The organism is Parapedobacter composti, assembly GCF_900112315.1.
GTDB lineage: Bacteria > Bacteroidota > Bacteroidia > Sphingobacteriales > Sphingobacteriaceae > Parapedobacter > Parapedobacter composti.
The window spans coordinates 115,344-169,510 of record NZ_FOLL01000009.1; the positions used below are offsets into that span (position 1 = coordinate 115,344).

Below are 54,167 nucleotides of genomic sequence, written 5' to 3' on the forward strand. Positions count from 1 at the left end.
CATTGGGGCAGGGAGAAAAACCTAACGAGAGCTTCATCTCATTACTGAATTATACCGATGTCCATTATAAAAATCAATAACAACGCAGCTACAAAAGTAATCAAAACCACGCCACGGGCACTCCGTTCAAGCGCATTACGGTAGAAGAAGCGGACCAACAGCAGGTTAATTAACGCAGAAATGACATAAAGGCTCAGCGGCTTATTCCCCAGCATCATATTCCACGAGGTAAATAGGGTAAGCAGGTGCGCTATGGCCGGAGCCACTGCCCCGATGGCGCAGCCGAATATAAATGTGTTTCTTTTCACCTAATTTCGAAACTCCAGGAGTTCAGCTCCGGTATTGCATGGTGGGCGGTCATGTCAAACTGTACGGGTACGATAGAAGCGTAGCCGTTCTGTAACGCCCATACATCGGTATCTTCCCCCCTGTCACGCAGTTTGAACACACCCGTAAGCCAATAATAGCTTCTGTTGTAGGGATCTGTCCGCTCGTCAAACTCCTCTTCCCATTTGGCATCAGCTTGCCGGCAGATCTTTACTCCCTTGATATGCGGCACATTCGGAAAATTCACATTGAGCAGCGTCCCTTTAGGCAATCCGTTCGCCAACACCTGTTTAGCCACCTCCCGCACAAACGGTCTGCATGCCGAAAAATCGGCATCGTAATCGAAGTCGTCATACGAAAAACCGACGGAGGGAATGCCTTCTATAGCACCTTCCACCGCGGCAGACATGGTGCCGGAGTAAAGAACATTAATGGAGTTGTTCAGGCCGTGATTAATGCCAGACACACAAATATCAGGCTTTCGCCCTTTGAACACCTTGTTTACAGCCAGTTTAACGCAATCCACAGGGGTACCAGAACACTTATACATTTCCACATCCGGATAGATATAGATACGGTCAATGCGCAGGGGCTTGCCAATCGTAATGGCATGGCCGGTGCCCGACTGCGGCCCCTCGGGCGCCACCACGGTTACCTGCCCCAGTTGTTGCATTTCCTCAATCAATACCTTAATCCCCGTTGCGGTTATACCGTCGTCATTGACGACAAGAATCGAAGGGCGTTTTTTAGCCATGGCGCTAAGTTAAAAAGAAAAGCGTTACAGACAATACCGTAACGCTTCTCTCCTCAATCTTAAGCAAGTTATAAGCTGTTCAGCCAATCGACCACCTCATCCCGGGCTTTGCCTGTCCGTTGTTGAAGTCTACCTATCAGTTCATCTTCCTGGCCTTCTTCATACATCAAATCGTCATCGGTCAAATCGGCATACTCTTGCTTAACTTTTCCCTTTACAACGTTCCAGTTACCTTTCCATTTTAAATCGCTCATAACTTTTTCCTTTTTTGATATCCTACCTATCTAACACCTCACAGTCGAAAAAGTTTGGCACCGTCACGGCCCCATAAACGAAAAACGGCCAGCTCTGGGAGCTGGCCGTCTTCTTTTCGTATAATCTTTCCCTCTGGGAGCCGATTAACGGTTTACTTTGATTTCAACACGACGGTTAAGGATACGGCCTTCTTCAGTCGCATTTGAAGCAATCGGAGCCGACTCACCAAATGCTTGGATATTAATCTTTGATGCGTCAACACCAGAGTTCACCAAGTATTGTTTAACAGAGTTAGCGCGATCCCTTGACAAGTTCAAGTTGTAAGCCTCAGTACCTTCTGAAGATGCATGTCCATCCAGTGTTACGCTGCCACCGCTTTGACGCAGGTCAGAAGACAATTTGTCAAGGGTAGAGTAAGACTCAGTCTTCAATACAGAGCTATCAAATTCAAACTGGATGTTTTGGTACGTAGACGCAGCAGCTTGTGTTTGCGGCTCAGGGAATTTGATAGGGCATCCAGAACCGTCAACTTGCGTGCCGGCAGGCGTACCTGGGCATTTGTCAAATTTGTCAGACACGCCGTCGCCATCTTCGTCGCGGCTCAACTCGTCAACAAGGCCTTCCAGTGTAGATACACGTTGCTTCAACGCTTCAAGCTCATTACGCAATGAAGGATCTTTCAACTCATCATACAAGGTAGACACAGGGTTGTGCCAAGTCAAATCCGGTTTTGAAGAAGAACCCAACGAGAATTCCAAACCTGCATAGGTGTAAGAAAACTTATCGGTCCTGTTATTATTCGCTACCAAACCGTAAAGGTTATTACCACCGGTATAGTTCATGGTATGGCCCAAATCCAATGCTACACGGTCAGACAGTTTGAATTTAACACCCACACCTACCGGGATATACCGCTCAAGGATGTAATCGCGGTCGCCATCAGGCCCAAAAGAACCTTCGCCTGTAGCAGCACCTGAATTACCGTCACGGTCAGTGTAGTTGGTCGGCGTATATGCCATCAACCCGAAACCAGCGCTGGCATAGAAGTTAACTGCATTTTCCCTTCTTAAGAAGTCAATGGTCAACAACTGGAACACACCTGAAATGCTACCAGCCAATTGAACTTGGGTTTCTGCAGATTCGAAGCTTCCCGGAGTAGCACCACGACCAGCAACAGGTCCAGCGCTTCCATGGTTAGCTGCGAAAATACGACCACGGTTCAAATTACCTTGCAAGCTAAACAAGTGAGAGAATTGCTTGCGCAGGGAAATTCCGTAGTATTCACGTACGTTATAATCGAACAGATTTTCCTGACCGCCAAACGGGCTTGAATAACCAGTTACTACCGCAGGGAGGGTAACACCTCCGTTCACACCTATAGACCACGTCCTGTATTGAGATCTCCCTCCAAATACAGTCGGCTCCTGTGCCTGTGCCGTCTCAGCCAACCCTAAGGCTGCTACCAGCGAACAAGCAACTGCCGTTTTGATTGTAGAATAATTCATACTCTTGTTTTTTTTAAGGTTAAAAATTTTTAATTGTCTAATTTTTCGCAAAAATAACCAATAGTTTGATTCACGCAACATTTGCAAATACTATTCCAGTTTTTCCCGTTTTAGTGATTTTTCAAAAAAAATAACACCAAAACAGTGCCTCTTACGGCCAACAAACGCTATATTTTATTGCCATACAATCAGTTACACACATCCCGTCAAAAAATCCGCTTAAGCTACTGGTAACTATTCCGGCCTTGCCAAAGACTGTTTGCAGCTCCCGCAATCCCGTTCCACATTTCCCGATGCTATTGTCCAGTTTATTGGTCAGTCCCGCAAGGACGCCGTAAAGCTACAGATAATCTGCAGCGTTTCCTAAAAAAAGGAAGATATTTTATCTTTCCCGTTAAAAAAGAAAATGAATAACACAAAACGTTATCCCCGCTAACAGCGCCGACACCGGAATCGTAAGAATCCATGCCCATAATAAGCTAATGGTAACCCCCCAACGCACGGCAGACACCCGCTTCACCACGCCAACACCAATAATAGACCCCGTAATGGTATGGGTAGTCGAAACGGGAATACCGAAGTGCTCGGTAATGCCCAGTGTAACTGCGCCCGCCGTTTCGGCTCCAACGCCTTCCAGTGCAGTCACCTTCGTGATTTTGGTCCCCATAGTCTTCACGATTTTCCATCCTCCGCTCATCGTACCCAACGCGATTGCCGAATAACAGGTGAGTGGTATCCATTCCGGCATGGCATCATCAATCTGCAGGTAGCCGCCCGCCACCATAGCCACAAAAATAATCCCCATTACCTTCTGCGCATCGTTGCCCCCATGCGCAAAACTCAGTGCAGCCGAAGAAACCAGTTGCAGCTTTTTGAACCACCATTCCGCCACGGAAGGCCTGGCGTGCTTGGCAATATTAATGATAACCAACGTAATGATGATGGCGATAATCATACCTACCAGCGGAGCCAGCACGATGAACGAAATGATTTTCAAGGTCGCATTGATATTGATAGCGCCCAGCACACTGTCGCCCAGGATAAAAGCGTGTGTCATCCCGGCACCTGCAAATCCGCCGATCAAGGTATGCGAAGAACTTGATGGCACTCCATAATACCAGGTAAATAGGTTCCAGCCAATAGCAGCTATCAACCCGGCGAATATAACTTCCAGCGTAATATACTCCTCCAGCACCGTTTTGGCCACGGTGTTGGCTACCTTGTGATCCGTAAAATAAAAATAGGCAGCAAAGTTGAAGGCCGCCGCCCAGAGCACAGCCTGGAAAGGCGACAGTACTTTTGTGGACACAATCGTCGCAATTGAATTGGCAGCATCGTGGAAGCCATTGATGTAGTCAAATGCAATGGCGAGAATAATAACAATAACCAATAGTGTGGTGACCATGCTATGCGTGCGGTTATTATCAGGCGTTTTTCACTAAGATGCTTTCCAACACATTGGCCACGTCCTCGCATTTATCCGTGGCGGTTTCCATCGCAGACAGTACTTCCTTGTATTTAATCAGTGCAATAGCATCCTTCTCAAACTCAAACAGCTCGCCCACGGCTTTATCGAAGATATAATCGGCCTTGTTTTCGATGCTATTGATGCGCACGCAGGAGTCCGTGATGTTCCGGATGTTTTTCAGGTTGCGCAGTTCATGCACAGCTTTCGCCACGTCCTCGGTAGCCTCCAAAATAAGGTCGGCCATCTCAATCATGGGGTCAGTAATCTGATCAAGCTTATACAGTTCTATCCGGTTGGATGAGCCGTGGATAAAGTCAGCCACGTCGTCCAACGAGCTGGCTAACGTATGGATATCTTCCCGATCAAACGGCGTAATGAAGTTTTTTCCCAACTCCAGGTGTATCTGGTGCGAAATATCGTCGCCCCGATGTTCCAGATCTTCAATCTTCCTGCAGAGGTCCTTCCGTTTGGTAACATCCGCAAGGTTTACCAGTTCCTTCAGCAGCTTAGCCATGTCTATCAGGTTATTGCTTGCCTGTTCAAAAAGCGGAAAAAACTTCTTGTCTTTAGGAACGAAATATTGGAATATGCTGTTGAGCGACATACATAGAAATTTAGGCAAAAATACAACGTTAATGTTAATTTAATGTTAACTAACAAACTGTTCTCCGTTAAGCCCTGTCGGCCCGGTTACTACAGCGACGGCTTAACCTTTTCCAGGGTAAATGCAAAAGTAGTCCCCAAACCTTCAGTACTGCGCACGTTGATGGTCTGTTCGTGCGCCTCTATAATATGTTTCACGATGGCGAGCCCCAGGCCTGAGCCACCTATCTTGCGCGACCGGCTCTTGTCCGTCCGGTAAAACCGCTCAAACACCCGCGGAAGATTCTTTTCTTCAATACCGATGCCATCGTCGGTCACCTCCACCAAAACGGTTTCAAACAACTCATATATCCGGATATCCGTACACCCGTTGGCTTTTCCATATTTCAATGAGTTGTCAATGAGGTTCACCAATACCTGCCTAATCTTTTCCCTGTCGGCCATCACCATCATCGGATGCTGGTACTTTTCTTTAAATACCAACGTAATGTTATGGCTCTTTGCCTTATCTTCCATGGATTCCATAACCTCCTTAACCAGTGTCACCAAATCAAATTTCTGGTAGGTGATGGGAATCTGCCCGCTTTCCAGTTTGGATATCTCATCCAGATCCTTAATCAAGAAAGTCAACCTATCGAGATTCTGGGAGGCTTTCATCAGAAATTGGGCTGCCATCTCCGGGTCCTCCTGCACCATGCCTTCCTGCAGCGCATCAATATAGCCCTGTATGGCAAACAGCGGAGTTTTGAATTCATGCGAAATATTGGCCAGAAACTCCCGGCGGAACCGTTCCTGTTCCTTCAGCGTATCAATCTCCTTCTTTTTTTCCTTGGCCCAGTCACGCACTTGCTGTTCCACATCATTGATGGGATCATCACTCATCCGGTCGCCCAGCGCCGCTTTGAGATCCTTTCCCAGTTTGAGGTTATGGATAAGCTTATAGATTAGCTTTATCTTATTATAAATATACCGCTGAAACAGGTAATAAAATGCAACAAAGCTGATGGTAAACGATATGGCCAGCGTAATCAGAAAGTATCCCCAGCTTTGCTGGAAATAAAAATTCATACAAGCGATGGATAAGCCCACCGCAAAGGCGTTGATAAATACGAGCAAAATAAACCGCATCGCAGTAACTGATTATTCGAAACGCCCAAGAACCGTTAGCCCGCCGGAAACCTTATCCCCAATCTTCACGTCCACTTTGGCATCCAATGGCAAAAACACGTCCACGCGAGAACCGAACTTGATAAACCCAAATTCCTCGCCCTGTTTAACCGCTGCTCCCTCCTTCACGTACCAAACGATGCGCCGGGCCAGGGCGCCGGCAATCTGGCGGAATAAGATTTCCCTGCCTTGCGCTGTACGAACCGCTATGCTGGTCCGCTCATTAAGTGCCGATGACTTCGGGTGCCATGCCACCAGGTATTTTCCAGGATGGTACCGGAAAAACGTAACCTCGCCGCTCACCGGATTACGGTTGATATGCACGTTCACGGGCGACATGAAAATGGATACCTGGATGCGCTTATCGTTAAAGTATTCGGTTTCCTCCGTTTCTTCGATGACCACCACTTGTCCATCAGCAGGACATAAGACGATATTGTCATCGGTGATGATGGTCCGTTTCGGGTTCCTGAAAAACTGCAGAACGGTAAAAAACAGCAAAAACGAAAGAATATACACACCCCAAACAACCAGTTCATTATCCGGAATCAGGTAATGAACCAGGGCATTGGCCACAAAAATAACCAACAAGGTGATAGCGATAGAGGTATAGCCTTCTTTATGGATGGTCATGCATCAAATTTATAAATGGCAAACTTACATAAAAATATACTCAAATCCCTTTTTCCCGTCGGATATGGATGTCAAAAAAACGCAACTTTCGCTCAGGGATGTTGGGGAAGGCTTCCATAGTTACCGTCAACGTATCATCGATGTAAGCCCCCTCAGCATATGAGGGAAACCAGAAATCCACCCACTTCAAGCCTTCCAACAGTGCGTTGGCGTAGCGTTTATCCGCAAAGGTGCTCTTCATTTTAACGTTCCCCGGCACGCCATGTTTACTTACGTTAACCGTAAATTCGATTTTCGACGGCAATGGCATTTCCTCCAGTTCGCCGAACCAGTCTTCCAAATGTTTGCCCAGGTAAGCGGTAAACCCCGAATACGCATCAATCGTGCATGGTTTACCGTTCATTTCCACGGCCCTGTTGAAAAAGTCCACTGGTACCAGCGCATACCGCGGCGCATCGTGGAACAGTTCGTTCGGGTACGCGTCATATCCGCTGACGAACTTGCCATGCTGGTAAAATTCATACCCCGCATCTTCCTTCCTCCCCCCATCAAACACATACTCGATCGCCCACGCCCCATGCGGTCGTCCCTCCACTACTCTTCCTTTACGATTGTACCGGATATAGCCGAATGGGTTATAACCATCCGCCGTCACCTCAAACTCGTACCGGCCTTTCCCGTTAACGACCCGATGACGCCCCCGCTGGTCCCAAAAATTATGGATAAACACTCCGCCGGCGCCAAACTCCACCTCGAGCAACGGTTTTCCGTCCGGATAATAATATTTCCACATCCCCTGGGGCAGGTCGTGCTGAAAGGTCACGTCCCATTTCAACTGACCGTTGGAGTGGTAAGCCCTAAACTGACCGTCCTTTTTGCCATCGCGGTAGCTACCGCGCAGTACGGCGCGTCCTTGGTTATTAAAGTCGGTAAATTCGTCGATGAACATCCGTTTACGGAAATCGTAATACCCCACCCGTTCAATGGCCTTAAACTGGCAATGCTTGTCGGCTAAGTAATACTGGTCGTCATAGAAAAACCGGGTCATACCATTAGGGGCGTCTTCATAATACACCGGCTCGCTGTGCAAAGCCGTATCCTGGCCGCCCGACACATCCGCCGGAGACCCTGTCCATACCAACCATGCCCACAACAAGACGTTCATCAGTGCGCTTCCAGCCAATTCCTTCCTTCACCCAATTCCACCACGATGGGTACGGCCATGGTCAAGGCATTTTTCATGTGCCGCTCCACCAGCTCCCTAAACTCCGCCACCTCCTCCAAGGGCACATCAAACACCAATTCATCGTGCACCTGCATGGTCATTTTCCCACGCAGCCGTTTTTGATTGATTTCCTCGTAAATACCGATCATCGCCACCTTAATCATATCCGCTGCCGATCCCTGAATCGGCGCATTGATGGCATTCCGCTCAGCAAACCCACGTACGGTCTGGTTGGCTGAATTGATATCCCTCAAATAGCGGCGGCGTTTCAGCAGCGTCTCCACATAACCATGTTCCTTCGCGAAGTTGATGGTATCATTCATGTATCGTTTAATTCCGGGGTACTGGGTAAAATACTGGTCAATGATTTGCGCGGCTTCTGTACGGGGTATACCCAGATTTTGCGATAAACCAAAGGCCGATTGCCCGTAAATAATGCCGAAGTTGACCGCCTTGGCATTCCGGCGCTGTTCGGCCGTCACCGCCTCCAAGGGTACCCCATAAACCTTTGCAGCCGTAGCCCGATGCACGTCCAGCCCCTTAGAAAAAGCCTCCAGCATACCTTCGTCGCCGCTCATGTGGGCTACCAGCCGCAATTCAATCTGCGAATAGTCGGCCGAAAGGATCACATGTTCATCATCCCTCGGTATGAAGGCTTTCCGTATTTCCCGTCCCCGTTCAGTCCGGATAGGAATATTTTGCAAGTTGGGATTGGTTGAACTGAGCCGTCCCGTAGCGGCTACCGCCTGGTTATACGAAGTATGCACCCGGCCGGTCACCGGATTAAGCAATGCCGGCAATGCGTCCACATAAGTCGATTTCAGCTTCTGCAACTGCCTAAACTCCAATATATCCTTTACGATATCACTCTTGGATGCCAGGGCCAGCAAAACATCCTCTCCGGTTTTATACTGTCCGGTTTTTGTTTTTTTGGCTTTGGGGTCAAGCTTCAGCTTTTCGAACAGCACCTCTCCCAGTTGTTTGGGCGAAGCGATATTAAACCGTACGCCCGCTTTTTCATAGATGGTTTTCTCAATGGCTGCACTGTCTCGTTGCAGCGTTTCCGAGAGCTGCCGCAGCACCGGCACATCGATATTCACTCCGGTCTGTTCCATGCCAGCCAGCACATAAACCAGCGGAAACTCCACTTTACGGGCCAGGTCGGCCGCCTCGGCCTTTTCCAGCAATGGCTCAAACACCTTCTTCAGCTGCAGGGTAATATCCGCATCTTCGGCCGCATATTCCTTGATGGCTTCCAGATCAACATCCTGCATATTTCCCTGGTTCTTACCTTTCGGCCCGATTAGGTCGGTAATCGGCACCGGGGTATAGCCCAGGTAATTCTCGGCCAGCAAATCCATGCCGTGCCGGGTATCGGGGTCAATGAGGTAATGGGCCAGCATCGTATCAAACAGCGCACCTTTCACCGTAATCCCGTACCGGGCCAGCAACAGGATATCAAACTTTGTGTTTTGGCCCACTTTCTCAATGGCTTCGTTTTCGAAAACCGGTTTGAATGAGCTAAGCACCCCCAAACAAGCCTCCCTATCCGGTGGCGTCGGCACGTACCACGCTTTTCCCGGTTCTATGGCAAAAGAAAGCCCCACCATATCGGCCGTGTTGGCATCCGTGCCGGTTGTCTCCGTATCAAAGCAAAAGCTCGGCTGTTCTGCCAGCAATGCAGCCAATTCGTGCTGTTTTTCGGTAGTGTCCGCCAAAAAGTATTCATGTGGTGTGTTATGAATGTGCTTGCCTACCGGGGGAGGTTCGTACGTTGCTGCAACCGGGGTTTCCGCGCCTTCCACTGCATTGCCGAACAAATCCATCTGCGCCCCTACGGAAGCTTTGGTTTCCAACACATTGAAGCCCTCGCCGAACACCCGCTTGCCCAAGGTGCGGAATTCCAATTCCGCAAACAAGGGCTCCAACACTTCCGGGTTCGGCTCACGCAACGCCAACCGTTCTTCGTCCAGTGTAATGGGTACATCCAATTGGATGGTCGCCAGCTTTTTGGAAATTAACCCCTGCTCACCGAAAATCTCCACCTTTTCGCGCTGCTTGCCTTTGAGCTGATCGGCATTAGCCAATAGGTTCTCAACAGAGCCGAAGCGCTGGATCAACTCCTTAGCGGTCTTTTCCCCGATGCCCGGAATACCCGGTATATTGTCTACGGAATCACCCCAAAGACCAAGGATATCGATAACCTGTCTGACGTCGGTCACCTCCCATTTCGCCAATATCTCCTTTACCCCCAGTATTTCGGCTCCATTGCCCATCCGGGCGGGCTTATAGATAAAAATACGGTCCGACACCAACTGCCCGAAATCTTTATCCGGAGTCATGCAATACACGGTAAAACCCTGTTGTTCGGCCTGCTTGGCCAACGTACCGATGATGTCATCGGCTTCATAGCCATCCAAGGTAATGAGCGGAATGTTAAACCCTTCCACAATTTGATACACATAGGGGATTGCCGCCGCCAAATCTTCCGGAATTGCCTGCCTGTTGGCTTTGTATTGTTCGAACTCCGCGTGGCGGTTGGTGGGGGCCATCGTATCGAATACCACTGCAATATGGGTAGGCTGCTGGTTCTTCAACACCTCCAGCAACGTATTGATAAACCCAAAGATTGCCGAGGTATTAAACCCTGCCGAAGTAAGCCTTGGGGTTTTACTCAGTGCAAAATATGCCCTGTATATCAAGGCCATCCCATCCAATAAAAATAATTTTTTCACGCCGCTGTCAATTGGTGCCGACACAAAGATAAGGGATATTGTGGTTTTTTTCCGACTTTTGTGGGCATGGCAATACACGCATCGGCGCATTACGGGATAGTATGAAAGGCTTGGTCACCAAATCAACAGGGAGCTGGTACGAGGTGCTCGGCGACGATGGCCTCCGGTATAACTGTCGCATCAAGGGAAAATTCCGCACCAAAGCCATCAAAACCACTAACCCCATTGCCGTGGGCGACTGGGTGGATATCAGTCCCGAACCCGAACAAGAGACAGCCATCATCACCCACCTGCACGAACGCCGCAATTACATCATCCGCAAATCGGTAAACCTTTCGCGGCAGGCCCAGATCATCGCAGCCAACCTTGATCAGGCATTCCTGGTCGTCACGTTAGCCTCGCCGTTCACCTCGCTGGGTTTTATTGACCGTTTTCTCGTCACCGCCGAAGCCTACGATATTCCCGCGGGACTGTTATTCAACAAGCTGGATCTGTTCAGCGACGAGGGTCTGCAGATTTTGCGTGAATATGAATCTATTTACACCAACATCGGGTACCCCTGCTATGAGGTGTCCGCACTTCGGGGTACCAATATCGAAACCGTTAAAGGGTTATTCAAAGACAAAACCACGTTAATTTCCGGTCATTCGGGCGTGGGAAAATCCACCCTTATCAATGCGCTTCACCCCGGCGCGGCATTGCGCACTGCCGATATTTCAGACTGGTCTGACAAGGGCAGGCATACCACCACGTTTGCCGAAATGATCCGGCTACCCTTCGGCGGCCAGCTTATTGACACCCCGGGCATCCGTGAACTGGGTGTCATCGATATCGAATCCCATGAGTTGAGCCACTTCTTCCCTGAAATGCGTGCATTGATGCACGAGTGCCGCTTCAACGATTGCCGCCACATTAATGAACCCGGCTGTGCGGTACTGGCCGCTTTGGAAGAAGGCGACATCGCCCCCAGCCGCTATGAGAGTTACCTCAGCATCTACCACGGTAACGATACGCGTGCATAGCTTATCCGCACCGCAGCACGAGAACCGTTGCAATTTTGAGCAAAAAAACGGATGTTTGACCCATAAGTCACCGCCATGTATCATCTAATCGAAGAAACCGTAGCGTTCATCAAACACCGTATTGGTGATTTCACTCCTGAATTTGGCATAATTTTAGGCACCGGACTGGGCGGGTTGGCCGAAGAAATCGCCATATCACGGCAACTGATGTATGCCAACATCCCTAACTTTCCCATTTCCACCGTCGAATTCCATACCGGAAAACTCGTCTTCGGTACCCTTAACGGGCGCCGCGTGGTTGCCATGCAGGGACGTCTCCATCATTACGAAGGATATAGCATGCAGCAGATTACCTTCCCCGTGCGGGTCATGAAAGCCCTGGGCATACAAAAACTGTTTGTATCGAACGCTTCGGGGTCACTCAACCCTGCGATCCGGAAGGGCGACCTGGCCATCATCGAGGATCACATCAACCTTTTACCAGACAATCCCCTGCGGGGTCCTAATGATATCCGGCTCGGTCCACGTTTCCCGGATATGAGCCAGCCTTATGATGCCGTGCTGATCCGCGAAGCGCTGGCCATTGCCCAGCGCGAAGGCATTACCGCCCATCGGGCCGTATATGTAGCTACCCCCGGACCGAACCTGGAGACGAAGGCAGAGTACCGGTACATGCGGATTATCGGCGGCGATATCGTGGGCATGAGCACCGTACCGGAGGTCATTGCGGCCAACCATATGGGACTGCCCGTCTTTGCCGTCTCGGTGGTTACTGACGAAGGGTTCCATGCCGATCTCCAGCCCGTGTCTCTTGCCGAAATTGTCGAAGTGGCCGCCACGGCGGAACCGAAGATGACATTAATATTGAAAGAATTGGTAGCTTTGCAGCAATGAATACCATGCTGCGCATCTTGCTGCTTTTCTTAGGCTGTCTCTCGTGCTTACCGGCGCTGCACGCGCAGGAAGAAGAATTCAGCAGCGCCTTGGATTCGGCAAGGGCGGCAGAAGACAACAAGAAAGACACGGTAATCTATTCGGCGAGGTATGTGCGGTATACCACCTTGGCCATGATGAAACAAGGCACATTCACTTACCAGATTGACACGCTGCATAAAAACTTCCAATATTACAACCCTCAGCAACAACCCCGTAACCCCAGCATCCACCTGGGCAGCTATGGACTGGCCACGCGCGACCTGCTTTTCACCCCCAATAAGACCATTGGGTTCCAAACCGGATTTCACAGTTTGGAACGGTATATTTACCAGCCCGATTCCATCAAGTATTATCGGGCCCGTGCGCCGTTTTCGGAGTTATATAACGTGGGGTTCTTTTTTGACGACCAGATCATCCGCGCTAAAGTCACCCAAAATGTCACTCCACAACTTAATATCGGCGGCGAATTCCATGCGGCCCGGGCCGACGGTTACTATATCAACCAGCGGTATAACGATCTGAAGTCAGCCGTCTTTGCTTGGTATGAATCGCCGAATCACCGCTATAATCTGCTGACCAATGCCGTATTTAACCGATTGATTTCCGGTGAAAACGGCGCCGTGCTCAACGACACGCTGTTCCGCTTCGACGAGCGGCAAGGCAGCGATTCAGAGCCTGTGCGCCTACGCGGCATGCGCGACGACCGGCCACGGAACACGTGGCGCGACAACAGCGTATTCCTCAGGCAAAGCCTTTTCATAGGCCGCATAGATACCATCAACGCCGACCAACCCGAGCAGCAGCTGCTGCCCACCAACCGGATGTCCCATAGCTTCAGCTACCGGAAACGCAATTTCCAGTTCTTCAAGAACGAAGAAGATATCTACAACGCCTTCCCTTTCGGCGAAAGCGTGCATACAACGGATACTACTGAGGTCACCACCATCACCAACGATTTCGGTTACAGCTTTTACCTTCGGGGCAATTCCGTCGGCTTTATCAAAAATGAGGTCAAGCTCGACCTCGGATACCAGCATGACATGCATTGGTACCGCGACCGGGGTTACGAAACCTTCCTTCAAAACAATACCCTTAAAGCCGGTGTCGGCTACCGCTTCAGTGACCGCGTGCGCATCACCGGCGATTTCAACCAGATTGTACAAGGCAACAATTTCGGCGACTACCTATACGAAGCGCAGGCGGCGATTTTGTTAAGCAATGCCGTGGGGCGTGTGGTATTAGGCGCCTACACCCAAAACAAATCGCCAGAACAGTTATTCCAGCGGGTAAACTATACGTACCACCAGTGGGAACGTAACTTTGACAAAACCAAAACAACGAACCTGTCATTTACCTATGAAAATCCGGTCCTCGGGTTTTCAGGCAAAGCCGAATACTTCCTGATCTCCAACCATCTTTATTTTAGGGAGGTAGACAACCCCAACGCTGACCCGCGCCTGCTCCGCGTTATTGAACCTGTACAGTGGAGTAACGACATCAACTTGCTGAAGCTTTCCGTAAGCCAGAATTTTGCACTCGGGGGATTCCATTTTGACAACTATGGCGTATACCAGCGGTCGGATTACAACCATATCCTTGCCATTCCGGAACTATACACCTGGCACAGCGTTTACTACAACGACCTGCTTTACAAGGTCGTCGATTTCAACATCGGTTTTGATGTACGCTTCAATACACCGTTCCGTACCCCCTCCTACGCCATTAATATAGGCCAGTTTTACAATGATAATGCGGGCATTGAGTTTTCTACGTATCCCATCGTCGATGTATGGACCACCGCCACCATCAAACGCGTTAATCTCTTTTTGAGCTATAATTTCATCAATCAGCACGTATGGCCACCCGGCTATTACACGGTACGCCGGTATCCGATGCAGAATGCCAATCTCCGCGTAGGTATCGCGTGGAAATTTTACGATTAACCGTGTTTCGAATTGCCCAAAGGACTGTTATGGATAAAAAGTTATCAAAAAGGCTTGCCGAGATTGTAGACGCACTCCCCTTATTTGACGGTATCCGAATCCTGGAGATCGGCTGCGGCCCGGGAGCAGCGGCCCGCGAGGTGTCCAAACGCATCGGTACAGGATATATTTTAGCCATCGACCGCTCCGCCAAGGCTATCCAGCAGGCCATCGCAGGTTCCCAAGCAGAAACGGCATCCGGACGGCTGGCCTTCCGGCATGTTGCCGTGGAGAATTTCGAACTCCAGGCCGATGAAGCCCCGTTTGACCTGGCATTTGCCATACGCGTCGGCGCGTTGGACGGCCGGCATCCCGAAATCGAAGCCCGGGCATTGGCAAAAATCGCAAAGGCGCTCACCAAAAAAGGTAAGTTGTTTATCGATGGCGGCAACCCGCTGAAAGAAATACCTTTACCATAGCGAGACCCATATCCTTCCGCAGGATCAAAAAAAGCAAATGAAAATATCCATCCCCGTCAAGCTTACCGAAAGCAACAATTTGGAAGCAGGTCAGTCAAGCAGCGGCGTACCGCGATATCGTGTGTAAACCGACATTACTTTCGTAAATTTGCCTTTATTGAGGTTTTTACTTGCTCCCCGATAAGACCGTTTTCCTCGACCTCTGGGCTACCTGGTGCAGCCCGTGCAAGGAAGAGTTTGCCTATAATGGGGAACTCCGCCGGTTCCTGGATGACCAGGGGATCATCCCCATGTATATTTCCATTGACCGCGACCTGGATGACCAGCGCTGGAAAGACATGATCAAGTACTATGGCCTTGAAGGGTATCACCTGCGTGCCGGTCCGGAGCTGATGAAGGATATACGGCGCCTGTTCGGGAACGAAGGAACGCTGACCATTCCCCGCTACGTATTGATCAAACACGGAAAAGTGGTTGGCACACGCATGCGGCCCCCGAGCGACGGAAAACTGCTTTATCAGCAAATTGCTGCGTGTTTGGAATAATGCGGGAGCACAAATGTCTTGAAAGGAGGACTGCTCGATCCGTATCGGTTCGGCCTGTTCCACAAGTTCCGACGGTAAAAGAAGGGAGAATTTGCTTGGCGCTATACCACTAAAAAAGCCACTTTCCTGTGACGAAAGCGGCTTTTTGACTGTGGGAGCTACTGGATTCGAACCAGTGACCCTCTGCTTGTAAGGCAGATGCTCTGAACCAGCTGAGCTAAGCTCCCTTGCTTTTGGGACTACAAATATAGCGCAGTTCCGTGATATTCAAAATTATTTTTGTATTTTTTTGAAGCAGGCGCTTAGAGTCGTAGTTTTACGTTTCACTTTGAATCAATGGCTATGAAGCATTCCCGCATACTTGTCGTAGATGACGACCCTGACGTACTGACGGCGGTACGCTTGTTGCTCAAGCACCGGGTAGGCGAAATCATCACCGAGCGCAATCCAGAACAACTGCCGGCCATCCTGGGCCGGGAACCATTGGACCTTGTGTTGCTCGATAAATTTGCAGGCACCTACCGCTCGCTCAATAAAATTGAACGCCCCAACCGCAGCACTGTATACGCGGCTGATCTGTTTGAGAACCTTTACCAACTCATGGAGCCCTCGCTTCTCCAGAAAAACATTGAGCTAGACATTATATTGAAAGACACGCAGTTACAGCTTGAACTCGACGTAAGCCTCATTGAACAGGTACTTATCAATCTGCTGCTCAATGCCATTGAAGCGGTCAAGGAAGTTCCCGCGCCCTATATCCGGCTGTCGGCGTCCATTGACGGTGGGCGACCAAAAATTCAGGTAAGCGACAACGGGAAAGGCATTCCCGCAGATTTACTGGAAAGCATTTTCATACCCTTTTTTACAACCCGTAAAACGGGAAGTGGCGTCGGATTAACGCTCAGTAAGCAAATTATGCTGTTGCATGGCGGCAACATCCTGGTCCATAGTGAAGAGGGGAAAGGCAGCACATTTACGTTACAATTTTAATCACCATATGAAGATACTCATGGTTTGCTTAGGAAACATCTGCCGCTCGCCATTGGCGCACGGTGTGATGCAGCATCTGGTAGAACAACAAGGCTTGGGTTGGCATATCGATTCAGCGGGTACGGGCGGCTGGCATGTCGGCGCCCCGCCCGACCACCGGGCCATTGCCGTGGCCAGGCGGCACGGAATCGATATCAGCGGCCAACGTGCTCAACAGCTACAACCACATCACCTGAACAGCTTTGATCACATCTTCGCCATGGATCGCTCCAACCTCCGCAATTTGCTGGCCATGGCCGATACTCCGGCCCAACGGGCACGGATACGGTTGTTCCTGGATGATCGCGAAGTGCCGGACCCCTACTATGAGGACGACTTGTTTGAATCCGTATTCCAGATGGTGGAAGCCCGGTGTCAGGAGTGGATTGAACTGCTGAAACGCACCAAATAAAAAAAGCGCCACCGAAGCGACGCCTTTTCCAGATACTAAAACAAACAGTTCATACTATATTAAGTAATTTACCGTCCTTATTTAAGGCCCCTTAGTAAGAGGCAGGTGACTATCCTAATAACAACATCGTGCCAATATACCGCTACAACGGCGGCGACGGACCTATCCCATCGCATCAATCCATTTATTGTGCTGAAAATCAAGATCATTACTGATTTCTATTCCATGATTGAACAGCAAGACTTACGTCAGGTTTTCAAACGCCGAATCGTATGCCGCTCCCCATAGTGTAGAAACACTTCCCCATTATGTATGCCCGCTGTCACAGCAACTCACGTTCTGAGTTCCTCGCACGGGTGAAACACGGCCTAAAAGACGGCAGCGAAGCGCCCCCGGTTCAACGACCCGCCGTTCCTCGCACGGGTGAAACACGGCCTAGGAGACGGCAGCGAAGCGCCCCCGATTCAACGACCCGCCGTTCCTCGCACGGGTGAAACACGGCCTAGGAGACGGTAGCGAAGCGCCCCCGGTTCAACGCCCCACCGTTCCTCGCACGGGTGAAACACGGCCTAGGAGACGGTAGCGAAGCGCCCCGGATCCAGCCGTGTTTCACCCGTGCGAGGACTCCCCATCCATCAAAAAATCCGTATCTTTGCAGTGATGAATGCATCCCTAATCAATAAGAAATGGGCAGCGCTGCAGGCAGACACCGCCGCACGGTTTGAGATGGAACGCCCAGACATTAAAGTGATGCTTTTTTTGATCGGCGTACAAGAACTGGGCAAAGGCCCCATGAAATTCAGCAAGCGGCAAAAAGAAGAGCTGATGCATATCGCCACCTGCCGGCTGTTCAGCGCCATGGGCTTTTATGAACTCGAAGGGCTCGACCAAGACGGCTGGCCGCATTGGCGCCGCGTTAAGCCCATACCCAATTACACGCTACTGGAGCAGGAACTCATTATTAAATCACTTATCATCGATTATTTCGAAGCGCATGCAAGCTAACTTTTTGAAGAAATCCATCGTATTGGCCATCCTCTCCCTGTGCTGTGCCGTACTGCACGCCGCACCGCCGCACAAATACGTCCGCCTCATCACCCCCAAGGGCGAGTGTCTGGTGAAGCTGTATGACGAGACACCCCTGCACCGCGACAACTTCGCCAAACTGGTCCGCGAAGGGTTTTACGATAATCTCCTATTCCACCGGGTCATCCGCAACTTCATGATTCAAGGAGGCGATCCCAATTCGCGGTATGCTGCTGAAAAACAGCGGCTGGGCGAAGGGGGGCCGGGCTATACCATTCCCGCCGAATTCCGGGACAGCCTTTTCCACAAGAAAGGGGTCATCGCCGCCGCACGCGATAACAATCCGGAGAAAGCCTCAAGCGGTTCGCAATTTTACTTGGTGCAGGGACGAACGTTTACCGACCGCGGATTGGACAGCTTGGAACAGCTGCGTCTCGGCGGACGCAAAATACCGCCGCATCAACGGGAAGTGTACAGGACACTTGGCGGCACGCCGCACCTGGATCAAAACTATACCGTTTTCGGGGAAGTGATTTCAGGTATCGATGTCATCGACAGCATCGCATCCGTAGCCACCGATCCATTTGATCGCCCCATCGAAGACCAGCGCATGACCATGGAACTGCTCACCCGCCGCGAAGCAATCAACCTGGAACGGCAACAGGCAGGCCTCGAACCCCGTACCGGAATCTTTACCAAGTTCATCGATTTGTTTAAACCCAAATACTGATATCGGCTCACAACCACCCATGAAGATCATCACGTATAACGTCAATGGCATTCGTGCAGCGATGCGGAAGGGGTGGCTTTCCTGGCTTGAAGCCACCGATGCTGATGTAGTCTGTCTGCAGGAAATCAAAGCAACCCCAGATCAGCTGGCAGAGCTGCTGCAAATCGAGCAATTGGGATACGAACATTATTGGTACCCTGCAGAAAAGAAAGGATACAGCGGCACAGCCATCCTTACCCGGATTAGCCCTAAGCGCGTCGAATACGGTTGCGGGCATGAAGACTACGATCGGGAAGGCCGCATCATCCGGGCCGATTTCGACAATTTGTCGGTTATCAGCACCTATTTCCCTTCCGGCACCACAGGCGAGGTGCGCCAAGCCTTCAAATACCGGTTCCTGGCCGATTTCCAGGAATATAGTGATAAACTCCGGGAAACACTGCCCAACCTCGTGGTGTGCGGCGACTATAACATCTGCCACCGCGCTATTGATATCCACAACCCCATTGCCAATGCCAATTCATCGGGATTTCTGCCTGCCGAACGGGAATGGATGGAAAACTTCATCACCACGGGTTACATTGATTCGTTCCGGCACCTCAATCCCAACCCCCACCACTATACGTGGTGGACATTCCGCGCCAATGCCCGCGCACGCAACCTCGGCTGGCGCATCGATTACAACATGGTTAGCCGTCCGTTGGCCCCCTATATTGCCCAGGCATCTGTCATGCCTGATGCCATCCATTCCGATCATTGCCCTGTGATGCTGAAACTGGCTCTTTAGGGGTTGTCTTCACGCTTACGGAAAATACGGTTGAAAAAGCGCTGTGTTTTCTCCGATGCTTTCTTTGCCTCTTCAGCCGCATGGAGCAGCCGCCGTTCCCGCTCCGGGCTCACCCCTGCCGTTTCTTTGATTCCCTGGAGCAGGCTCTGCCATACCATCTTGAAAAACGAAAACGTCGGGTCGCGGCGGTAGTTAATCCGCCCCGTGTGGTACTTGCCATTGGCATCGGGGTTGCTGTCGTTGATGATGAAGCTATTAGCCAGAAATGATGCCACCCGCATAGACGATTTTTTATCCACGTCTTCCGGCTGCAGCAGCCTAAGCCGCATGTTGCTGTAATCAAAGCGCAGCCGCCCCTGCGCCCGGCGGTCGTCGGCCTTGATGTCAAAGCTAAGGCCCTTGATATTGGCGCTGCCCACCTCGGCGTGCAGTAGCGGCGTGATGATGCGGTTCAGCGGCCGGCCATCCATGGGGCCAAGCGTCCCTTTATAGGTAAACGCTCCCTGCTTATCCAGCATGTCAAAAGCAAACACCACATGCAGTTTGCCGGTGTTCATCACATACGTTGTCAGATCGGCCACCAGTTCGCCGTTTTTCCGCAAGACCGCCGGTTCGTTGGTAACATTCCGGAATACACCGTGCGAGCGGTCAAAGGTTATCCGTCCTTCCCGTTTGTATTTCCGGCTCACCTCAGCGTAGCTGATTGCTACGTCGTTCAGCACCACCGAGTCTATCGTAACCGGTTGCTTCAGTTGCAGGAGCAATTGATGGGGTGATTTACCGATTTTGTTTGTTCTTCGTTTGGGATACCGCAGGTCGTTCGATATTGCTACCGTACCGCTATCGATATGGAGGCTGCCCGCGTGGAGCTTCTGGCTGTCTACCAGCCGATGCAGGTCGATATCTTCCAGACGTATGCTCGGAAAGGCGATGACTGCCATATCTGCAGCCACCTTTTTGCGCTTATAGAATTCCGCTTTGCTCATGCGGGGCGCATACCGGAATCCGGTAAGGGTCACCTGCTTGTATAACGTGGCCACCTGCAGGCGATCGAAGCTCACGTAATAAAAACTATCGGGCGTTTCATACCGGAGCCCCGGCATATCCACATCAATGGCGCGCGTATGGAAAAACCGGCTGGTATCGAACTGAGAAACCGAATCTATCAACAGGTCACGCACGTTGATGTTCAGATCCTTCAATTCCGTATTCCGTGTGGCCGAATCGGTCCGCTTGGTGAATTTAAACTGGATGCCCGCTACATTCATGTTCTTTACGCTGATTTCCCGCAGCAGATGGGCGATGCGTTGGTAGAGCGTACGATCATCGTGCTTCACCGTTGCGGTATCGTTATACGCGTGTGGGGTGTTCACGATGTGGATGGCCGGTGTGTCTACGATGATGTCATCAATGGTCAACCTGCGCTCACGGACGATGCGCCGGGGGTAAAACCCTTTAATTGCCAAGTTCGCGATATGGATGGCGTAGGTATTATCGGGAGCACGTTGTTGCTGTTCGCGCCGCGCATAAACCTGGGTGTCGGGAATAAGCCGTAGCTGCGCAATGGATGCATTGCCCGTTACCAAATTGAAATTCAGATCGTCATATTCGATGTGATAGAGGCTATCCGTAGCGTGGATGACGGCTTCTTTAAGTTGCGCCTCCACAATTGGCTTCCAGTGCTTGCTCAGGTACCAGGCCCCGGCGGCTAATATCATCAGGATACCGATGACAGCCGCTATAATCCATTTCCAGACAGGCTTCATAACCGGTGAAACTACTTTTTGTAAAGATACAAATTACACCCACTTAACAGGCAACAAACGATAAAGTTGAACGTATGTAAAAAAACAAAAACGGGTTAACAGGGTCGTTATAAAAAGCATTACCTTCGTTTTACGATTATGCGTGGCTATCATTTTTCACCATATATCCCCCAAGCGCTACCCAAAGGAGGCTTTGATGAGTTGCTGAAGCTGTTCATGCAATTGCTGCAATACACCGCGGGCGATGCCATGGAGGCGCTGGCCTGGCTCAATGAGCTGGACAAGCAGTATAATCTGACGTCAGACGATTATGGCATCGGCGACTTTATCCAGGATTTAAAAGACAAGGGTTATCTGACCGATGATGCCGGTCCGGGCTCGTTCAAGATTACCGCCAAAAGCGAGCAATCCATCCGGCAATCGGCCCTGGAGGAGATTTTCGGCAAACTGCGCAAAAGCGGCCGCGGAAACCATAACAGCAACATCTCCGGTTTGGGTGAGGAGAAAAATGCCGACCGTCGTGAATATCAGTATGGCGACAGCCTTGATCAGATAGATATGACCGCTTCCCTGCACAATGCGCAGGTGAACCATGGCATCGGCAACTTCGTGCTTACGGAGCGCGACTTGGAAGTGGAGGAGCGCGACTACAAGACGCTGACGTCAACCGTGCTCATGATAGATATTTCCCATAGCATGATTCTCTACGGAGAAGACCGCATCACGCCGGCCAAGAAAGTGGCCATGGCACTGGCCGAACTCATCCGCACGCGTTATCCGAAAGATACGCTTGACATCGTGGTATTTGGCAACGATGCATGGCCCATCACATTGAAAGACCTACCCTACCTTCAGGTGGGGCCTTACCACACCAATACGTTGGCCGGACTGGAGCTGGCTACCGACCTGCTCCGTCGGCGGAAAACGCATAATAAGCAGATTTTCATGATTACCGACGGCAAACCAACCTGCCTGAAGGAAAACGGGCGCTATTATAAAAACAGTGTGGGCCTGGACCGCAAGGTGGTCAACAAAACCTTGAACATGGCTGCCCAGTGCAAACGCCTTAACATTCCGATCACCACGTTCATGATTGCCCGTGATCCGTACCTGCAGCAATTTGTCCGCCAATTCACCGAAACCAATGGCGGCAAGGCATTCTACAGTTCGCTGCAAGGGCTGGGGGAATACATTTTTGAAGATTATATCCGTAACCGGCGGAAAACGGTGAGGTGAGTGGGTGGCCGGTGGTGGGTGGCCGGTGGTGGGTGGCCGGTGGTGGGTGGCCGGTGGTGGGTGGTTTTAAATAACGACTTGTAAATACAATTAACATCGCAAAGAGGAAAACAATGAATACTGATGCAGGATTACCGACCCCCGATCACCGATCACAGACCCCCGATCACCGACCCCCGATCACCCTTGGCGAACTCAAGCAATCCGGTTATCAATCGAGAAGTGTCAAAGACGAGCTACGGGCCAACCTCATCCGGCAACTACGGGAAAACAAGGCGGGGTTTGAAGGCATTGTGGGCTACGACGAAACCGTTATTCCTGAATTGCAGACAGCCATCCTGTCGCGCCATAACGTGCTTTTACTGGGGCTGCGGGGGCAGGCTAAAACGCGTATCGCCCGGCTGATGGTGCACCTGCTGGATGAATACGTGCCTTATGTTGCCGGCAGTGAGCTGTTCGATGATCCGCTGAACCCCATCTCGTGGTATGCCCGTCACGAAATCGAAACCAAGGGCGACGATACACCCATTGCGTGGCTGCATCGCTCCGCCCGGTATACCGAGAAACTGGCTACGCCAGACGTCACCGTGGCTGATCTGGTGGGCGACGTAGACCCCATTAAGGCCGCCACGTTGAAGCTCACGTACAACGACGAGCGCGTCATCCATTTCGGATTGATTCCGAGGGCCCACCGCGGCATCTTCGTTATCAATGAGCTGCCCGACCTTCAAGCGCGCATACAGGTTGCCCTTTTCAATATGCTGCAGGAAAAAGACATCCAGATCCGCGGCTTCAAGCTGCGCCTGCCGCTGGATATCCAGTTTGTCTTCACCGCCAATCCGGAAGATTATACCAACCGCGGGTCCATCGTCACCCCCCTCAAAGACCGCATCGAAAGTCAGATCCTCACCCACTATCCGAAGAGCATTGATATCTCCCGCAAAATTACCTTCCAGGAAGCGCGCCTTACGCCGGAGCAGCAAACGGCTATTGAGGTTGACGGACTACTGAAAGACCTTGTCGAACAAATCGCCTTTGAAGCGCGGCAAAGCGAATTTATCGATCAGAAGTCGGGCGTATCGGCACGGCTTACCATCTCAGCCTACGAAAACCTTGTTAGCGCTGCCGAACGGCGGATGCTGACATCGGGGCAGCGGCGCACCGTCGCCCGGTTGTCGGATTTCGCAGGCGTCATCCCGGCCATCACGGGAAAAATCGAGCTGGTCTACGAGGGCGAACTCGAAGGTCCGGTGCATGTGGCCCACCGCCTCATCGGCGCTGCCATCAAAACATTGTTCACGCTTTACTTCCCCCATCCGGAGAAAGCCAAAAAATCGAAGGCCGAAAATCCATACGGGCCTATTGTCGACTGGTTTACCGCCGGTAACAGCCTGGAGTTGACAGACAGCCTATCAGATAGCCAGTATAAAAAGATGCTCATGGACGTACCCGGCCTCCACGCATTGGTCAAGAAGCTGCACCCTAAGCTGGCCCAGAGCCAGCAGCTGCTGCTCATGGAATTTGTGCTCCATGGCTTGGCTGAGCATTCACAGCTCAACAAAAGCTATATCCATGGCGGCATCGAGTTTGCCGATATGCTGGGCAGCCTTTTTGATGGCGGGTTCGACGATGAAGACTATCAGGGCTGATCAACCGCGGCTGGGAGCATCTCCATCATCCGCTTCGCTGCGGCCTGCGCCACCTGCCGGATGAGCGGACGGGGCGTATTATCCCCTACCTCGTATGTTATCGCTTCCGCGCCGAACCGGCGGCTTAGCCACCCTTTGGAGACGTTGCCCCCGTTGGGCGACGGCTTGATGGATGCGGTATAGCCCGGCACATCACGTTCAAGCGCGTGTATCCACCGGTCGGCAAAGCCCGGCAGCAAGTCGCCGGCCGACGGCTTATTCGTGTAAAACACGTCGTGGTACGTCGAATGGAAATCCAGTGCGAAGAGAATGTCCACATCGCCCTGCTCCACCAGCCGTTCCAGGTAGGCCTTCACCGCCCTTGTTTCCGGCTGCTTAAACCCCTCCCAATCGCGGTTCAGGTCCACCCCCGCCATGTTGTGGCGCCAGCCCCCTTCATCCACGCCATCCGGGTTTATCATCGGAATGCATACCACATCAACGTGCTCCCGGAACCGTCTCGCCCTTTCCGATGTGCCGAACACTTCCTCCACAAAGGCCTGCAACGCCATAAAGCCCGAAATTTCCGGTGGATGCTGCCGCCCCATCAGCACCACCACGGGCTTTTTGGGCCTACGGGCGGTCGCCAGCACTTCTATCGGCCGGCCCAGCATACTGTACCCGATAATGCTCCGCTTCACAAACGGCTGCCGGGCCAGCCCGGCGGTCCAACGGTATACTTGTGCCGCATCAATCAGCTCCTGCCCGCTAATCAGCGCCGTATCGTTACTGATAACGGCAGAAAACGTGTCTTTACCGCCCAGTTCCTGCCAATGTACCTTATCGTAGCTTATCTTGGGGTCGTAACGGTGTTTAAACCGGCCGTAATCGAGCTGAAAATAGATCCTTCGCGGTGTGGCAGACCATACCTTAAATGCATACCACGGACTCGGGTTGATAGGGGCATTTTCCGGTGCGACGCTGAGGGAAAAGGTACTGTCGTTCAGCTGGGTCACCCCGTTCAGCCGCGCAGCAGCAAACGCATTGGAAAACCCCAGGGTACCCCCGGCAAACCGGAAATCCCGCCGCTCCTGGAGGCTTACCCCAAGCTGCGCCGAGTCTACCTTCACCGGCCCGCCGGCCAGTTCCGGGCGGCGTACCTGGCAGCCCATGAAAGAAGCCGCCACCAACAATAGCCCTATCGGGCCTATCGTTGATGAAGCCCTCCGTTTGGCAACGGAAGGCTTCAAGAAAACAATTAAACTACGCATAAAATAACGCTATGGATTTTGGTTTTCCGGACCAATGGCCGGATTGGAATTGATTTCGGCCTGCGGTATCAGCCACTGCCATTCGTTTGCCCCGGCCGGCACATACAAGATGTTAGCCAGATCCGGCTTATGGTTGGTATTCCGGCGATCCAGATCGCTGTTGGTCCGTTTCAAGTCCAGGAAACGGAAACCTTCTCCCCAAAGCTCCACGCGCCGCTGTACCCATATCTCGTTAACGAGTGACTGGCCAGTATTCGTAGACATCACGTATTGCGGATCCCGGTTTACCGCCAGCTCGTACAGCACTTCCGCCGCATCCGCATCGCCCGATTGCGCCCGTGCTTCCGCCTCAATGAGGTACATTTCCGCCGCCCGCATCAATGGCACGTCGCCCGAAGCGTTCGAGGGATCCTGCACCAGGTATTTCCGGTGCTGATAAGGTGCCCGGGTTTGGTTAGCCACGGGAGTGCCATCGCCGTTCAACACGCCCGGGAAATTCGGCCGGTCTTCATCCGTGCCATCCCACCACAACTTCTTCCGGATATCTGTTTCCGGAATCTGGGCATACAACACACTGTTCATGCACTTCGGGTTGGTACGGGTGAATCCAGAGTTGAAATTGGCCGACATGTACCGGAAAAACGAACCATAGGTAGTCACCTGATCAATCGGTATCGATACCCCCCACAGCCATTCCGGGTTGCTGATGTTGGAGAAACCCTCCAGGTATTGCGCGTGGCTCATCAGCGAGCTGTTCGCTCTGGCTTCCTGGGCATATTTGATGGCATTCGGCCAATCCTGCATCGTCAGCGCCACCCGCGCCCGTATGCCTTTCACCGACTGGAGGTTCAGGTGTGTCTTGGCCGTGGACCCGCCGTGGGCCAGCAATGCCATCGCTTCGTCAAGATCGTTCACGATCTGTGTATACACCGCTTCCACAGAAGCCCGGGGCTGGCCCGCCGGGTCGGTAGTCAGCACCAAAGGCACCCCCGGCTGCGTGTTTTCACCGATGGATGCATCATAGCGCTTACCGTAAAGCTGCACCAGGTAAGTATAGGCCCAGGCCCGCAAAGCCAGGGCCTCGCCCTTGATGGTGGCCTTCGCCTGTTCGCCGCCCTCCACCCCATCGATTTTCTCAATGATCATGTTGGCATTGGAAATGATGATGTAATAAAAGTAGTAGGCAAACCCATTGACGTTCACGTCAGATACATTCCTGTGTGCCAGCCAGCGGTAGGATTCGCGGTGATACACATACCCAGGAGCCGTACGCACATAGTCCTCACCCATCGCGTCGAAGTTGATCATCATCGCCGTATGGCCGTCGCGGTGCTGGTTGGTATACTGCGTATAGATCGTCCGGTACAATCCGCTTAGCGCTTTGTTCGCATTTTCGATAGAAGAGAAAGCTATCGTCTCAGAGACCCTGTCCGTAGGGTCGGTATCCAAAAAGTCTTTACTGCATGACGTTGCCAGAACGATGGCGATCATACCGATGCATATGCGGGATAAAAATGAATGGTTTTCCATGAGTTCAGAATCGTTAAAGTGTAACATTTAATCCAAGGGATATGATACGGGCAGGCGCATAAGTATAAGACGTCACTCCGGTAAATGCCTGCGTGGGATCCAGTCCCTTCCGGCGCGAAAGCATAAACAAGTTCTCACCCGTTACAAACCAGCTTGCCCTGGAAACGTGCAGCCGCGAAAGTATACCCTTCGGCATGTTATACATAAATGTAGCCGAGCGCAGCGACAAGGCCGAGCCGTCGATCAACCAGCGGTCGCTATCGTACATGGTCGTGCCGGTGAGACGTTTCGGCACATCGGTTACATCGCCCGGCTGCTGCCAGCGGTTCAAGGCATCCACGTGCAGGGCCCTGCCATACGTACCGTTATACATCAGAGACTGGTAATCGTTGTCCATCACCAAGCCACCGTATTGGTACATCAGCATCACATTCAGCGAGAAATTCTTGTAGCTGAACAAGTTCGTCACACTGCCGTAGAAGTCCGGTATGGCTGTACCTACATAATGATACAGCGCATTATTGGCGTTCGGCGTTACCTGGGTGCCATCCAACATAAAGGCGCGGCTATCTTCCATATCCGGGTTCACCACGTAAAGCTCTTCACCATTTTCCGGGTTCACACCATAATAAGCCCGCAGCCAATAGTCATAGATGGATCGGCCCACCTCCCGTTTCTTGGTGCCGTCGATGATTGATTCCTGCGGCAATTTGGTAATCCGGTTCCTAAAGGTCGTCCAGTTAATGCCCATATTCCACAGGAAATGGTCAGACTTCACCAGATCTCCGCGCAACTGCAACTCAATCCCCTGGTTGTACATCGAGCCGATGTTCTGGCCCTGCGACGTCATGCCGCTGGATTCGGGTAGCGGCACATTGAATAGCAACGCGTCCGAGTTGCGGTGGAACACCTCGATGACACCGTCAAGCCGGTTGCCGAAGGCATTGAACTCCACGGCAGCATCGATACTCTGGTTCGATTCCCAGCGGAGGTTGCGGTTACCGGCCGACCGGTTCTGGCGAATGCCGGGTTCGTTGCCATAGTTCACGCCGATGTTGTAAAACGACTGCCAGTAATAATAATCCGAGTTCAGGTTGTCTGACCCCACCGCGCCATAAGACGCCCGCAACTTCAGGTAATCCAGCCATTCCGCGTTAAAGAAGGGTTCCTTGCTGATTTCCCAGCCCAGTCCCATCGACCAGAAGTTGCCCCAACGCACGTCCCTGTGGAACTTGGACGACCCATCGCGCCGGAACGACGCCGACGCAAAGTACTTATCGGCATAGCTGTATTCGGCCCGCGAAAAATACCCTTCGGTACGGTAGTCTTCCAGAGCCGAGTTGGCCGTGGCCGGGTTCGCGAAGTTAGAGAGCTCCACCATGTCTTCCACCACCTGGTTGTCGCGCTGGGCCGTAAGGTACACCTGGTTATAGCTGTAGCTTTCATGGCCAAGCAGCACATCAATCCGGTGGCCGTTAAACTGCTTGTTATAGTTCAACAGTTGGTTGAAATTGAGGTACCGGTAAGTCCGCGCGATACGACTGGTGCGGCCACCCACCGCCCGGCCGTCACCGATTTGGTTATTCCGGTAAAACAAGTATTCAAAATTGTTGATGTCTATGGCCAGGTTGGTGGTAAATTTGAAATCCTTCAGGAAAGACACCTCCGCAAACGTCCGGCCGTTCAGCGCATTCCGTTTGTTAAATAAGGTATTCAGTAAGGTCTCGGCCACGATATTCCGCCCGGTAAATACCGGCCCGTACTCCCGGTCGTCAAAAATCCGCTCCCCATTCTCGTCCAGCAGGTAGGCCCCCGTTTCCGGATCATGTTTATGGATAGGATAGATAGGCCCCATCAGCAAGTCGATGTAAAACGGATTTTCGTTAATGCCCGCATCCAGGTTGGCCAGGGTAGTTTTCGTTACCGCCCCCCCGATGTTGAAGCCCGACCGCAGCCACGGCTTGGGGGTCAGGTCCACTTTCACACGCCCCGTCACCCGGTTGAAATCACTCTCTATGGAATAACCTTCATCATCCAGGTAGTTCAGCGACACGTAGTAGCTGCTCTTTTCGGTGCCACCGCTATAGGCCAGCGAATAATCCTGCCGCAGGCCACTCCGGCGGATGGCATCCCGCCAGTCGAGATCCTCCGCATACAGCAGCCTGGCATTGGGGTTCAGGTTGCCGTTGATATCCAGCAGCTCAGTAGCCGGCACATTAAACGGGTGACTCAGCAAGTTCTGCGTCACATCACCATAGGCCACGCCATGGTAATTCTGCAGGCCGGCATTGGCGCCTGAAGCAAACCGTTCCGGCCATTTGCCACTCGCCAATATGGCCGCGTCTTCCAGGCTCACGCCGTTATTGTAATGCAAACTGTTGCGGGTTGTTTCCCACATCAGTTTGTAGTAATCCGGGATGCCCACCTTCTCGTAGTCAGAAAGCCCCCGCGAGTTAATGCCCGTGATGAACTTCAGGCTCACCTGATCCTGATTGGCTTTCCCGCTTTTCGTGGTAATCATGATTACCCCATTGGCCGCACGTGCCCCGTACAGCGCCGCGGCCGACGCGTCTTTCAGCACAGAAATACTCTCGATATCGTTGGGGTCGATGTTATTGATAGTCCCGTCATACGGTGCCCCATCCAAGATATACAATGGCGTCATGCTCCCATTGATGGAACCAAAACCGCGGATGCGGACGGCCGGCCCGGCACCCGGCTGCCCACTGCCCGAGTTGGTCGCAATGCCCGGCGCTGCGCCTGCGAGCGCCGTATTGATATTGGTGATGGGCCGTTGGGCAATATCTTCTGATCTGATGGTAGCCACGGAGTTGGTCAACGCACTCTTGCGGGTAGTTCCATAGGCCTGCACCACCACAGCATCCAGCTCCTGCTGCGTTTGCCGCAACACCACGGCCAGCTGTGTCTGGTTGCCCACGGGAATTTCCTGCGTGGCATACCCCATCAACGAAAACACCAGCACAGCATCCGGCGAAGGCGCCACAATGGAAAAGCGGCCATCCGCCTGCGTTACCGTACCGCTTTGTCCGCCTTTCACCCGTACCGATACACCCGATAACGGCGCATTGTCCGTACCGTCTGTTACCCGGCCAGATACCACCTGCTGCCGTGCCGGCTTCCGGCTCACCTCGATGATGATGGTCCGGCCATCCACCGTATAGGTAAGCGGCTGGCCTTTAAACAACGCCGCCAGGGCTTGGTCAATCGTCGCATTGGTCAGGTTCAGGCTGATGGGCGCTGCCACTTCCAGCACCGCATTATTGTATACAAAATCATAGCCGCTCTGCTTCCGGATATCTTTCAGCACGTCCTTCAGCTTGGCTTCGCGCACCGTGATATCTATCTGCTGGGAATAAGCCTGTACATGAATCGTCAGGCAAAACAGCAACATAAAAGCCACGCAGCGGCGCAACATCGTTCGCATTGGTTTCATTGTTCTCATTCGTAAATAGTTATTCAGTTTTGTCGGTTTTTGGAATTGTATTCACTCACTGCACCAGCACGGTTTGCGCGCTGATATCAAACTTCACCTCGCCTGCCTTCTCCAGGTAGCGCAACACGCTGGAGAGCGGGTGCTGCCTGGAAATCATGCCCGTAAAAGCCAGATTGCGGTTGGGTGTCTTATAGTGGATGTCCACATCGTACCACCGCTCCAGCATGCGCATGGCTTCATCCACAGGCGTATTATCAAAAAAGAAGGTATTGGTCTGCCACGCTACAGCCTGTTCCACATCCACGCTGCGCAGCCGCATGCGCCGGCCCGTATGCGATATCAAAGCCTGCTGGCCCGGGGTCAGTTTTTTCGCTTCCGTATGGTCACTTACCAGCACACTGCCTTCCACCAGCGTAATCTTGATATCCGGTTCATTCGGGTACGACATGATATTGAAATGCGTGCCCAGCACCTGCAATTGGTAGCCCTCACCGGCCACGAGAAACGGTCTGCGGGCATCGTGGGCCACTTCAAAATACGCTTCCCCCGCCAAGGTCACCTCCCGTGTGGCACCGGTAAACGCCGTGGGGTAGGTGATCGCCGATTCGGCATTCAACCAAACCTTCGATCCATCGGGCAGTACCAGTTTATATTGTCCCTTCCGGGGAATTTCCAGGGTATTAAAATCAGCTGCTTCCGCCGCGGCACCATCCGTCAGGCCGTATAACAACGTACCATCTGCCGTTTTTTCCACCCTTGCGCCGCCCTGCACGGCCACAATACCGTCCGCCTGGTCTTCCAGTATCACCATCGATCCATCGTTCAGCCGCAGCACGGCCCGGTTATCGCCCGGCGCCACGTCATGCTGGGCCAGCATCGCTGCCGCCGTACCGGCGCTGTCGTCCTGCTCCATGAGAAAGAAGCCAAGCCCAACGGCCAAGGCCACGCAAGCCGCCGCGAGCGCCAGCCCCCAGCGGAAGACCCTCGTCCTGCGGGCAGCAGAGTGCCCCCGGATATTGGTATACATCGCTTCCCAGTCCACCGCATGAGCTCCCGTGCCGAACGGCAGCGAATCTGCCAACCCTTCCATATGCCTGTCCAGTTCCGCCTCGTTTGCGGGATCCCGTATCCACGCGAACAGTTCGTCAAATTCCTCCCGCGTGCAGGTCTTGCTGTTATACCGCGCCAGCAAATAGGCTATCCGGTCTTGTTGTGTGCTCATAGTTGATTAGCTTTCACCCTCCGTGTTCATAAAAGACCTATGAGCAAGCCGAAAGGACCGTCAAAAGTGCAATTAATACAACATGGTGTTTCGACAGGTGTAACCGCAGGTACTTCAGCGTATCCACAATGATGTTCTTCACGCGACTTTTGGACAGCCCCACTTTCGCTGCTATTTCCTCATGTGAAAGCCCTTCCACCCGGCTCAGGTTGAAAATAGCCTGCCGCTGGTCCGGCAATTTGGCCAGCGCCCGGTTAAGCAGTTCGCCGCATTCTTTGGCATCCAGCAGCTCCTCAACGGGGCTGTCCTGCCATTGCATATTCGCCCACACCTGTTCCATCATCACCTCACTGCGGGCGATGCGCTGCAGGTGGTTCAGCGTTTTATTCCGCGCTACGGTATAAATGTAGTTGCGCGGATGCTGGATGGTAGCCAGCATCCCCTTGTTGAACCATAAGGTCATGAACGTATCCTGTACAATCTCTTCCGCGTCGGCATCCGAGTGGGTATAGCTCACCACGAAATTGAAGATTTTGGTCTTGTAAAGTTCAAACAGTTTCTTGAACGCTACCTCCTCTCCCTCCGCAATTTGCTGGAGCAGCACCCGCTCGATATGTAGACCGTATGTACCCATCCAGCGATCAATAAGGGTAGGCGCTATTCGGGAAGTTATAGCCCAGCCAAGCGTTCAGGTAGTTGATGATAGCCCGTTTAAACTGGTGGCTCGACCGTTGCCGTATCGTTGCATTGTTGCGAACGTTGATACCCGGTGTTTCCAGTTGAATGGCTATCACGTTATCATCAAATCCCGTGGTCGATCCCGTTTTAATCGTTCCGTATTTCCGGGTGCAATAGCCCCCATTAAAATACGGCCTGCGGGCAGGCTTGGCGGTGGTCCCGCCAAACAAGGTGACGTTGCGGTCCAGCATTGGGATCGCCGGGCCAGGCACCGCCGTCACCGCTTCGGCCTCCAATAGTCCGCCAAAACTCTGCTGCCCCCGGATTAACGAAGAGAACGGTACCGCCGGATGCCGATCAGCCAAGTAAGCAATGCTCGACGAATCGGCCAGTCCATCTAAGTAACTGTCCGGCTGTTCAAGCGAGTAATTGCTCAGGCCGTATCCCACTTCCGTCTGGCAGATAAAGTTATCGTGCAGCGTATTGCCGGTAGTTACCGAAACATAGGGTTCAGTATGCCCGTTATGGTAGCGGTGGGCGTGGCCATGCATATCCACATACAGCGCACCCTTGCCGCCCTCCTGTGCCTCGGCCAGGGTCGTCCGCGCCAGCAGCAGCAACTCATGGTAGCTTTCATACGTTGCCATAGCATCAGGATGCGTGTACCGGCCCGGTGCTTCATCCGGATAGGTGTTCGGATCCACCCGTTTTCGGTGGATGGTATTGACCATTATCCACGGCTGTTTTCCGGTATCTTCCGTAAACAGGTCGGCTATCGCGATGGTAAACGGCAGCGTATACAAGTCTCGTCCGGTTGTGCCCGTTTCCGGAATTTCCGGATTGCCGGTCGCCGTACCATCATGCGGAACGCCCAATAGCAGGGGGCTGTCCTGATCGCCCACGATGAGGTATACGTAATCCTTAAACCCGAAAATCGTGTCGCCCGCCTCATACCAATTACCGTCATATTCCACTACACCTAACACCTCTTCCGGCGTGGCATCCGGGCGTCCTCCTGTCTTTTCACAGGCACTCAGGCCTAAAAATGAAAAAAGCAGTACGATGGGGATCGTTCTTTTCATAAAATTTTGGTTATAAACATTCAGTCGTTATGGATTAAGACAATCCAGCCCGGCATAAGGACCGCTATTTTGCGAAAAAAAATTCCGCCCTGCTCTCGGGGTTATCCAATTTGGTGCTACGGCGCTTGCCCCGGGCCGTTACATGCAGGATATTGCTTTGTGTGGGAAACTGACTAAGCAGCAACCGGTTATCCACGGTCATGCTGGTTACCGCGGGCACGCCCGATGCTTCCAGGTAGCACCAGGCCACATCGTCTTCAATTTCGTAACCCACGTAGCGCAACGGTATCGGCTGGCCATCAACCGCCACGCCGAAACTACGGCGCAGGTAGGCGGCAAGCAGGCTGTCCAGTTCGGTCCGGTTCGGCGCGTTAATCAGGTCTACCTTTCCCGTGTAGGTAGCTTTTAGTGCTTCTTCCAGGTCATCATAAAATATCCGGCAGCTCACCTCCACTCGTTTTTCCTGCTCGTTATGGTTTATCGTGGTAATGCTTACATAAAACGGATGAAAAATCACCCACAAGGCACTTATCAAGCTCGTCATCTTCGTATTTTTTATATTACCCGTTGTGTTTTCATCACATTAGCTGTAATATTGCCACTAAGATAGCAACAAAGAACACAACATGCAGGATTTCGCGGTATATTTTGAGCTGGGATGGCAGCATATTTTAGATTTTTCGGGGTATGACCACATCCTGTTTGTCATTGCGCTTTGTTGCACGTATTTTATCAGCGACTGGCGTAAGGTGGTGATACTGGTCACCGCTTTCACCGTGGGGCACTCGCTTACGTTGGCGCTGAGCGTATTCCAACTGGTCAATATCAACACGGCATTGATTGAGTTTCTTATTCCGGTTACCATCGTGATCACCGCCTTCAGCAACGTGGTCAAGCAGCGCCGGACGAAGCGCGCCAACCGCAGCCGCCGCACCGACTGGCTCACGTATAGCTATGCGCTGTTTTTCGGTCTTATCCACGGGCTGGGCTTTTCCAACTACCTGCGTTCGTTGCTGGGCAAAGCGAGCAGCATCACCGGTCCGCTGTTTGCCTTCAACGTGGGGCTGGAGCTGGGTCAACTGGCCATTGTCTTCGTGGTGCTGCTGCTATCGTGGGTTGCCACTTCTGTGTTTTCCGTATCGCGCCGCGACTGGAGCTTCTTCCTGTCTTCCGCCATTTTCGGCATCGCGCTGGTGATGGCGCTGGAGCGGGTGTAGGTTGGTGGTTGGTGGTTGGGGGTTGGGGGTTGGTGATTGGTGATTGGGGGTTGGGGGTCGGTGATCGGGGGTCGGTGATGGGGGGTCAGTGGTCGGGGGTCGGGGGTCAGTGGTCGGTGGTCGGTGATTGGGGGTTGGGGGTCTAGAAAATTTTGTTAAATAGTGATATTATCGTATAAAGATCTGGAAGTATGGAAAAACGCCATGGATTTAGTGGAAATCATCTATAATAGAACTAGCGGTTTTCCTAAAGAAGAAGTCTATGGGCTCACGGCCCAGCTGAGAAGATCGGCGGTTTCTGTGCCTTCTAATATCGCAGAGGGATTTATGAGAAAAAATACGCGAGAATACATCCAGTTTATTCATATTGCACAAGGGTCTCTCGGTGAGCTGGATACACAAATTGAGATTGCTAAAAGATTGTCGTATGTGGACGACACATCCGATATCGATATGTTAATCATATTAATCAAAAAACAATTGTTTAGCTTATTGAACGTATTGAAACAAAAAACGGGTAATCCGCAATGAACGGCGTTACCATTCACCAATCACTATTCACCAATCACCATTCACGCCATGATTACTATGCATACACTAAAACCCGGACCTGTTCTCCTGCTATACCTCTTAACTATATTTTCGTTCCAAACCCAAGCGCAGCTACAGAACAACCCGGGTGCCAACCACGGCAATAAGTTCGAGCAACTGGGTACGTTGCTGAGTGATCCGAATGTCTACCGTACGGCATCGGGGGCGCCGGGCCATCAGTATTGGCAGCAGCGGGCGGATTATGTCATTGACGTGGAGGTCGACGATGAAAACCAGCGTGTCATCGGGTCGGAAACCATCACGTATACCAACAATTCGCCGGATCCGTTGCACTACCTCTGGCTAAATCTGGACGAGAATGAGCACAAGGCTGATGCGGAAAGCAAAAAGTTCGATGAAAGTTCGCTCAGCGAGCAGATGACTACCCGGCAGTTGCGGCAGTTTATCGGCGGCAACAGGGATTTGGGCATTCACATCCTGAAGGTGGCCGACGGGTCGGGGAAACCGTTGCCTTATACCATCAACTATACGATGATGCGGGTGGAACTGCCGGCCGCCCTGAAGCCCGGCGCTAAATTTGTGCTTCAAGTCGACTGGCAGTATAACATCAGCGACCGCATGGAAGAGAATGGGCGTGGGGGCTATGAGTACTTTGCGGAAGATGGCAATTACCTGTATACCATCACCCAGTGGTATCCGCGCATGGCGGTATATTCCGATTTTCAGGGCTGGCAGAATAAGCAGTTCACCGGGCGAGGCGAATTTGCCCAGGTGTTCGGCGATTTCAAGGTCAACATCACGGTGCCGGCCGACCATATCGTGGGGGCCACGGGCGAATGCCGCAACTATGCCAACGTGCTTACGCCTACCCAACTGACGAGGTGGAAACAGGCACAGCAAGCAGATGAGCCGGTAGAGGTGGTCACCCTTGAAGAAGCCCGCCAAGCGATGCAGGGCCGGGCTACAGCCAAAAAAACCTGGATATACGAGGCCAAGAATGTGCGTGATTTCGCGTTTGTGACCTCCCGCCGCCTCGTGTGGGATGCCATGCGCGTCAAACAAGGCATCGAGGGCTATACGCCCATGGCCATGTCCTACTACGGTCCGGAAGCGTATCCGCTTTACCGGCGCTATTCCACCAAGGCGGTGGCCCATACGTTACGGGTGTATTCCAAGCATACTATCCCCTATCCGTATCCTGTCGCCATCTCAGTTGAGGCGGCCAATGGCATGGAATACCCGATGATTTGTTTCAACTACGGCCGGGCCGACACGGATGGCACGTACTCGGAAGCTACTAAATATGGCATGATCAGTGTCATCATCCACGAGGTGGGACATAACTTCTTTCCGATGATTGTCAACTCTGATGAGCGGCAATGGACGTGGATGGATGAAGGAATGAACACCTTCTGCCAGTACCTTGCTGAACAGGAGTGGGATAAGGACTACCCGTCGCGCCGTGGACCGGCCCATAAGATTGTCGATTACATGAAGCTGCCCAAGGATCAGCTCGAACCCATCATGACCAATTCGGAAAACATCGTGCAGTTCGGGCCGAACGCCTACGCCAAACCGGCTACCGCGCTCAATATCCTGCGGGAAACGGTGATGGGCCGCGAGTTGTTTGATTATGCGTTTAAGGAATATGCACGGCGATGGGCCTTCAAGCATCCTACCCCTGCCGACTTCTTCCGCACGATGGAAGATGCATCGGCGGTCGACCTCGACTGGTTCTGGCGGGGTTGGTTTTTCGGCACAGACCCGGTGGATATTTCGCTGGACGATGTGCAGTACTTCCAGCCCCTGGGCAATCTGGAGACGCTCCAGGGTGATGCTAAGGAAGCGTATGAGCAGGATATCAACACGGTAGCGCGCCAACGCAACATCGAGGCGGGCATTCCCTTTGCTGTTGAAGCCGACACGTCGTTGCAGGACTTCTATAATAAATGGGATCGCTTTGCTATCGACCCCGAACAGCAGGCGGCTTTCAGGCAGTATTACGAATCCCTCACGCCTGAGGAAAAGGAGCTGTACGATGGCAAATACCATTTCTACCAGCTGAAATTCAGCAATAAAGGCGGCCTGGTGATGCCCATCATTCTGGAATGGACGTATGCCGATGGTTCCACGGAAATCGAACGCATCCCGGCTTATATCTGGCGGAAAAACGAAAATGAGGTGACCAAGGTATTCGCCAAAACGAAGGAAGTCACCTCCGTAGTGGTCGACCCCTTGCGGGAAACGGCTGACATCGATGAATCGAATAACGCCTGGCCGCGCCGGCATACCCCAACACGGTTTGAGTTGTTTAAGCAGGGCAATACACCGGTTCGTGGTGCTTCTTCCGGACCGAACCCCATGCAGCGGAGTGGGGGTGGGTGATCGGTGGTCGGTGGTCGGTGATCGGTGGTCGGTGGTCGGTGATGGGTGGTCGGTGGTCGGTGATGGGTGGTCGGTGGTCGGTGATGGGTGGTCGGTGGTCGGGGGTGGGTGATCGGTGGTGGGTGGTGAAATAAAGAAATACAAACAATGAAGATACCTGAGCAGCGGTTACGGGAGTTTACGTATGGGGTTTTTAAAGCCATTGGGTGTTCCGATGGGGATGCGGTGTTGGCGACGGATGTGCTTGTAACATCGGATTTGCGGGGTATCGACTCCCACGGTGTGGCGCGCCTCAGCGGGTATGTACGGCTCTGGGAGAATGGCCGCTTAAACCCTACACCGGATATCCGCGTGGTGCATGAAACGGCTACCACCGCCACGGTCGATGGCGACCGGGGGCTGGGGCTGGTGGTGGCGCCCTATGCGATGGATATCGCCTTGGAAAAGGCACGGCAATACGGTTCGGGATGGGTGGCCATCCGCAATTCCAACCACTTTGGCATCGCTGCCTACCATGCGTTAAAAGCTATTGAACACGACATGATCGGCTTTGCGGTAACCAATGCCAGTCCGCTGGTGGCTCCTACGTTCTCTACCGAGCGGTTGTTGGGTACCAACCCGATATGTTATACCTTCCCGGCAGGCAGCTACCCTCCGGTGGTGGTAGACATGGCTACGGCCGCGGCAGCCAACGGCAAGCTGGAGATTGCCCAGCGCATGAACGTACCGGTTCCCGAAGGGTGGGTGCTTACGCCCGACGGCCAGCCAACCACCGACCCGAATGCGGTCACCGCCGGCGGGGCCTTGCTACCCTTGGGCAGCGAATACGGTCGGGGCAGCCACAAGGGGTTCGGCCTTTCTGCTACGGTGGATATCCTGTCCGGCGTACTGTCCGGCGCCAACTACGGTCCTTGGGTGCCGCCGTTTGTCGCCTTCCTCGATCCCCTGCCCGACCAGCCGGGTATGGGCGTCGGTCACTTCGTGGGCGCGATGCGGGTGGACGGCTTCCGGCCCGTTGCGGAATTCAAAGCCAGCATGGATCATTGGATCACCCGCTTCAAAAACGCCAAGCGCGTCAATCCGGAGCAGGGCGTTATCATCCCCGGCGAGCCAGAATACCAAGCCACACAGCAACGCAAAGCACAGGGCATTCCGTTAACGGCTAAAGTGGTGGAGAGCTTAGAGGCATTGGCAGCGAAGTTTGGGATTACGGCGTTGACTGGATAGATATTGTGCTTTCCAAGCGCTGAAGTCTTGGGAGCTCGCAAGCCGGGCGCATTTCAAATTGCAGCAGGACACGCGAAATGCTTTGGCAAGCACCACAGCTATAACGCTCCCTCCGGTCCTCGTCATTAGGCTGCTTATACGTCCAAAGCTATCTGCGGCAATGCTGGCTTGTGACAGTCTGAAATGCACCTTCGAAGCTTCAATCGAAAATTATTCTTAAATTTGTCATAATGGATAAGTTGGGCACATTTGAGATTAAAGTTGTTGGTAAATCCGGCAATCAAGAATTGAAACCGGATAACTACGACATTAAGCACATTGCTACTTTGCTGCAGAATGTGGAAGACCTGCTGTATCCAAGCAATAAAAAGGATAGACCAATAATAACCTACGATATCCAGCATGGTTCTGTAAAGCATATCTTTACCACCTCCATACAAACCATCATCGGGTTTAGCGCCATTTTAACGCAGGTAAGCGAAAACAAGTCGATTGATTTCCTTGAACTAAAAACTGCTCAGGCCTTTGAATCCATCCAGCAACTGGCACGGCAGAAGGACTATGAGTTTCACTTGAAAACCTCCCTGCGGGAAGATGCTGAACTATCTATTACCCCTAAAACCCAATTTATACGAACGGAGAATGTTTGGGCAGAAGCGGAACTCTATTTTTATGGTATACTAAGAGACGCTGGTGGCAAAAATAAAGCTAATATTCACCTAGACACGGACGAGTACGGCTACCTGTCAATAGAAACAGGTGAGGAGTTTCTGAGAAACCGAGAAGACAACATGCTTTATCGGAAATTCGGCGTGCGAGCAAAAGGCAAACAACATACAGAAACTGGTGAAATAGATACCAAATCGCTGAAGCTCGTGGAACTTATCGACTACAATCCGAGATTTGACGACGGATATCTTAATGGTCTGATCGATAAAGCAAAACACAGCTGGAAAGGCATTGACGCAGATGAATGGTTACACAACTTAAGGGGTAATTATGACGCATAACGCAGTTTTGCTTGATACCAGCTTCCTTATCCGGCTACTCAATGACGAAGACCCGCTCCATAAAAACGCTTTGGGTTACTTCAAGTACTTCTTGGAAAACGATATCGCCTTGAAAGTATCAACTATATCCATAGCCGAATACTGTGTAAAAGGAAAAATTCACGAGCTACCCTTAAGAAATCTTCAACTAATCCCTTTCAATTTAGATCACGCCCAACGTACAGGAGAATTTTGCCGGTTAATTTTAGCAGAAAGCCCAAATAGCATCGACAAAATTCAGCCTCGGATACTCATACCTAACGATTCGAAATTATTTGCCCAAGCGGATTTAGATAAACATGTTACATACTTTGTCACGTCAGACGAGCGTTCAAAAAAAACATGGGCCAAACTGAAAAAAGCCAATCCTAAATTTGAAATAATTTCAATACAAATGCCTTACAATGAAGCTTTCGGCCTTTTAGGCCTGTGAGAACCAGTTTACCCCCCTAACCCGATACACTCCTTGGTGCCTTCGCGGATGCTGCGCCAGATCATTTTGAAAAACGAGAACGTTTTGGGGCGGGCGATGTATACCGTGCCGGCGTGGTACTCGCCGTTGGCATCGGGGTTGCTGTCGTTCAGCAAAAACCGGTTGGCAAAAAAGGAAACCACCGATTTCCGTTCGCCCGCTTTCGGGCCGGAGCCTGCAAGCAGGTTTACCTTCAACCCCTGGTAATCGAAGCGCAACGTCCCTTCCGTACGCCGGTCGTTGGCCTTCATTTCAAAACGCATGCCGCGGATGCGGGCCTGCTCCACTTCCACGTTGAGGTGGGGCGTCAGCATGCGGTTGAATGCGCGGCCATCCATCGGCCCGAGTTTCGCCGTGTAGGTATGCCCGCCGAGGCTGTCGAGCATGTCAAAGCGGAACCGCACGGACAAGTCGCCGGCACCCATCACCTTTGTCTGCGCGTCGAGCGTCATGAACCGGTCGCCACGCAACGTCGCCGTATCGTTCGTCAAGTTCCGGATTACGGCTGCTGTCCGTTCAAAGGTCACCGTACCCGCCTTCCCCGTTTTGTCGCTCACCTCGGTAAACGCAACGTCCAGCGCATGCAGCCTTGCCGAGTCTATGCGCAGCCGTTGCTTCCAGGCCATCAGTTGCTGGTGCGGCGACTTGCCCAGCTTATTTTCCGGCGGATTCGGCAGCCGTTTATCTTTGTAAATCGAGATTTCCGCCGTGTCGATGTGCAGGGCCGCCGCGGCCAGCAGCCCATCGGCCGTCCAACGCGCCACGTCAAATCCCGCCAGCTTCACCAGCCCCATGCGCATGTCGATCATGTCCGCTGCCCGCCCTACCCTGCTGTAAAACGCGCCCTTGCCCACCGTCGGCCCATAGCGTAGGTCCCGCATGAGCAGCTCCCGTCCGTGCATGTCCAAGCGCAGCGCCCCCAGTGCAAAGCGGTACGAACTATCAGGCCGCAGGTAGCTTACCCCCGCCACATCCACATCCCATCCCTTCGCATAATACAAGCGTGTGGTATCCCGCCGAGCCGCCGAGTCGATACGCACGTCGCGTATTGTCCCGTCAATCCGCCTAACCACCAGGTGCCGTGCATCGCGCTGCGCAGCAAGCTCCATTTGCCCCCTCTTCACGGCAATCCGCGTCACCCGCACCCCGTCCAGCACATCCTGGAGGCGCTCCAGAAGCGGAGCAGCCGTATCCCTTCTGGCCGTGTCCGGCTCACGGCCCACAGTCAGCTTAACCATTGGCTTATCGAGAATTATCGTGTTAACTGATAATTTACCGGAAAACAGCAGGCGCAGCAGCCCAACCCCACCAACCCGCAGTTGAGCTATGCGGACATCGTACAGCGTTTTCTGTGCGGCTGTATCCGGGATCAGGCGCACGTTATTTGCCACGGCACTTCCGGAGAAGAACGACATCCGCAGGCTGTCGTAGGTCAGTCGGTAAACACTGTCTATAGCCGCAGCCAACGCGTTGTTCAGTCGGGTTTCCAGCCCTGGAACCCAACGGCGGTTAACCCACCAATTCGCGCATAACAAAACGACCAGCAAGCCAATAGCAACGCTTAGGCCCCATTTCCAGACAGGCTTCATTACGGGAAGAAACGTTTAGGTTTGCTTAATTGTTTTTAAAACCACACCAACCACCGACCACCGACCACCGATCACCGGCCACCCATCACCGACCACCGATCACCCACCCCCCAACACCAACCGTTTTTCTTTGTTGATGATATCCGCGATGCTGGTGTCATTCAGGATTTCGAGCATGGCATTGCGCACATCCACAAACGTATCGCGGATGCCGCACACCTCCTCCGATTTGCATTCGTCGCAGCGCCGGTAAAAATTCAGGCTTACGCAGGGCAGCAGCGCTATCGGTCCGTCGATCAGGCGCATCACCTGCGAGAGGCGGATATCCTCCGGGGCTTTGTTCAGGCTATAGCCACCGCCGGCTCCTTTTTTGCTGTAGAGGATCCCTGCGTTGCGCATTTCCAGCAGGATCTGTTCCAAGAACTTCTTGGGGATTCGTTCTTCCTCGGCAATGCGCAGAATCTGCATGGGTTCCTTGCCGTAGTTCCGGCCCAGCACAATCAGCGCTTTGATGGCGTATTTGGTCTTTTTGGATAACATCGGCGGACTCCTCTTAATCGTACGCTATGAACACAATACCAACAAAGGTACAACAATTGCGACAAACATTATCAATCGGACGGGTGTTTGTTTAAACAACGCATACTGGACCGTTATGAAAAAAGCACCAACGCAACACGTGTGGACCAGCTGGTCGGGCAATGTCCGGTTCACCCCCGAGCGGGTGTTTACCCCCTCCGACGAAGCTGGCCTGCAGCAGGTCATCCAAGACGCGCATGCCCGCGGCGGCACCGTGCGCGTGGTCGGCTCCCGCCACTCGTGCTCCGACGTCTACGTCACGTATGACACGCTTGTATCCATGGAGCGGCTTTCGGGCCTCGTCCGGGCCGATACGGATGCCTGCACCGCCGCCTTCCTGCCCGGCACTACCGTCGAGCAGGCCGGCACAGCCCTCATGCCGCACGATTTGGCTATGGAAAACATGGGGCATATCGACCAGCAGACCCTCGCCGGGGCCATCAGCACCGGTACACACGGCGCCGGAAAGCGCCTGCCCAACCTGTCGGCCCAGCTTATCGGCGTGCGGCTCGTGGACGGCACGGGCACTATCCGCGTGTTTGACGAGGACAATCATCCCGATACGATGCAGGCGCTGCGCGTATCCCTCGGCGCCCTGGGGGTGTTCACCGAGGTCACGCTGCGGCTGCTCCCGCAATACCGCCTGGTGCGCAAGCAATACCGCGCGTCGCTGCACGATTGCCTTATCCACTTGCACGACCTGATGGACACCCACCGCAATTTCCTGTTCTATTGGTATCCGCGGCGCGATGATGTCACCGTCCGCACCTGGGATGAAGACGATCGCGACGTACCCGATTTGCCTTTCGGCGAGCTGTATAAAACAGCGCGCGGCTACGCCAAAGATGTGTTGCCTTCCGAGCAGGAGCTCCGGTTCAATGAGCTGGAATACAGTGTCAGCCTGGAGGACGCTGTGGCCTGTTTTCTCGACATCCGGGCCCGCATCAAGGCCAAGCACCGCAAAGACGTTGGCTGGCGCGTCCTGTTCCGGCCCGTCCGGGGCGATGACAGCTGGCTCAGCAACAGCTACGGGAAGCCTGCGGTCGTGGCCATCACCATCCACCAGAATGCCACGTTGCCCTACCAGCCGTATTTTGATGACATCGAAACCATCTTCCGTGCCTACGGCGGCCGCCCTCACTGGGGCAAGAAGCACAGCCTCCGGGCGGCCGACCTTCGCACCCTATACCCCAAGTGGGATGCTTTCCAGCAGTTGCGTTCCCAACTGGATCCAGAGGGCGTTTTGCTCAATGATCATTTAAAAACCCTGTTTACCGATGACGAATAATCCTGTTCCATCTTCCATCCATGGTCACACCCGCTGGGTTATCCCCGGCGGATGCATCCCGCTGGACAGCCACGGGCCGGAGCCGGACTGTACCAGCCGCGATGAGCTCATCATCCTCAACACCCACGACGAAGACGCCGCCGTGGCGCTTCACGTGTATTATGCCGAACGGCCGCCCGTCGGCCCCTACCGCATCCGTGTGCCTGCACGGCGCATTCGGTGCATCCGCTGCAACGATCTCATCGATCCCGAGGCCTTGCCGCTCGACACGCCGTATGCGCTTACCCTCACGGCCGACAGGCCTGTCTTCGTGCAGTTCATCCAACGGTACTTCGGCCAGCACCAGCGGTATGCCCATCCTTTGGTGGCTTATCCTATCGGCGATTAACCGCTCTTCGTCATGGACACGCTGGACCAAACGCTCGCTATCCTTTCGGCCATGATTACCCCGGTGGTGCTCATCATGGCGAGCAGCTCGCTTATCCTGTCCACATCGCAGCGCCTCAGCCGCTCCATTGCCCGCGCGCGGGACGTCAGCGATGCCATCAAGGAGTTGCTGGCGCAGGCAGATCAGGCCGGGAACTCCGCCGAGCTTCATGTACACATCCAGCAGTTGGAGTTTGCCAGCCGGCGTGCGCGTCTCCTGCAGGCGGCCATGACCAGTCTTTATGTGACGTTGTTTTTCTTTGTTGCTTCCTGCATCAGCATTGCTGTGGTGTACTTTGTCTCCAGCCGTTATGCGTGGTTTCCCATTGTGTTAGATTTGCTGGGGGTCGGGGGGCTTTGTTATGCCAGCATCCTGCTGGTTAAAGAATCCAGCGTCGCGCTCTCTGCTGTCCACAGTGAAATGCAGCACACCATGCAGCAGTTTGAGCGGCACCGTCAACGGCAGCGGCGCCACAGCTATCCGTTTTGGTTTTGGCGAACGCGGGATTGATGAAGGCGTTATGAATACGCGACGCAGCTGTAACGCTCCCTGCGGTCCGCATCACTAGGTTGCCTGGTGCGGTGGCCTTACGGATGCGCAACGCTGCTGTAACGCTCCCTGCGGTCCGCGTCACTAGGCTGCCTGGTGAAGTGGCCTTACGGATGCGCAACGCAGCTGTAACGCTCCCTGCGGTCCGCGTCACTAGGCTGCCTGGTGAAGTGGCCTTACGGATGCGCAACGCAGCTGTAACGCTCCCTGCGGTCCGCGTCACTAGGCTGCTTATGCGCATCCGTAAGGCGTCGTCCACTTCGTTCATCTTTCAATATTCGCGAATTATGATACGCTTCTGTTCTCGCTAATGCCAAAAAATGCGTATTTTTGCGGTTCAAATTAATAGTTGCGGTACTTACATGCTTGATACGCTCATTACGTCGAGGACCCGTTTGCGTTTATTAGTGAAGTTTTTCATCAATGCCGCCAACCGGGGGCATATGCGGGGGCTGGCCGAGGAGTTCAACGAATCTACCAACGCCATCCGCAAGGAACTCAACAACCTCTCCGAAGCGGGTTACCTGGAGAAAAAAGCTGAGCAGAACCGTGTGTCGTACCGCGCCAATATACAGCATCCGCTGTTCGGTGCGCTGCAAAACATCGTCCACAAATACTTGGGGCTCGACCGCATCGTCGAGACCGTGCTGGAGCGCATGGGCGATGTGCAGCAGGTGGTGGTTACGGGCGATTATGCTCAGGGGCGCGACAGCGGTGTCATCGAAGTTACCATCGTGGGGCCTGCGCTTAATGCCGATTACCTGGAGCAACTGGCCCCCAAGGTAGAAGACCTTATCGGCCGTCAGGTCCGGTTCACGCTGAGTAACAAGAAAGTAAAGGAAGGGTTGATTCTCTTCCAACAATAAATCAAGCCCACTGTAGCATTCCGGCACTTTGCTACGTTTGGTAGTTATAAACTGGTTCAATTTTTGCATCTGCTGATATAGCACACACGTTTAATTATGGCTATATTTTTCTTTTCCAGAAAGAGAGAAATCGTTTTCCCGATTGGCCGCTACTTACAGGTAGACGTCCATTCACATATCCTTCCCGGCGTTGACGACGGGGCTAAAGACACCGCCGCGGCCATCCGGCTCCTGCGGGGCATGCACCAGCTCGGCTTCCATACCGTTATCGGCACGCCCCACGTGATGGTGGATATCCACCGGAACAACCGCGCAACCATCACCGCGGCGTATGGCCGGCTCGAAAAGGCGCTGGCCGGTACATCCGCGCCTATGCCCCGCATCTACTATGCCGCCGAGCACATGCTGGACGAAGGGTTTTTCGGCCTTCTTGAAGCGCAGGAAACCATCCCCTACCACACCAGCCCGTATATGCTGGTAGAAACCCCCTACCTTTTCCGCCCCCTTAACCTGGAGCACCTGTCGTTCCAGTTAGGCACCACGGGTTACAAACCCATCCTCGCCCACCCCGAGCGGTATCATTACCTGTTCGGACAACCCGAAGCCTACGAAAAGCTCAAAGAATTAGGCTTTGCCTTCCAGCTTAATGCGCTTTCCTTAACCGGGTACTATGGCAAGCAAGAAAAAACCGCAGCGCTCTGGTTATTGGAGCATGGCTTTGTCGATTACCTCGCTACCGATATCCACCATGAGCGGCACCTGAAACACCTGGTGAATTTCAGGATCCCCCAAAACACGATCGCGTTATTGGAAAACACCACGTTTCGCAACACTGAACTGGCTGCGGCTTATCACCCGCCCAAACCGGCCATACCCGCCTAAAAATGGACGATGCGCTACGGAACTTATACCTATTTATTGGTAGTTTGCACAATTTTTGCTCACCGATGTAACTAATTGCTTATTTTTGCGGACGCGCAGTTGCGAAAAAGTTTAGTGAATGGAAAGAAATCCCGCTCCCCAAAGGATACATCTACCCTACCGGATAGTCCAATTAAGCTTATTTAGCCTTATCGGCCTGTTTGTTATTGCCTGCGGCAACAGCCGCGAGCTGGTCTATTTCAATAACCTGCCTGACACGGCCGTATACCATGCCCCGGCCCCGGTCGTTCCAGAGGCCAAAATCCAACAGGGGGATATCCTGCATATCCGGGTCAACAGCCTGAACCCCGAAACCAACCAACTGTTCAATGCCGGCACGCTGCAAACCGCAGACGAGCGGCGGTATAGCCGTCCTGAAGAAGGCGGTGTCGGTTCGGAAGGCTATCTCGTCAATGCCAACGGCGACATCAGTTTTCCCGTCATCGGGCAAATTCGTGTAGAAGGCCTCACCATTGAGCAAGCCCGAGTCAAAATCAAGGAACTGGTTGACCAATATGCCAAGGACGCCATCGTGAATGTGCGGTTTACCAACTTCAAAATCACCGTGGTGGGCGAGGTGAAGCGCCCGGCCACCTTTACGGTGCCGAATGAGCGCATCAACATCATCGAGGCCATCGGGCTGGCGGGAGACCTCACCGAATTCGGCAAACGGGACAATATCCTGCTTATCCGGGAAGAAGGCGGGCAACGCACATTGGCACGGATTAACCTGAACGACCGGGAAACGCTCACTTCCCCCTACTTTTACCTCAAGCAGAACGATGTCGTTTATGTTGAACCCAGCCGCTACCGCGACCCCAGCGGCGACCGCACCCTCCGTGTGCTCACCGCCGTGTTTTCCGGCCTCACCGCGTTGGGGTTATTTATCTACCGTGTTTTTTAACTAGGAATACTTTGCATGAATCCTATCACTAACTCGCCTTTGACAGAAGAAACACAAATCGACTTTAAAGCGCTGTTACGGAACTACGTACGACATTGGCATTGGTTTGCTATTGCTCTGTCTTTGTGCTTGGTAGCAGCCTATTTATACCTCCGCTACACTACGCCCCAATTCCAAATCACCAGCACGCTGCTCATCAAAGATGATAAAAAAGGCGGCAGCGCCGCGTTGGGCGACGCTACCGCCGCGTTTTCTGATTTGGGCATCTTCCAGTCGAACCAGAATATTTTCAACGAGATTGAAGTACTGAAAAGCAAAGGCCTAATGCAGCGAGTACTTACAGAGTTGAACCTACAGGTCTCTTATTACCACGAAGGTAATGTAAAGATCACCGAGCTATACAAAAACTCTCCTGTTACCGTTACCATTAACCGGCTGGATTCCGCGGCCTTTAAACAAGACGTACTGCTTCGATTCACGGACGACAATCGATTTGAACTGAATGAAGGCGACGGCTTCAAGGAAGCTTTCGCGTTGGGAACCGCTATTAGTCGCTCGTATGGCACGTTTACGGTGACAGCCAACCAACAACCCGAGCCCGGCAAAACTATCCGGATCCAATTCAACGACCTTCGTAAGCTGGCGCGCCGTTATAATGGAGCGCTGCAAATTAATCCCGTCAATAAAGACGCCAGCGTCATTACCATTGAGCTGGTAGAGCCCGTCGTCGCCAAAGGCGTAGACCTCATAAACAAGCTGGTGGAAGTTTACAACCGTGAAGCGGTGGAAGACAAAAACCAGATCGCCGCCAATACGGTCAAGTTCATCGATGAGCGGCTGAACTTCCTGGTCACGGAACTTTCCGAGGTGGAACGCAACGTGGAGCAATACAAACGGCAGCATGAGATTACCAACGTCAGTGCCGAAGCCGAACGATATTTAGAGGAAGCCAGCGAATACAACCGGCGCCTGGCCGAGTATGAGACCCAGTTGAGCGTGCTGGAATCCATCGAACAGTACCTCCGGCGGAGCGACAACAAAAACGAACTGGTGCCCAGCGCATTGAACATTGCGGACGCCACGCTGCAGGGGCTCATCGCCCGCTTCAATGAACTGCAGTTGGAACGCATCCGCTTGTTGCGTACCACGCCGGAGACCAGCCCGCTCGTCACCGCAGTGGATGACCAGTTGGCGAACTTGCGGAATAACATCCTGGAAAATCTCGGGAACATCAAAAACGGCCTACAGATTACGCTGAACAACCTCAAGACTAATACCGGACAGTTCCGCTCGCGCATCCAGAGCGTCCCCTCCATTGAGCGCAATCTGCTGGAAATCCAGCGGGAGCAAGGCATCAAAGAGGCGCTGTACGGCTACCTGCTCCAAAAGCGGGAAGAAGCCGCCATATCCCTGGCCTCCAACGTCAGCAATTCCCGCACCATCGACGTGGCCATGGCGGGAGACCAGCCAGTTAAGCCTAAACCCATGCTCATTTACCTACTAGCCTTGGTTGCTGGGTTCGGCATTCCGGTAGCAGCGCTTTACGCCAAAGACTTGTTGAATGACAAGGTGCAGCAGCTCAAGGATGTAGAACGCGTGGTGGACGTACCCGTATTGGGCGAGCTCAGCCACAGCGACAGCGGGGAAGTGCTGGTGGTGAACCGCACGGCCCGCACAGAAATTGCCGAACTGTTCCGGCTTATCCGCACCAATCTGGGTTTTGTATCGCCGCACAGTGGTGCCACGCAGGTTATCATGACCACCTCCAGCATGAGTTGGGAGGGCAAAACCTTTTTCAGCATTAACCTGGCCGCCACACTGGCCATCACCGGCAAGCGCGTGGTGCTGCTCGAGTTTGACATCCGCCGTCCCCGGGTGCTCAAAGACCTGGGCATCGATGCCATCAAACCCGGCATCACCAATTTCGTGGTGGATGCCTCGTTAACGCTGGACGATTTGGTTATTCCTTCCACGGAGGTCGAGGGCCTGTCGTTCATCGGTGCTGGCCCCATCCCCCCGAATCCGGCAGAACTGCTCACCCATCCGCGTATCGAAGCACTATTTTCCCAGCTCCGGACATCGTTTGATTATATCTTAGTAGACACTTCGCCAGTAGGGCAGGTGGCCGATGCCTTCCTGCTGGGCAAGCATACCGACTTGGTTGCTTACCTCATCCGTTACAATTACACCTTCAAACAAAATCTGTACATCATCAAAGACGTAGTGGACAACAAAAAACTTAAGCACGTGATGGTGGTGATGAACGATGCGAAGGCCGAAAATGGGTATGGCTATGGTTACGGATATGGCTACGGTTACGGTTACGGTGCGGAAGTTCACCAAAGCCGGTGGAAAAGCCTCCTTCAGCGCTTGCGAAGACGGTAATAGCGAATATATTCTAAAGGATATAAAAATTTTTCTATTTTTTAACTTAAACGCAATAAAGAGTTACTATCTTTGTCGCGCGAAACAAGTTGGATTAGCGGGGTGGGTATTTTTCGCTCTAAACACGCCGCGTAATGAATTTACCCCATGTAGTTTTTGCCCGGAATTTCCCCCGGTGGTCGGTACTGCTCGCCGATGGTTGCCTGCTGCTGTTCGGATTATCCGCTGCTTATTGGCTGGTGCGCGGGCCTTTCCCGCTTTATGATGGATCCATTCCCCTCATACACCTTGCCGCTGTCTTCCTGCCCTGCGCGGTAGCCGCGCTGTTGGCCTTCCGCATGCATCGCGGGCTGGTCCGCTACACCAACACAGCCGATGTTAGCCGCGCCGTCGGCGCCACGTTACTCACCCACCTGCTGCTTGGCCTGAGCTGGACCGCCATATGGCCAGCCGCGTTTTTCACCGCCTCTCGCGGCCCGCTGGCCTTGTTGGGCGCCAGCTGGGCTGTGGGTACACTCCTGCTGGTGATCATGCGGCTGTTCATCAAAGAAATCCATTTTATGCTCGTCCAGTACCGCACTGAGCAGCAGTTGGTCGCTGCCATTTACGGTACGGACCACGGGGCAGTGATGATCCGCCAGGCCCTGGAAAACATGCCCGGCATGAGCGTCCGCATCTGCGCGTTCATTGATCACAACCGCAGCCGGCTGCGCAGCACCATTGAGCAGCGCCCGGTGTACCACCTCAAAGACCTGCCGCTGCTCCAACACGCAAAAGGACTTACCCACCTGGTGCTGGCCAAGGAACATCTCGATCAGCGCGACCGCAAGGTACTGATGGAGCGGTGCCTGCGCCTGGGCATCCAGATACTTACCGTTCCGCCGGTGAGCGAATGGCTTTCGGGCAGCATCAGTTCGCGGCACCTCAAGCAACTGCAAATCGAAGACCTGCTGCAACGCCCGCCCATCCAGCTGAACAACGCCCAAATCGGCGAAGACCTGCGGGGCAAGCGGGTCCTCATTACCGGCGCGGCCGGTTCCATCGGTTCTGAAATTGCCCGGCAGGTACTGCGTTATGAGCCGCATCGGGTCGTGCTCTGCGATCAGGCCGAGAGCGCCCTGCACGAACTGCAACTGGAACTGGGCAGTCATTTTCCCGCCGATCGCTTCGTTTGCTGCATTGCGGACGTCACGCAAGCCTCCTGTATGGAACAGCTCTTTACCCGCCACCAACCGGAAATCGTATACCACGCCGCGGCCTACAAACACGTACCGTTGATGGAGCACCATCCAGCGGCCGCCATCCGCACCAACGTAGGTGGCACCAAGATTGTTGCCGACCTTGCGGTGCAGTGCGGTGTCCGGCGATTTGTGATGATTTCCACAGACAAGGCCGTGAACCCCACCAACGTGATGGGCGCCACCAAGCGCCTGGCGGAACTTTACGTGCAAGCGCTGGATACGGAGCAGGCCGCGGGGGCTGGCACCCGCTTTATCACCACCCGTTTTGGCAACGTACTGGGTTCCAATGGGTCGGTGGTCCCCCGCTTCCGCAAGCAGCTGGAGCAGGGTGGTCCCATTACGGTGACCCACCCGGAGATTACCCGATATTTCATGACCATCCCCGAGGCCGTTCAGTTGGTGCTGGAAGCCGGTACCATGAGCCATGGCGGGCAAATCCTCGTGTTTGACATGGGCAAGCCCGTCCGCATTGCCGATTTGGCCCGGAAGATGATTCAATTAGCCGGCTTGGAAGAGGGTAAAGACATCCAGATCGTCTACACCGGGCTACGGCCCGGCGAGAAACTGTACGAAGAACTGCTGAACAATGCCGAGCGAGTGCTGCCCACCCATCATCCCAAGATCAGCATCGCCCAGGTACGCCGGGCGCCCTATCCCGCGGTCAATCAACACATCAGCCAGTTACTGGGCCAACTGCACAAGGCAGACGATGCCGAGCTGGTGCGGCAAATGAAAATCCTGGTACCGGAGTTCATCAGCAACAATTCCGTGTTTGAGGCACTGGACACGTCATCGCACATCAACCCTGCCTTACCATCACCCTAATATCCTAATGACTATGTTTAAAATCCGTAAGAAATATCCCTTCACGTTCAAAGACAAATTAACCACCGATTTCGGCTTATCCATGGCAGCCCTCCGCGAACCTGCGCAGCTTGCGGGGGTGCTGCAAGTCCTCCCGTTGCTGGGCGTGCAGCAGGCGGTGGTGGCTGCCCCTCCCGATATCGACACCGCGGAATTGCCCGCGCTACCCACGGTCGCCGGGTTAAGTACCACGCTGCTCCCTACCTATTGGCTGGATGAATCGCTGGAAGCCTATGTACGGCAGCATCCGCTGGACCACTACGATAAATTTGTCCTTTTTACCCTGCGCGATTGGGCGGCAGTCGGACGTCTCAAAGGCGCCTTATTCGAAGTCCGCTCGCGCGGCTACACCCCCGTTATCCTCCACCATGAGCCGAAGGCTTTCGCCAAAGTCAAGCCCCCCGCGGTAGGCTACCTCGTTGATTTGGGCTGCCTGTTCCAACTGAATGTCAGCACGCTGGCAGGTAAACACGGCAAGGCCGCCAAAGCCCATGCCGAAGCGCTGCTTGCCGCCGGCCACTTCCATTTGATCACCACCGGCATCCGCAGCCCGCAAGACACCACCGAGCTTACCACCGTAAGCGTGGGCACCAACCTCCTTCCCGTGCTGGATCAAGTCATCGCTAAGCACGCCGGCCGGACTGCTCAGGCGAAATCATCCATCTGAACATTTTTTGCATGTTGAAAAAAAAGAGTACTTTTGTTGCTCATTCCAATGGACAGTAAACACACACCCATAGCATCCGCCCGCATCGCCGTTATCGGCCTGGGTTACGTAGGACTCCCATTGGCCGTAGCCTTTGCCCGGTTGCATCCGGTGCTGGGCTTCGATACCGATGCCACTCGCATCCGGGAATTGCGACTCGGCATAGACCCTACGCGTGAGGTGGAGCCGGAGACCCTTCTGGGTGTCACGGCACCTACCGCGTCTGCCACTGGCCTTACCCTTTCGGATCACCCGGCCGACCTGCGGGATTGCACCGTTTATATCATCACCGTGCCCACCCCCATCGATGCCTTCAAGGCGCCCGATCTGCGCCCGTTAACGCAGGCATCCGTGCTTGTGGGCAGTATGCTCAAGCCCGGCGACCTGGTCATCTACGAATCCACGGTATACCCCGGCTGCACGGAAGAAGTGTGTGTGCCGCTGCTGGAAGAAGCCTCCGGCCTGCAATTTAACCGCGACTTTGCCGTCGGTTACTCTCCCGAGCGCGTCAGCCCGGGCGACAAAATGCGCCGCCTGCCAGACATCGTGAAGGTTACCTCCGGCTCCACCCCGGTAGCTGCCGAGCACGTGGACGCCCTTTACCGCCAAATCATTACCGCGGGTACGCACCGGGCGCCCAGCATCCAGGTGGCCGAGGCCGCCAAGGCCGTTGAAAACGCCCAACGCGACGTGAACATATCCTTTGTGAACGAGCTGGCGCTCATCTTTGACCGCTTGGGTATCGACACGCAGGATGTGCTGGAAGCCGCCGGCACCAAATGGAACTTCCTTCCGTTCAAGCCCGGGCTGGTGGGCGGGCACTGCATCGGTGTAGACCCCTATTACCTCGCGCACAAGGCCGAGCAAGCCGGTTATCTGCCGGCGGTTATCCTTTCCGGGAGGCGGGTCAATGAACAAATGGGAGCCTTTGTGGCCGGCAAGGTGGTGAAGCTGCTGCTGCAGCGGGATATTGCCCTCAAAGGCGCACGGGCGCTGATACTGGGCATTACCTTTAAAGAAAACTGCCCGGACGTGCGCAACAGCCGCGTGGTGGATATTTATCAGGAATTGGAGCAGTTCGGGTTGGATGTGCACGTATACGACCCCTGGGCCGATGCACGGGCCGTTAAAGCCGCTTATGGCATTGCCCTCCGGTGCACATTGGATGACGCCGCTCCTTATCACGCCATTGTGGTGGCCGTGGGCCACCGGGATTTCCTGGCGTTGGATTATCCGCGCATCAAAGCACCAAACGGTATTTTGTTTGATATTAAAGGCGTTTTAAACCGCGAGTATACTGATGCCCGCTTATAGTTCATATGAAAACAACTAATATTCAAAGCATTTGCTGTATCGGGGCGGGTTATGTCGGCGGACCGACCATGTCGGTCATCGCCCAGCAATGCCCCCACATTACCGTCACAGTCGTGGACGTCAACGAAAAGCGCATCGCCGCATGGAATGACCCCGACCTCTCCAGGCTGCCCGTATACGAGCCCGGGCTGGACGAGGTGGTGGC

The 54,167-nt window shown here is 53.3% G+C and carries 49 protein-coding genes, 1 tRNA gene and 1 pseudogene (1 of these 51 only partly in view); 29 read left to right on the plus strand and 22 right to left on the minus strand.

The features are described 5' to 3' along the window. The 11 genes from BM030_RS11115 to polA form a co-directional block, all read right to left on the minus strand. Positions 1 to 37 carry the 5' end (the start) of a 1,4-dihydroxy-6-naphtoate synthase gene (locus BM030_RS11115; RefSeq protein ID WP_090973670.1) on the minus strand. 908 nt of this gene lie to the left of the window's left edge, so only the first 37 of its 945 coding nucleotides appear in the window; it begins with the start codon at positions 35 to 37; its stop codon lies beyond the left edge, outside the window. A 4-nt stretch (positions 38 to 41) separates the two neighbouring features. Further along, positions 42 to 308, minus strand: a complete 267-nt coding sequence (locus BM030_RS11120) for a hypothetical protein (RefSeq protein ID WP_090973671.1) — start codon at positions 306 to 308, stop codon at positions 42 to 44. Next, entirely contained in the window at positions 305 to 1,081 is a 777-nt protein-coding gene (gene surE, locus BM030_RS11125) for a 5'/3'-nucleotidase SurE (RefSeq protein WP_090973672.1), read from the minus strand. The genes BM030_RS11120 and surE overlap by 4 nt, the downstream gene beginning before the upstream one ends. A gap of 68 nt (positions 1,082 to 1,149) precedes the next feature. Then, entirely contained in the window at positions 1,150 to 1,335 is a 186-nt protein-coding gene (locus BM030_RS11130) for a CsbD family protein (RefSeq protein ID WP_090973673.1), read from the minus strand. A 144-nt stretch (positions 1,336 to 1,479) separates the two neighbouring features. Further along, complete coding sequence (locus BM030_RS11135) at positions 1,480 to 2,922, minus strand: OmpA family protein (RefSeq protein ID WP_397235660.1); 1,443 nt, start codon at positions 2,920 to 2,922, stop codon at positions 1,480 to 1,482. Positions 2,923 to 3,235: 313 nt separating this feature from the next. After that, a complete protein-coding gene (locus BM030_RS11140) occupies positions 3,236 to 4,246 on the minus strand; it encodes an inorganic phosphate transporter (protein WP_090973674.1) in 1,011 nt (336 codons plus the stop codon). A gap of 19 nt (positions 4,247 to 4,265) precedes the next feature. Further along, positions 4,266 to 4,913, minus strand: a complete 648-nt coding sequence (locus BM030_RS11145; protein ID WP_090973675.1) for a DUF47 domain-containing protein — start codon at positions 4,911 to 4,913, stop codon at positions 4,266 to 4,268. A gap of 89 nt (positions 4,914 to 5,002) precedes the next feature. Continuing rightward, positions 5,003 to 6,040: a sensor histidine kinase gene (locus tag BM030_RS11150; RefSeq protein ID WP_090973676.1), complete on the minus strand. Its 1,038-nt coding sequence runs from the start codon at positions 6,038 to 6,040 to the stop codon at positions 5,003 to 5,005. A gap of 12 nt (positions 6,041 to 6,052) precedes the next feature. After that, entirely contained in the window at positions 6,053 to 6,712 is a 660-nt protein-coding gene (locus BM030_RS11155) for a phosphatidylserine decarboxylase family protein (RefSeq protein ID WP_090973677.1), read from the minus strand. Between the two features lie 40 nt (positions 6,713 to 6,752). After that, entirely contained in the window at positions 6,753 to 7,877 is a 1,125-nt protein-coding gene (locus BM030_RS11160; protein ID WP_090973678.1) for a toxin-antitoxin system YwqK family antitoxin, read from the minus strand. Beyond that, positions 7,877 to 10,672, minus strand: coding sequence for a DNA polymerase I (polA, locus tag BM030_RS11165; RefSeq protein ID WP_090973679.1), 2,796 nt, complete (start codon positions 10,670 to 10,672; stop codon positions 7,877 to 7,879). Before polA ends, BM030_RS11160 begins: the two co-directional genes overlap by 1 nt. A gap of 101 nt (positions 10,673 to 10,773) precedes the next feature. Between polA and rsgA the strand changes: the two genes are divergently transcribed. The 5 genes from rsgA to BM030_RS11190 all read left to right on the plus strand — a co-directional run bounded on the left by rsgA (position 10,774) and on the right by BM030_RS11190 (position 15,576). Beyond that, positions 10,774 to 11,694 (plus strand): ribosome small subunit-dependent GTPase A, encoded by a 921-nt coding sequence (rsgA, locus tag BM030_RS11170; protein WP_090973680.1) that lies wholly within the window; start codon positions 10,774 to 10,776, stop codon positions 11,692 to 11,694. 75 nt (positions 11,695 to 11,769) lie between these two features. Beyond that, positions 11,770 to 12,588, plus strand: coding sequence for a purine-nucleoside phosphorylase (locus BM030_RS11175; RefSeq protein WP_090973681.1), 819 nt, complete (start codon positions 11,770 to 11,772; stop codon positions 12,586 to 12,588). Further along, positions 12,585 to 14,573 carry a putative porin gene (locus BM030_RS11180; protein ID WP_090973682.1) on the plus strand — a complete coding sequence of 663 codons (1,989 nt, stop codon included), beginning with the start codon at positions 12,585 to 12,587 and terminating at the stop codon, positions 14,571 to 14,573. Before BM030_RS11175 ends, BM030_RS11180 begins: the two co-directional genes overlap by 4 nt. A 29-nt stretch (positions 14,574 to 14,602) precedes the next feature. Next, positions 14,603 to 15,031: a class I SAM-dependent methyltransferase gene (locus BM030_RS11185; protein WP_090973683.1), complete on the plus strand. Its 429-nt coding sequence runs from the start codon at positions 14,603 to 14,605 to the stop codon at positions 15,029 to 15,031. A gap of 170 nt (positions 15,032 to 15,201) precedes the next feature. Beyond that, positions 15,202 to 15,576 carry a TlpA family protein disulfide reductase gene (locus BM030_RS11190; RefSeq protein ID WP_090973684.1) on the plus strand — a complete coding sequence of 125 codons (375 nt, stop codon included), beginning with the start codon at positions 15,202 to 15,204 and terminating at the stop codon, positions 15,574 to 15,576. Between the two features lie 152 nt (positions 15,577 to 15,728). Here BM030_RS11190 and BM030_RS11195 read toward each other — a convergent pair. Next, a tRNA-Val gene (locus BM030_RS11195) sits at positions 15,729 to 15,803 on the minus strand. A 115-nt stretch (positions 15,804 to 15,918) separates the two neighbouring features. Here BM030_RS11195 and BM030_RS11200 point away from each other — a divergent pair. From BM030_RS11200 to BM030_RS11220, 5 genes are all read left to right on the plus strand, one after another. After that, on the plus strand, positions 15,919 to 16,566 hold the full coding sequence (locus tag BM030_RS11200; protein ID WP_244518869.1) for a sensor histidine kinase: 648 nt from the start codon (positions 15,919 to 15,921) through the stop codon (positions 16,564 to 16,566). A gap of 7 nt (positions 16,567 to 16,573) precedes the next feature. Then, positions 16,574 to 17,017 (plus strand): low molecular weight protein-tyrosine-phosphatase, encoded by a 444-nt coding sequence (locus BM030_RS11205; RefSeq protein WP_090973686.1) that lies wholly within the window; start codon positions 16,574 to 16,576, stop codon positions 17,015 to 17,017. Positions 17,018 to 17,677: 660 nt separating this feature from the next. Then, positions 17,678 to 18,022: a hypothetical protein gene (locus BM030_RS11210; protein ID WP_090973687.1), complete on the plus strand. Its 345-nt coding sequence runs from the start codon at positions 17,678 to 17,680 to the stop codon at positions 18,020 to 18,022. After that, positions 18,012 to 18,773 carry a peptidylprolyl isomerase gene (locus tag BM030_RS11215; RefSeq protein ID WP_090973688.1) on the plus strand — a complete coding sequence of 254 codons (762 nt, stop codon included), beginning with the start codon at positions 18,012 to 18,014 and terminating at the stop codon, positions 18,771 to 18,773. The genes BM030_RS11210 and BM030_RS11215 overlap by 11 nt, the downstream gene beginning before the upstream one ends. A 19-nt stretch (positions 18,774 to 18,792) precedes the next feature. Next, positions 18,793 to 19,560, plus strand: coding sequence for an exodeoxyribonuclease III (locus BM030_RS11220; RefSeq protein ID WP_090973689.1), 768 nt, complete (start codon positions 18,793 to 18,795; stop codon positions 19,558 to 19,560). Here the strand turns inward: BM030_RS11220 and BM030_RS11225 are convergent. After that, positions 19,557 to 21,326, minus strand: a complete 1,770-nt coding sequence (locus BM030_RS11225; RefSeq protein ID WP_090973690.1) for a hypothetical protein — start codon at positions 21,324 to 21,326, stop codon at positions 19,557 to 19,559. The two genes, BM030_RS11220 and BM030_RS11225, sit on opposite strands and share 4 nt — an antisense overlap. A 138-nt stretch (positions 21,327 to 21,464) precedes the next feature. On the opposite strand from BM030_RS11225, the gene BM030_RS11230 reads away from it, so the two are divergent. Then, positions 21,465 to 22,562, plus strand: coding sequence for a vWA domain-containing protein (locus tag BM030_RS11230; protein ID WP_090973691.1), 1,098 nt, complete (start codon positions 21,465 to 21,467; stop codon positions 22,560 to 22,562). A gap of 113 nt (positions 22,563 to 22,675) precedes the next feature. Next, positions 22,676 to 24,211 carry a sigma 54-interacting transcriptional regulator gene (locus BM030_RS11235; protein WP_090973692.1) on the plus strand — a complete coding sequence of 512 codons (1,536 nt, stop codon included), beginning with the start codon at positions 22,676 to 22,678 and terminating at the stop codon, positions 24,209 to 24,211. On the opposite strand, the gene BM030_RS11240 is transcribed toward BM030_RS11235, so the two are convergent. The 7 genes from BM030_RS11240 to BM030_RS11270 form a co-directional block, all read right to left on the minus strand. Beyond that, a complete protein-coding gene (locus tag BM030_RS11240; RefSeq protein WP_090973693.1) occupies positions 24,202 to 25,461 on the minus strand; it encodes a M14 family metallopeptidase in 1,260 nt (419 codons plus the stop codon). The two genes, BM030_RS11235 and BM030_RS11240, sit on opposite strands and share 10 nt — an antisense overlap. Before the next feature lie 9 nt (positions 25,462 to 25,470). Then, the gene (locus tag BM030_RS11245; protein WP_211657580.1) at positions 25,471 to 26,991 is read right to left on the minus strand and encodes a RagB/SusD family nutrient uptake outer membrane protein; all 1,521 of its coding nucleotides are present in this window, start codon (positions 26,989 to 26,991) and stop codon (positions 25,471 to 25,473) included. 13 nt (positions 26,992 to 27,004) lie between these two features. Next, positions 27,005 to 30,454, minus strand: coding sequence for a SusC/RagA family TonB-linked outer membrane protein (locus tag BM030_RS11250; RefSeq protein WP_090973694.1), 3,450 nt, complete (start codon positions 30,452 to 30,454; stop codon positions 27,005 to 27,007). A gap of 46 nt (positions 30,455 to 30,500) precedes the next feature. Then, positions 30,501 to 31,667, minus strand: a complete 1,167-nt coding sequence (locus BM030_RS11255) for a FecR family protein (RefSeq protein ID WP_090973695.1) — start codon at positions 31,665 to 31,667, stop codon at positions 30,501 to 30,503. A gap of 37 nt (positions 31,668 to 31,704) precedes the next feature. Next, complete coding sequence (locus tag BM030_RS11260; protein WP_090973696.1) at positions 31,705 to 32,301, minus strand: RNA polymerase sigma factor; 597 nt, start codon at positions 32,299 to 32,301, stop codon at positions 31,705 to 31,707. 7 nt (positions 32,302 to 32,308) lie between these two features. Next, the gene (locus BM030_RS11265) at positions 32,309 to 33,427 is read right to left on the minus strand and encodes a hypothetical protein (protein ID WP_090973697.1); all 1,119 of its coding nucleotides are present in this window, start codon (positions 33,425 to 33,427) and stop codon (positions 32,309 to 32,311) included. A 64-nt stretch (positions 33,428 to 33,491) separates the two neighbouring features. Beyond that, positions 33,492 to 33,971 carry a DUF6702 family protein gene (locus tag BM030_RS11270; protein ID WP_090973698.1) on the minus strand — a complete coding sequence of 160 codons (480 nt, stop codon included), beginning with the start codon at positions 33,969 to 33,971 and terminating at the stop codon, positions 33,492 to 33,494. Between the two features lie 82 nt (positions 33,972 to 34,053). Between BM030_RS11270 and BM030_RS11275 the strand changes: the two genes are divergently transcribed. The 6 genes from BM030_RS11275 to BM030_RS11305 all read left to right on the plus strand — a co-directional run bounded on the left by BM030_RS11275 (position 34,054) and on the right by BM030_RS11305 (position 40,290). After that, positions 34,054 to 34,644 (plus strand): HupE/UreJ family protein, encoded by a 591-nt coding sequence (locus BM030_RS11275; RefSeq protein ID WP_090973699.1) that lies wholly within the window; start codon positions 34,054 to 34,056, stop codon positions 34,642 to 34,644. Positions 34,645 to 34,806: 162 nt separating this feature from the next. Next, positions 34,807 to 35,175 carry a four helix bundle protein gene (locus BM030_RS11280; RefSeq protein ID WP_090973700.1) on the plus strand — a complete coding sequence of 123 codons (369 nt, stop codon included), beginning with the start codon at positions 34,807 to 34,809 and terminating at the stop codon, positions 35,173 to 35,175. 57 nt (positions 35,176 to 35,232) lie between these two features. Next, positions 35,233 to 37,581 carry a M1 family metallopeptidase gene (locus tag BM030_RS11285; protein WP_170845708.1) on the plus strand — a complete coding sequence of 783 codons (2,349 nt, stop codon included), beginning with the start codon at positions 35,233 to 35,235 and terminating at the stop codon, positions 37,579 to 37,581. 147 nt (positions 37,582 to 37,728) lie between these two features. Continuing rightward, positions 37,729 to 38,808: an Ldh family oxidoreductase gene (locus BM030_RS11295; RefSeq protein WP_090973701.1), complete on the plus strand. Its 1,080-nt coding sequence runs from the start codon at positions 37,729 to 37,731 to the stop codon at positions 38,806 to 38,808. A gap of 230 nt (positions 38,809 to 39,038) precedes the next feature. Continuing rightward, positions 39,039 to 39,818 carry a hypothetical protein gene (locus tag BM030_RS11300; protein ID WP_090973702.1) on the plus strand — a complete coding sequence of 260 codons (780 nt, stop codon included), beginning with the start codon at positions 39,039 to 39,041 and terminating at the stop codon, positions 39,816 to 39,818. After that, positions 39,808 to 40,290, plus strand: a complete 483-nt coding sequence (locus tag BM030_RS11305) for a hypothetical protein (RefSeq protein WP_090973703.1) — start codon at positions 39,808 to 39,810, stop codon at positions 40,288 to 40,290. The genes BM030_RS11300 and BM030_RS11305 overlap by 11 nt, the downstream gene beginning before the upstream one ends. Before the next feature lie 8 nt (positions 40,291 to 40,298). Here the strand turns inward: BM030_RS11305 and BM030_RS11310 are convergent, their stop codons facing one another. After that, a complete protein-coding gene (locus BM030_RS11310) occupies positions 40,299 to 41,918 on the minus strand; it encodes an AsmA family protein (protein WP_090973704.1) in 1,620 nt (539 codons plus the stop codon). Positions 41,919 to 42,017: 99 nt separating this feature from the next. Beyond that, a complete protein-coding gene (locus tag BM030_RS11315; RefSeq protein ID WP_090973705.1) occupies positions 42,018 to 42,458 on the minus strand; it encodes an RrF2 family transcriptional regulator in 441 nt (146 codons plus the stop codon). A 115-nt stretch (positions 42,459 to 42,573) separates the two neighbouring features. On the opposite strand from BM030_RS11315, the gene BM030_RS11320 reads away from it, so the two are divergent. The 11 genes and pseudogenes from BM030_RS11320 to BM030_RS11370 all read left to right on the plus strand — a co-directional run. After that, positions 42,574 to 43,785, plus strand: a complete 1,212-nt coding sequence (locus tag BM030_RS11320; RefSeq protein ID WP_170845709.1) for a D-arabinono-1,4-lactone oxidase — start codon at positions 42,574 to 42,576, stop codon at positions 43,783 to 43,785. Beyond that, a complete protein-coding gene (locus BM030_RS11325) occupies positions 43,775 to 44,173 on the plus strand; it encodes a sensory rhodopsin transducer (protein ID WP_090973707.1) in 399 nt (132 codons plus the stop codon). Before BM030_RS11320 ends, BM030_RS11325 begins: the two co-directional genes overlap by 11 nt. Positions 44,174 to 44,224: 51 nt before the next feature. Then, on the plus strand, positions 44,225 to 44,722 hold the full coding sequence (locus BM030_RS11330; RefSeq protein WP_262987342.1) for a DUF2721 domain-containing protein: 498 nt from the start codon (positions 44,225 to 44,227) through the stop codon (positions 44,720 to 44,722). A 446-nt stretch (positions 44,723 to 45,168) separates the two neighbouring features. Beyond that, on the plus strand, positions 45,169 to 45,627 hold the full coding sequence (locus BM030_RS11335) for a helix-turn-helix domain-containing protein (protein WP_211657582.1): 459 nt from the start codon (positions 45,169 to 45,171) through the stop codon (positions 45,625 to 45,627). A gap of 96 nt (positions 45,628 to 45,723) precedes the next feature. Further along, positions 45,724 to 46,509: a tyrosine-protein phosphatase gene (locus tag BM030_RS11340; protein ID WP_090973710.1), complete on the plus strand. Its 786-nt coding sequence runs from the start codon at positions 45,724 to 45,726 to the stop codon at positions 46,507 to 46,509. A gap of 118 nt (positions 46,510 to 46,627) precedes the next feature. Beyond that, the gene (locus BM030_RS11345; RefSeq protein WP_090973711.1) at positions 46,628 to 47,452 is read left to right on the plus strand and encodes a polysaccharide biosynthesis/export family protein; all 825 of its coding nucleotides are present in this window, start codon (positions 46,628 to 46,630) and stop codon (positions 47,450 to 47,452) included. Positions 47,453 to 47,467: 15 nt separating this feature from the next. Continuing rightward, positions 47,468 to 49,837, plus strand: coding sequence for a GumC family protein (locus tag BM030_RS11350; RefSeq protein WP_090973712.1), 2,370 nt, complete (start codon positions 47,468 to 47,470; stop codon positions 49,835 to 49,837). Positions 49,838 to 50,343: 506 nt separating this feature from the next. After that, positions 50,344 to 51,903 (plus strand): polysaccharide biosynthesis protein, encoded by a 1,560-nt coding sequence (locus BM030_RS11355; protein ID WP_170845711.1) that lies wholly within the window; start codon positions 50,344 to 50,346, stop codon positions 51,901 to 51,903. 7 nt (positions 51,904 to 51,910) lie between these two features. Beyond that, positions 51,911 to 52,609 carry a CpsB/CapC family capsule biosynthesis tyrosine phosphatase gene (locus BM030_RS11360; protein ID WP_139215882.1) on the plus strand — a complete coding sequence of 233 codons (699 nt, stop codon included), beginning with the start codon at positions 51,911 to 51,913 and terminating at the stop codon, positions 52,607 to 52,609. Between the two features lie 48 nt (positions 52,610 to 52,657). After that, the gene (locus tag BM030_RS11365; protein ID WP_090973715.1) at positions 52,658 to 53,962 is read left to right on the plus strand and encodes a nucleotide sugar dehydrogenase; all 1,305 of its coding nucleotides are present in this window, start codon (positions 52,658 to 52,660) and stop codon (positions 53,960 to 53,962) included. Between the two features lie 5 nt (positions 53,963 to 53,967). Beyond that, positions 53,968 to 54,167, plus strand: a pseudogene (locus BM030_RS11370) (nucleotide sugar dehydrogenase); the annotation flags it as partial.

Excerpts from the sequence above, each read along its gene's own strand:
- surE (WP_090973672.1), bottom strand. The coding sequence starts at position 1,081 with ATGGCTAAAAAACGCCCTTCGATTCTTGTCGTCAATGACGACGGTATA.
- BM030_RS11130 (WP_090973673.1), bottom strand. The coding sequence starts at position 1,335 with ATGAGCGATTTAAAATGGAAAGGTAACTGGAACGTTGTAAAGGGAAAA.
- BM030_RS11135 (WP_397235660.1), bottom strand. The coding sequence starts at position 2,922 with ATGTTGCGTGAATCAAACTATTGGTTATTTTTGCGAAAAATTAGACAA.
- BM030_RS11140 (WP_090973674.1), bottom strand. The coding sequence starts at position 4,246 with ATGGTCACCACACTATTGGTTATTGTTATTATTCTCGCCATTGCATTT.
- BM030_RS11145 (WP_090973675.1), bottom strand. The coding sequence starts at position 4,913 with ATGTCGCTCAACAGCATATTCCAATATTTCGTTCCTAAAGACAAGAAG.
- BM030_RS11150 (WP_090973676.1), bottom strand. The coding sequence starts at position 6,040 with ATGCGGTTTATTTTGCTCGTATTTATCAACGCCTTTGCGGTGGGCTTA.
- BM030_RS11155 (WP_090973677.1), bottom strand. The coding sequence starts at position 6,712 with ATGACCATCCATAAAGAAGGCTATACCTCTATCGCTATCACCTTGTTG.
- BM030_RS11160 (WP_090973678.1), bottom strand. The coding sequence starts at position 7,877 with ATGAACGTCTTGTTGTGGGCATGGTTGGTATGGACAGGGTCTCCGGCG.
- rsgA (WP_090973680.1), top strand. The coding sequence starts at position 10,774 with ATGAAAGGCTTGGTCACCAAATCAACAGGGAGCTGGTACGAGGTGCTC.
- BM030_RS11175 (WP_090973681.1), top strand. The coding sequence starts at position 11,770 with ATGTATCATCTAATCGAAGAAACCGTAGCGTTCATCAAACACCGTATT.
- BM030_RS11180 (WP_090973682.1), top strand. The coding sequence starts at position 12,585 with ATGAATACCATGCTGCGCATCTTGCTGCTTTTCTTAGGCTGTCTCTCG.
- BM030_RS11185 (WP_090973683.1), top strand. The coding sequence starts at position 14,603 with ATGGATAAAAAGTTATCAAAAAGGCTTGCCGAGATTGTAGACGCACTC.
- BM030_RS11200 (WP_244518869.1), top strand. The coding sequence starts at position 15,919 with ATGAAGCATTCCCGCATACTTGTCGTAGATGACGACCCTGACGTACTG.
- BM030_RS11205 (WP_090973686.1), top strand. The coding sequence starts at position 16,574 with ATGAAGATACTCATGGTTTGCTTAGGAAACATCTGCCGCTCGCCATTG.
- BM030_RS11210 (WP_090973687.1), top strand. The coding sequence starts at position 17,678 with ATGAATGCATCCCTAATCAATAAGAAATGGGCAGCGCTGCAGGCAGAC.
- BM030_RS11215 (WP_090973688.1), top strand. The coding sequence starts at position 18,012 with ATGCAAGCTAACTTTTTGAAGAAATCCATCGTATTGGCCATCCTCTCC.
- BM030_RS11220 (WP_090973689.1), top strand. The coding sequence starts at position 18,793 with ATGAAGATCATCACGTATAACGTCAATGGCATTCGTGCAGCGATGCGG.
- BM030_RS11225 (WP_090973690.1), bottom strand. The coding sequence starts at position 21,326 with ATGAAGCCTGTCTGGAAATGGATTATAGCGGCTGTCATCGGTATCCTG.
- BM030_RS11230 (WP_090973691.1), top strand. The coding sequence starts at position 21,465 with ATGCGTGGCTATCATTTTTCACCATATATCCCCCAAGCGCTACCCAAA.
- BM030_RS11235 (WP_090973692.1), top strand. The coding sequence starts at position 22,676 with ATGAATACTGATGCAGGATTACCGACCCCCGATCACCGATCACAGACC.
- BM030_RS11240 (WP_090973693.1), bottom strand. The coding sequence starts at position 25,461 with ATGCGTAGTTTAATTGTTTTCTTGAAGCCTTCCGTTGCCAAACGGAGG.
- BM030_RS11245 (WP_211657580.1), bottom strand. The coding sequence starts at position 26,991 with ATGGAAAACCATTCATTTTTATCCCGCATATGCATCGGTATGATCGCC.
- BM030_RS11250 (WP_090973694.1), bottom strand. The coding sequence starts at position 30,454 with ATGAGAACAATGAAACCAATGCGAACGATGTTGCGCCGCTGCGTGGCT.
- BM030_RS11255 (WP_090973695.1), bottom strand. The coding sequence starts at position 31,667 with ATGAGCACACAACAAGACCGGATAGCCTATTTGCTGGCGCGGTATAAC.
- BM030_RS11260 (WP_090973696.1), bottom strand. The coding sequence starts at position 32,301 with ATGGGTACATACGGTCTACATATCGAGCGGGTGCTGCTCCAGCAAATT.
- BM030_RS11265 (WP_090973697.1), bottom strand. The coding sequence starts at position 33,427 with ATGAAAAGAACGATCCCCATCGTACTGCTTTTTTCATTTTTAGGCCTG.
- BM030_RS11270 (WP_090973698.1), bottom strand. The coding sequence starts at position 33,971 with ATGACGAGCTTGATAAGTGCCTTGTGGGTGATTTTTCATCCGTTTTAT.
- BM030_RS11275 (WP_090973699.1), top strand. The coding sequence starts at position 34,054 with ATGCAGGATTTCGCGGTATATTTTGAGCTGGGATGGCAGCATATTTTA.
- BM030_RS11285 (WP_170845708.1), top strand. The coding sequence starts at position 35,233 with ATGCATACACTAAAACCCGGACCTGTTCTCCTGCTATACCTCTTAACT.
- BM030_RS11295 (WP_090973701.1), top strand. The coding sequence starts at position 37,729 with ATGAAGATACCTGAGCAGCGGTTACGGGAGTTTACGTATGGGGTTTTT.
- BM030_RS11300 (WP_090973702.1), top strand. The coding sequence starts at position 39,039 with ATGGATAAGTTGGGCACATTTGAGATTAAAGTTGTTGGTAAATCCGGC.
- BM030_RS11305 (WP_090973703.1), top strand. The coding sequence starts at position 39,808 with ATGACGCATAACGCAGTTTTGCTTGATACCAGCTTCCTTATCCGGCTA.
- BM030_RS11310 (WP_090973704.1), bottom strand. The coding sequence starts at position 41,918 with ATGAAGCCTGTCTGGAAATGGGGCCTAAGCGTTGCTATTGGCTTGCTG.
- BM030_RS11315 (WP_090973705.1), bottom strand. The coding sequence starts at position 42,458 with ATGTTATCCAAAAAGACCAAATACGCCATCAAAGCGCTGATTGTGCTG.
- BM030_RS11320 (WP_170845709.1), top strand. The coding sequence starts at position 42,574 with ATGAAAAAAGCACCAACGCAACACGTGTGGACCAGCTGGTCGGGCAAT.
- BM030_RS11325 (WP_090973707.1), top strand. The coding sequence starts at position 43,775 with ATGACGAATAATCCTGTTCCATCTTCCATCCATGGTCACACCCGCTGG.
- BM030_RS11330 (WP_262987342.1), top strand. The coding sequence starts at position 44,225 with ATGATTACCCCGGTGGTGCTCATCATGGCGAGCAGCTCGCTTATCCTG.
- BM030_RS11340 (WP_090973710.1), top strand. The coding sequence starts at position 45,724 with ATGGCTATATTTTTCTTTTCCAGAAAGAGAGAAATCGTTTTCCCGATT.
- BM030_RS11345 (WP_090973711.1), top strand. The coding sequence starts at position 46,628 with ATGGAAAGAAATCCCGCTCCCCAAAGGATACATCTACCCTACCGGATA.
- BM030_RS11350 (WP_090973712.1), top strand. The coding sequence starts at position 47,468 with ATGAATCCTATCACTAACTCGCCTTTGACAGAAGAAACACAAATCGAC.
- BM030_RS11360 (WP_139215882.1), top strand. The coding sequence starts at position 51,911 with ATGACTATGTTTAAAATCCGTAAGAAATATCCCTTCACGTTCAAAGAC.
- BM030_RS11365 (WP_090973715.1), top strand. The coding sequence starts at position 52,658 with ATGGACAGTAAACACACACCCATAGCATCCGCCCGCATCGCCGTTATC.